General features: G+C 50.7%; 52 protein-coding genes and 1 pseudogene. 38 read left to right on the top strand and 15 right to left on the bottom strand.

Annotated features, from left to right (window positions below):
- Positions 1 to 308 precede the first annotated feature (308 nt).
- The 14 genes and pseudogenes from GOM71_RS20660 to GOM71_RS20595 all read left to right on the top strand — a co-directional run bounded on the left by GOM71_RS20660 (position 309) and on the right by GOM71_RS20595 (position 18,712).
- Positions 309 to 935 (top strand): TetR/AcrR family transcriptional regulator, encoded by a 627-nt coding sequence (locus tag GOM71_RS20660; RefSeq protein ID WP_156284493.1) that lies wholly within the window; start codon positions 309 to 311, stop codon positions 933 to 935.
- A 40-nt stretch (positions 936 to 975) separates the two neighbouring features.
- Positions 976 to 1,878, top strand: coding sequence for an alpha/beta fold hydrolase (locus tag GOM71_RS20655; protein ID WP_156284491.1), 903 nt, complete (start codon positions 976 to 978; stop codon positions 1,876 to 1,878).
- 57 nt (positions 1,879 to 1,935) lie between these two features.
- Positions 1,936 to 3,495 carry a tetratricopeptide repeat protein gene (locus tag GOM71_RS20650; protein ID WP_156284489.1) on the top strand — a complete coding sequence of 520 codons (1,560 nt, stop codon included), beginning with the start codon at positions 1,936 to 1,938 and terminating at the stop codon, positions 3,493 to 3,495.
- Positions 3,496 to 3,837: 342 nt separating this feature from the next.
- Positions 3,838 to 4,128, top strand: a pseudogene (locus tag GOM71_RS20645) (SRPBCC domain-containing protein); the annotation flags it as partial.
- A 210-nt stretch (positions 4,129 to 4,338) separates the two neighbouring features.
- Positions 4,339 to 5,211, top strand: coding sequence for an AraC family transcriptional regulator (locus GOM71_RS20640; RefSeq protein WP_156284485.1), 873 nt, complete (start codon positions 4,339 to 4,341; stop codon positions 5,209 to 5,211).
- Positions 5,212 to 5,564: 353 nt separating this feature from the next.
- On the top strand, positions 5,565 to 7,994 hold the full coding sequence (gene helD / locus GOM71_RS20635; protein ID WP_156284483.1) for an RNA polymerase recycling motor HelD: 2,430 nt from the start codon (positions 5,565 to 5,567) through the stop codon (positions 7,992 to 7,994).
- Positions 7,995 to 8,117: 123 nt separating this feature from the next.
- Positions 8,118 to 10,211, top strand: coding sequence for a sensor histidine kinase (locus tag GOM71_RS20630; RefSeq protein WP_156284481.1), 2,094 nt, complete (start codon positions 8,118 to 8,120; stop codon positions 10,209 to 10,211).
- A gap of 16 nt (positions 10,212 to 10,227) precedes the next feature.
- Entirely contained in the window at positions 10,228 to 10,923 is a 696-nt protein-coding gene (locus GOM71_RS20625) for a response regulator transcription factor (RefSeq protein WP_173275861.1), read from the top strand.
- A gap of 158 nt (positions 10,924 to 11,081) precedes the next feature.
- Complete coding sequence (locus GOM71_RS20620; RefSeq protein WP_156284477.1) at positions 11,082 to 14,594, top strand: S-layer homology domain-containing protein; 3,513 nt, start codon at positions 11,082 to 11,084, stop codon at positions 14,592 to 14,594.
- A gap of 34 nt (positions 14,595 to 14,628) precedes the next feature.
- On the top strand, positions 14,629 to 15,096 hold the full coding sequence (locus tag GOM71_RS20615) for an SRPBCC family protein (protein ID WP_156284475.1): 468 nt from the start codon (positions 14,629 to 14,631) through the stop codon (positions 15,094 to 15,096).
- A 256-nt stretch (positions 15,097 to 15,352) separates the two neighbouring features.
- The gene (locus GOM71_RS20610) at positions 15,353 to 16,075 is read left to right on the top strand and encodes a response regulator transcription factor (protein ID WP_156284473.1); all 723 of its coding nucleotides are present in this window, start codon (positions 15,353 to 15,355) and stop codon (positions 16,073 to 16,075) included.
- A 1-nt stretch (position 16,076) separates the two neighbouring features.
- Entirely contained in the window at positions 16,077 to 17,018 is a 942-nt protein-coding gene (locus GOM71_RS20605) for a sensor histidine kinase (protein ID WP_156284471.1), read from the top strand.
- Between the two features lie 85 nt (positions 17,019 to 17,103).
- On the top strand, positions 17,104 to 18,024 hold the full coding sequence (locus GOM71_RS20600) for an ABC transporter ATP-binding protein (protein WP_367649729.1): 921 nt from the start codon (positions 17,104 to 17,106) through the stop codon (positions 18,022 to 18,024).
- The gene (locus GOM71_RS20595; RefSeq protein ID WP_253944954.1) at positions 18,017 to 18,712 is read left to right on the top strand and encodes an ABC transporter permease; all 696 of its coding nucleotides are present in this window, start codon (positions 18,017 to 18,019) and stop codon (positions 18,710 to 18,712) included. Before GOM71_RS20600 ends, GOM71_RS20595 begins: the two co-directional genes overlap by 8 nt.
- 300 nt (positions 18,713 to 19,012) lie before the next feature.
- On the opposite strand, the gene GOM71_RS20590 is transcribed toward GOM71_RS20595, so the two are convergent.
- The gene (locus tag GOM71_RS20590) at positions 19,013 to 19,864 is read right to left on the bottom strand and encodes a CPBP family intramembrane glutamic endopeptidase (RefSeq protein ID WP_156284469.1); all 852 of its coding nucleotides are present in this window, start codon (positions 19,862 to 19,864) and stop codon (positions 19,013 to 19,015) included.
- Positions 19,865 to 19,866: 2 nt separating this feature from the next.
- Positions 19,867 to 20,508 carry a TetR/AcrR family transcriptional regulator gene (locus GOM71_RS20585; RefSeq protein WP_156284467.1) on the bottom strand — a complete coding sequence of 214 codons (642 nt, stop codon included), beginning with the start codon at positions 20,506 to 20,508 and terminating at the stop codon, positions 19,867 to 19,869.
- Positions 20,509 to 20,635: 127 nt separating this feature from the next.
- On the opposite strand from GOM71_RS20585, the gene GOM71_RS20580 reads away from it, so the two are divergent.
- The 3 genes from GOM71_RS20580 (at position 20,636) to GOM71_RS20570 (ending at position 21,993) form a co-directional block, all read left to right on the top strand.
- Positions 20,636 to 20,830 carry an SDR family oxidoreductase gene (locus GOM71_RS20580; protein ID WP_216651790.1) on the top strand — a complete coding sequence of 65 codons (195 nt, stop codon included), beginning with the start codon at positions 20,636 to 20,638 and terminating at the stop codon, positions 20,828 to 20,830.
- Between the two features lie 93 nt (positions 20,831 to 20,923).
- Positions 20,924 to 21,436, top strand: coding sequence for a VanZ family protein (locus GOM71_RS20575; RefSeq protein ID WP_156284465.1), 513 nt, complete (start codon positions 20,924 to 20,926; stop codon positions 21,434 to 21,436).
- Between the two features lie 32 nt (positions 21,437 to 21,468).
- Positions 21,469 to 21,993 carry a 5' nucleotidase, NT5C type gene (locus tag GOM71_RS20570; RefSeq protein WP_367649728.1) on the top strand — a complete coding sequence of 175 codons (525 nt, stop codon included), beginning with the start codon at positions 21,469 to 21,471 and terminating at the stop codon, positions 21,991 to 21,993.
- Positions 21,994 to 22,131: 138 nt separating this feature from the next.
- On the opposite strand, the gene GOM71_RS20565 is transcribed toward GOM71_RS20570, so the two are convergent.
- Entirely contained in the window at positions 22,132 to 22,545 is a 414-nt protein-coding gene (locus GOM71_RS20565) for a hypothetical protein (protein ID WP_156284463.1), read from the bottom strand.
- A 120-nt stretch (positions 22,546 to 22,665) separates the two neighbouring features.
- Here GOM71_RS20565 and GOM71_RS20560 point away from each other — a divergent pair, with 120 nt between their 5' ends.
- Together GOM71_RS20560 and GOM71_RS20555 are read left to right on the top strand one after the other, a co-directional pair.
- A complete protein-coding gene (locus GOM71_RS20560; protein ID WP_156284461.1) occupies positions 22,666 to 22,995 on the top strand; it encodes a winged helix-turn-helix transcriptional regulator in 330 nt (109 codons plus the stop codon).
- Positions 22,996 to 23,056: 61 nt separating this feature from the next.
- Positions 23,057 to 23,656, top strand: coding sequence for a class I SAM-dependent methyltransferase (locus GOM71_RS20555; protein WP_156284459.1), 600 nt, complete (start codon positions 23,057 to 23,059; stop codon positions 23,654 to 23,656).
- A 64-nt stretch (positions 23,657 to 23,720) separates the two neighbouring features.
- Here the strand turns inward: GOM71_RS20555 and GOM71_RS20550 are convergent, their stop codons facing one another.
- The gene (locus GOM71_RS20550; protein WP_156284457.1) at positions 23,721 to 24,470 is read right to left on the bottom strand and encodes an SDR family NAD(P)-dependent oxidoreductase; all 750 of its coding nucleotides are present in this window, start codon (positions 24,468 to 24,470) and stop codon (positions 23,721 to 23,723) included.
- A 42-nt stretch (positions 24,471 to 24,512) separates the two neighbouring features.
- Positions 24,513 to 25,268: an SDR family NAD(P)-dependent oxidoreductase gene (locus GOM71_RS20545; protein ID WP_156284455.1), complete on the bottom strand. Its 756-nt coding sequence runs from the start codon at positions 25,266 to 25,268 to the stop codon at positions 24,513 to 24,515.
- 155 nt (positions 25,269 to 25,423) lie between these two features.
- On the opposite strand from GOM71_RS20545, the gene GOM71_RS20540 reads away from it, so the two are divergent.
- Complete coding sequence (locus tag GOM71_RS20540) at positions 25,424 to 26,689, top strand: helix-turn-helix domain-containing protein (RefSeq protein WP_156284453.1); 1,266 nt, start codon at positions 25,424 to 25,426, stop codon at positions 26,687 to 26,689.
- A 10-nt stretch (positions 26,690 to 26,699) separates the two neighbouring features.
- On the opposite strand, the gene GOM71_RS20535 is transcribed toward GOM71_RS20540, so the two are convergent.
- Positions 26,700 to 27,041, bottom strand: coding sequence for a DoxX family protein (locus tag GOM71_RS20535; protein WP_156284451.1), 342 nt, complete (start codon positions 27,039 to 27,041; stop codon positions 26,700 to 26,702).
- Between the two features lie 116 nt (positions 27,042 to 27,157).
- On the opposite strand from GOM71_RS20535, the gene GOM71_RS20530 reads away from it, so the two are divergent.
- The 7 genes from GOM71_RS20530 (at position 27,158) to GOM71_RS20500 (ending at position 34,068) form a co-directional block, all read left to right on the top strand.
- Positions 27,158 to 27,847, top strand: a complete 690-nt coding sequence (locus GOM71_RS20530; protein ID WP_367649731.1) for a Crp/Fnr family transcriptional regulator — start codon at positions 27,158 to 27,160, stop codon at positions 27,845 to 27,847.
- Between the two features lie 47 nt (positions 27,848 to 27,894).
- Positions 27,895 to 28,770: an alpha/beta hydrolase gene (locus GOM71_RS20525; protein ID WP_173275858.1), complete on the top strand. Its 876-nt coding sequence runs from the start codon at positions 27,895 to 27,897 to the stop codon at positions 28,768 to 28,770.
- Positions 28,771 to 28,828: 58 nt separating this feature from the next.
- Positions 28,829 to 29,845: a DUF2804 domain-containing protein gene (locus GOM71_RS20520; protein WP_367649727.1), complete on the top strand. Its 1,017-nt coding sequence runs from the start codon at positions 28,829 to 28,831 to the stop codon at positions 29,843 to 29,845.
- 355 nt (positions 29,846 to 30,200) lie between these two features.
- Positions 30,201 to 30,470 (top strand): CD3324 family protein, encoded by a 270-nt coding sequence (locus GOM71_RS20515; RefSeq protein ID WP_156284445.1) that lies wholly within the window; start codon positions 30,201 to 30,203, stop codon positions 30,468 to 30,470.
- A gap of 145 nt (positions 30,471 to 30,615) precedes the next feature.
- Positions 30,616 to 31,164 (top strand): GNAT family N-acetyltransferase, encoded by a 549-nt coding sequence (locus GOM71_RS20510; RefSeq protein ID WP_156284443.1) that lies wholly within the window; start codon positions 30,616 to 30,618, stop codon positions 31,162 to 31,164.
- 366 nt (positions 31,165 to 31,530) lie between these two features.
- Positions 31,531 to 33,315: a diguanylate cyclase domain-containing protein gene (locus GOM71_RS20505; protein WP_156284441.1), complete on the top strand. Its 1,785-nt coding sequence runs from the start codon at positions 31,531 to 31,533 to the stop codon at positions 33,313 to 33,315.
- Positions 33,316 to 33,495: 180 nt separating this feature from the next.
- On the top strand, positions 33,496 to 34,068 hold the full coding sequence (locus GOM71_RS20500; protein ID WP_253944953.1) for a YdeI/OmpD-associated family protein: 573 nt from the start codon (positions 33,496 to 33,498) through the stop codon (positions 34,066 to 34,068).
- On the opposite strand, the gene GOM71_RS20495 is transcribed toward GOM71_RS20500, so the two are convergent.
- Positions 34,048 to 34,887: a helix-turn-helix domain-containing protein gene (locus GOM71_RS20495; RefSeq protein WP_253944952.1), complete on the bottom strand. Its 840-nt coding sequence runs from the start codon at positions 34,885 to 34,887 to the stop codon at positions 34,048 to 34,050. The genes GOM71_RS20500 and GOM71_RS20495 overlap by 21 nt on opposite strands.
- Before the next feature lie 54 nt (positions 34,888 to 34,941).
- On the opposite strand from GOM71_RS20495, the gene GOM71_RS20490 reads away from it, so the two are divergent.
- Together GOM71_RS20490 and mqo are read left to right on the top strand one after the other, a co-directional pair.
- Positions 34,942 to 35,376, top strand: a complete 435-nt coding sequence (locus tag GOM71_RS20490) for a VOC family protein (protein WP_156284435.1) — start codon at positions 34,942 to 34,944, stop codon at positions 35,374 to 35,376.
- 397 nt (positions 35,377 to 35,773) lie between these two features.
- Positions 35,774 to 37,312, top strand: a complete 1,539-nt coding sequence (gene mqo / locus GOM71_RS20485) for a malate dehydrogenase (quinone) (RefSeq protein WP_367649730.1) — start codon at positions 35,774 to 35,776, stop codon at positions 37,310 to 37,312.
- A gap of 45 nt (positions 37,313 to 37,357) precedes the next feature.
- On the opposite strand, the gene GOM71_RS20480 is transcribed toward mqo, so the two are convergent.
- Together GOM71_RS20480 and GOM71_RS20475 are read right to left on the bottom strand one after the other, a co-directional pair.
- Positions 37,358 to 37,930, bottom strand: coding sequence for a TetR/AcrR family transcriptional regulator (locus GOM71_RS20480; protein WP_156284431.1), 573 nt, complete (start codon positions 37,928 to 37,930; stop codon positions 37,358 to 37,360).
- Positions 37,927 to 38,388 (bottom strand): nuclear transport factor 2 family protein, encoded by a 462-nt coding sequence (locus GOM71_RS20475; protein ID WP_156284429.1) that lies wholly within the window; start codon positions 38,386 to 38,388, stop codon positions 37,927 to 37,929. The genes GOM71_RS20480 and GOM71_RS20475 overlap by 4 nt, the downstream gene beginning before the upstream one ends.
- A 175-nt stretch (positions 38,389 to 38,563) precedes the next feature.
- Here GOM71_RS20475 and GOM71_RS20470 point away from each other — a divergent pair, with 175 nt between their 5' ends.
- On the top strand, positions 38,564 to 39,007 hold the full coding sequence (locus GOM71_RS20470) for a DoxX family protein (RefSeq protein WP_156284427.1): 444 nt from the start codon (positions 38,564 to 38,566) through the stop codon (positions 39,005 to 39,007).
- Between the two features lie 178 nt (positions 39,008 to 39,185).
- On the opposite strand, the gene GOM71_RS20465 is transcribed toward GOM71_RS20470, so the two are convergent.
- Together GOM71_RS20465 and GOM71_RS20460 are read right to left on the bottom strand one after the other, a co-directional pair.
- Positions 39,186 to 40,331: a GyrI-like domain-containing protein gene (locus GOM71_RS20465; RefSeq protein WP_156284425.1), complete on the bottom strand. Its 1,146-nt coding sequence runs from the start codon at positions 40,329 to 40,331 to the stop codon at positions 39,186 to 39,188.
- 32 nt (positions 40,332 to 40,363) lie between these two features.
- The gene (locus GOM71_RS20460) at positions 40,364 to 41,314 is read right to left on the bottom strand and encodes an AraC family transcriptional regulator (protein ID WP_156284423.1); all 951 of its coding nucleotides are present in this window, start codon (positions 41,312 to 41,314) and stop codon (positions 40,364 to 40,366) included.
- 484 nt (positions 41,315 to 41,798) lie between these two features.
- On the opposite strand from GOM71_RS20460, the gene GOM71_RS20455 reads away from it, so the two are divergent.
- The 3 genes from GOM71_RS20455 to GOM71_RS20445 all read left to right on the top strand — a co-directional run bounded on the left by GOM71_RS20455 (position 41,799) and on the right by GOM71_RS20445 (position 45,358).
- On the top strand, positions 41,799 to 43,478 hold the full coding sequence (locus GOM71_RS20455; RefSeq protein WP_367649726.1) for a M20/M25/M40 family metallo-hydrolase: 1,680 nt from the start codon (positions 41,799 to 41,801) through the stop codon (positions 43,476 to 43,478).
- On the top strand, positions 43,456 to 44,595 hold the full coding sequence (locus GOM71_RS20450; protein ID WP_367649725.1) for a glycerate kinase: 1,140 nt from the start codon (positions 43,456 to 43,458) through the stop codon (positions 44,593 to 44,595). The genes GOM71_RS20455 and GOM71_RS20450 overlap by 23 nt, the downstream gene beginning before the upstream one ends.
- A 91-nt stretch (positions 44,596 to 44,686) precedes the next feature.
- Positions 44,687 to 45,358, top strand: coding sequence for a YdeI/OmpD-associated family protein (locus tag GOM71_RS20445; protein ID WP_156284419.1), 672 nt, complete (start codon positions 44,687 to 44,689; stop codon positions 45,356 to 45,358).
- A 77-nt stretch (positions 45,359 to 45,435) separates the two neighbouring features.
- Here GOM71_RS20445 and GOM71_RS20440 read toward each other — a convergent pair whose 3' ends face one another.
- From GOM71_RS20440 to GOM71_RS20430, 3 genes are read right to left on the bottom strand one after another with little or no spacing between them, the layout of a single operon-like run.
- Positions 45,436 to 45,750 carry a hypothetical protein gene (locus GOM71_RS20440; protein ID WP_156284417.1) on the bottom strand — a complete coding sequence of 105 codons (315 nt, stop codon included), beginning with the start codon at positions 45,748 to 45,750 and terminating at the stop codon, positions 45,436 to 45,438.
- Positions 45,743 to 47,176, bottom strand: coding sequence for a radical SAM protein (locus GOM71_RS20435; RefSeq protein ID WP_156284415.1), 1,434 nt, complete (start codon positions 47,174 to 47,176; stop codon positions 45,743 to 45,745). Before GOM71_RS20435 ends, GOM71_RS20440 begins: the two co-directional genes overlap by 8 nt.
- The gene (locus tag GOM71_RS20430; protein ID WP_156284413.1) at positions 47,160 to 47,981 is read right to left on the bottom strand and encodes a prolipoprotein diacylglyceryl transferase; all 822 of its coding nucleotides are present in this window, start codon (positions 47,979 to 47,981) and stop codon (positions 47,160 to 47,162) included. The genes GOM71_RS20435 and GOM71_RS20430 overlap by 17 nt, the downstream gene beginning before the upstream one ends.
- Before the next feature lie 265 nt (positions 47,982 to 48,246).
- On the opposite strand from GOM71_RS20430, the gene GOM71_RS20425 reads away from it, so the two are divergent.
- The 5 genes from GOM71_RS20425 (at position 48,247) to GOM71_RS20405 (ending at position 55,569) form a co-directional block, all read left to right on the top strand.
- Positions 48,247 to 49,986: a sensor histidine kinase gene (locus tag GOM71_RS20425; RefSeq protein ID WP_156284411.1), complete on the top strand. Its 1,740-nt coding sequence runs from the start codon at positions 48,247 to 48,249 to the stop codon at positions 49,984 to 49,986.
- Positions 49,987 to 50,031: 45 nt separating this feature from the next.
- Positions 50,032 to 51,606 carry a response regulator gene (locus GOM71_RS20420; RefSeq protein WP_156284409.1) on the top strand — a complete coding sequence of 525 codons (1,575 nt, stop codon included), beginning with the start codon at positions 50,032 to 50,034 and terminating at the stop codon, positions 51,604 to 51,606.
- 402 nt (positions 51,607 to 52,008) lie between these two features.
- Positions 52,009 to 52,929: an ABC transporter permease gene (locus GOM71_RS20415; protein ID WP_156284408.1), complete on the top strand. Its 921-nt coding sequence runs from the start codon at positions 52,009 to 52,011 to the stop codon at positions 52,927 to 52,929.
- Positions 52,930 to 53,007: 78 nt separating this feature from the next.
- A complete protein-coding gene (locus GOM71_RS20410) occupies positions 53,008 to 53,937 on the top strand; it encodes a carbohydrate ABC transporter permease (protein ID WP_156284406.1) in 930 nt (309 codons plus the stop codon).
- Positions 53,938 to 53,991: 54 nt separating this feature from the next.
- Positions 53,992 to 55,569 (top strand): ABC transporter substrate-binding protein, encoded by a 1,578-nt coding sequence (locus GOM71_RS20405; RefSeq protein ID WP_173275852.1) that lies wholly within the window; start codon positions 53,992 to 53,994, stop codon positions 55,567 to 55,569.
- 143 nt (positions 55,570 to 55,712) lie between these two features.
- On the opposite strand, the gene GOM71_RS24165 is transcribed toward GOM71_RS20405, so the two are convergent.
- Positions 55,713 to 55,898, bottom strand: a 186-nt coding sequence (locus GOM71_RS24165; RefSeq protein ID WP_216651789.1) for a hypothetical protein, incomplete at its 5' end; no start/stop codon positions are given.

The following is a 55,898-nucleotide window of genomic DNA, read 5'->3' as shown; positions in this document are numbered from 1 at the left end:
AGGGTAGACGGAGCATTTAAATGATTCTGGAGAAGCGTCAGCGTTCGTTTTTGTGAAGGGATCCCAACCTTACCTCGTTGATTCAAAGGAATCCCTGAGCAATGGCGATCGGAAGAACATTTAAATGAGCAGTTTACTGTTTAACCCAGATAAAAAAAGGGGTATCCCATCGTCATTTTCATGACTTATGGGACAGCCCCTTTTTTCGCTAACATTTTTTAAGTTGTAGATGACATATTAACCTTTTTATGGTATTTTATGAATGAACGTTCATTCATAACACACTTTTATTAGGGGGACTTATTCCTATGAGTATACAAAGCAAGGAGCTGGAGCAACGATTCATCGATGGCTTCGAAAGAATGGCTCCGGATGCGGTAACGCGGAAAATCATCATGCATGCGATCGAGGTGTTTTCCAAAAAAGGCTTCACTGGCGCGAAAATTAAAGATATTGCTGCAAGCGCAGCCTTTAGCCAAGGCTACGTCTATTTACGCTTTAAGTCGAAGGACGAGATTTTTACTAAGATTGCGGATCTTGCGACGGAAGGAGCCGGCCAATCGGTTCAATATGCAGCGAGGCTGGAGGGAACGCCCTTCGAAAGGATCGTCTGGCTGACAGAAGCCTATTTGTCTCCAAATAGTATTGCGATGCAGCATTGGCGGTTTATTTTACTGCAAATCGCGACCAGTGAAGCCATTCCGGAAGAAGCGAAGCGCATTTCGGCAGAGAAGATGAGAAAGCCGATCGAGCATCTCGTTCCAATGATTATCGAAGGCCAGAAGGCTGGAGAAATCGTTGAGGGCGATCCGATTACGCTCGCCGTTACCTACTTTTCCTTTATTCAAGGATTAGCCATTACAAACATTCAAACAGCAGGTCAAGCGCCAATGCCGTCTGTTGAATTGGTATTAACGTTTTTGAAAAAAGGGTAAATTCAGCTTTCTAACGAAGCCCGGCAAAGGAGATTTCCTGATGAAAATATTTAAGAGCGCCAAAGGGAGAGAACAGGTATTGCAGTCCTATAATCGCCTTCTTGAACAGTGGTCCGTCGCCTATCAGGAAGCGGATGTCGAGACCCGGTACGGCGTCACGCATTGTATTATTGCAGGCAATCCTGACCATCCGCCGCTGCTCTTATTCCATGGGGTCGGGGATAACTCGGCGGTCATGTGGATGTTGAATATGAAGGCTTTGTCGAAGCATTACTATTGCATTGCCGTCGATACGATTGGCGGCCCGGGCAAAAGCGTGCCTAACGAGAATTACAACAAGAAGCGGTTCGAACAGGTGGATTGGATCAATCAAGTGGCCGATCAGCTCCGTCTGGAGCGGTTCCATATCGCAGGGGTATCCAACGGCGCATATATGGCGTTTAATTATGTGGTCCATGAGCCGGAGAGAGTTAAGAAAGTGGTTTGCATGGAAGGAGGGATGGTCACGAGCCCGATCAAAAGCATGGTGCAAACGCTGCTTATGATGTTTCCTGAGATGCTCGTCCCGACCCGCAGCAACTTGAATAAAATATTGAGAAAGCTGAGCTCGCCGAACTCCCGTGTATTCGATCGGCATCCCGAGCTGGCGGATCATCTTGTCCTGTTGATGAAGCAGCATAACCAGCAAGCGATGTTCGTTCATAAGCTTCAGTTATATGATAAGCATAAGGCGGCGGGGCTGAAGGAGAAGCTTTATTTTCTGATGGGAGACTATAAGCTCAATCATAAAGAGGAGTTTCTTAGCGTCCTGAAGGATGGAGGCTTCCCATACAAGATCATATCCGATGCCGGGCATGGCGTTAATCATGAGCAGCCCGAGGCCGTTCAGAATGAAATGATTCGTTTTTTGTCCGAGGCAGACGATGTTAAGATTGGCATTTGACGCAGAAAAGGGTACGATAAGGGGTATTATTAAAGTCTAATAGGCAAGGATAGGATTATGACTACTCAAAACAAACAAAGTTATCGCTTTAGCGAAGCGCCAATATGGGATCTTCAACGGGAGTATTATGAGCAAAAAGGAATGAAGGCGTGGAATAATGACCAAGTTCCTCAATACATAACGAGTAATCCGATGATTGCTGCTGCATATGCGGAAATGATATTCGGGTTCCTTCAAGACCGTGCGAATAAGGGGCATCTTGCAGAGCCTGTTGTCATCGTGGAGCTTGGAGCAGGGGCGGGACGTTTCGCTTATCATTTGCTGCATGAGCTGCGCCAGTTGCTAGACTATGCGGGGATTCCGCTGCCTCCTTTCCGTTATGTGATGACGGATCTGGTGATGGACAATGTTTTAGGATGGAAAAAGCATCCTGCGCTGCAATCGTTCATCGCGGAGGGACTGCTCGATTTTGCGCAATTTGATGCCGTTCAGGCTACCGATTTGTTGCTCGTTGTTTCCGGCACAACGATTAGCCAAGGTGATTTGCAGCAGCCAATCATCGTTATTGCCAACTACTTCTTTGACGTCATTCCGCAGGAATTGATTTATGTGGGCGACGGGCATATTCATGAAGCCGATGTTTATGTCGAATATCCAGAAGACAACGATTCGCTTAGCCCGGCAGAGATGCTGAGTCAGCTCAAGCTGCGCTACGAGTATCGTCAAGCGCCTGAATACGAACAGGAAAACTATCCTTATCGGGATATCATTTCTGTTTATCAGGAACAATTGGAAGATTCCCATATTTTATTTCCGGTTGCAGGATTAACTTGTATGGAACGATTGAATGCCTTGTCTCGGGAAGGGTTCCTGCTCATTACGGCAGATAAAGGCGATCATCTGCTGGATCACTGGAAGTTTGCCGAGCCGCCGCAACTGGTGCTGCACGGATGTTTCTCATTGACCGCCAACTATCATGCGCTGCAGTATGTGTTTGAGCAGCAGGGCGCCTTGACGTTATTTCCTGAGCAAAATTACAACAACATAAATGTAGGCTGTATAGTGCATACCGATCAGCCGATGAGCTATACCAATACCCGATTGGCCTATCGCAGAAATATAGAACAGTTTGGTCCGGATGAATTTTTTAGCGTGAAGGAATGGATCGAGCACCAAATCGGCAGCATGGGTCTGCCGCAAATATTAAGCTTCTGGCGTCTTGGCGGATACGATGCGGAATTTTTCATTCAGAGCACGACGCGCATATCAAGCTTGCTTGCCGAGGCTAACGATGATGAGCTGCAGGATTTGGTTAGAGGCATCGAACTGATGTGGTCGTCGTTCTATGTCATGGAGCAGCGGTATGATCTGGCGCTCGATAGCGGGCTGCTGTTATTTGAGATGAGCGAGTACGAGCAATCGAAGCGCTTCTTGGAAATATCGGTCGGACAAGATCCGGATGAAGTAGTATCGACCGTATTTTACTGCCTGGCGATTTGTTGTTTTGAGCTGGAGCTGGAGGAAGAGGCATTGGGCTTCCTGCGGAAGCTGGTAGAGCTTGAGCCTGATCATGAAGAGGCATTAGCGCTGCTGAGCCAGTACGAGGAACAGCGCTAGCATCGTTTGAGCTGCTTCTTGTCGAAAACTGCGGTACCCTATATACTAGTCATAATTTATTAACGAGGTGGAGCGGATGTTGATCGATATCGTTCGAGGTATTTAGTTTTCGGGAAAGGGGTTCTATGCCCTTTTGGACCAAACGAAACTAAAACTTGGAACGGTGTCGGCTGATTCCGCTTAAGGTAAAGCCAAAGGACACCATGAATGGAATGAACGAACGGACGGATGATAACCATCGGTCTGTTATTCAGCGATTCTGAGTTCCTTTGGCTTTTTTTTATTGATAATGGGATACTTGCGACAAAATAGAGCGGAAACGATAACAAGGAGTGATGGATCATGGAGTTCAAACAAATACCCGTTGTGAAAGCAGAGATGCTCATTCGAAAGCCGGCTGAATTGTTTGAGGCTCTTGCCGACCCCGCTGTTACAACAAAGTTCTGGTTCACGAAAAGCAGCGGAAGGCTGGAAGCGGGAAGCCGCGTTCGTTGGGAATGGGAGATGTACGGCGTTTCGGATGAGATTGATGTGAAAGAAATCGAGAAGAACAAGCGGATTCGAATTCAGTGGTCAGACCATACGGAGACCGAGTGGGTGCTTACTCCACGGGCAGAAGATGAAACGTTTGTGAAGGGATACCTGGCTCTGGCAAATCAACATTGTCCAGCTATATCCACGAGATTTTATCGAATCATCAAATAGAGTCGAAACTGTTTCAAGAGGGCAACCTGAAAGCGAACGCTATAATGAGTCACTTATAGACCCTGCAAAATGGTGCATCAGATGTCGGATGTAGTCCGTTTAACCCTGCTATTCTATACCTGAAGGGAGGTCAAGCGGATGAATTGGTTTGCGAGTCTGAACGAGGCGTTGAATTACATTGAAGAGAATTTAACGGAAGACATCGATATGAAAGAAGCGGCGCGGCTGGCGTGCTGCTCCGAGTATCATTTCTCGAGAATGTTCTCCTTTCTTGCGGGCATTACTCTGTCTGAATATATCCGCCGGAGGCGTCTTACACTGGCAGCGTTCGAGCTTCAGGCCGGCGATGTTCGAATTATGGACGCGGCTGTGAAGTACGGTTACAGCTCGGCCGATGCCTTTTCCCGCGCGTTTCAAGGCTTGCATGGCATATCGCCCTCCTTGGTCAAGACGCACGGCTCCACGTTAAAAGCTTATCCGAGGATGACCTTTCAATTGACCATTCAGGGAGGAAACGCAATGAACTATCAGATTGTCGAGAAAGAGCCTTTCCGTATCGTCGGAATCAGCAAGCGGGTGCCGATCCAGTTTAACGGCGTCAATTCGGAAATTGCCGCGATGTGGCAAAGCTTAACGCTGGAGGATATTGCCGAGTTAAAGGCGTTGTCTAACATTGAACCAGCCGGGCTGGTCCAAGCGTCCGTTAACTTTTCCGAGGGCAGGATGGAGGAGCAAGGGGAGCTTGATCATTATATAGGCGCGGCAACTACCGAAGAGTGCCCTGCGAATTGGACACAGCTAGAGGTCGGCGCGTCAACTTGGGCTGTGTTTGAAGCCGTCGGACCGTTTCCCGAGACGCTGCAAAATGTATGGGGACGCATTTATTCAGAATGGTTTCCATCCGCTAATTATGAGCTGGCAGCCGGTCCCGAAATGCTTTGGAACGAGAGCAAGGACCTGTCCTCGCCACATTTTAGAAGCCAGATCTGGATACCGGTGAAGCAAAAATAAGATAAGTGCCCAATGCGATGCCATGCGTCCGAACCATGGAAAACAATGGTCAGCGTCGAAATTGAAAAGCAGTAGAGTGAGTTCGTACAGAGTGTCGATTCCGGTTAGGGCTCAACTTAAGCGGAAGAAAGTCCCCGATCAAACAAAAAAAGAAACCGGATGGTAGCCCGGTTTCTTTTCTATATAAACGATTTACATGCAATGTCGGTTTGTGGTATGCTTAGAAAATCTCTATGCGACATTTCGCAATAGGACGTAGTTAATGCATTTTATCTACACTTTAATATTACCATGTCATTTCCTTGTTTGTCAAATGTATTTTTTAATCCCCCAAAAGGAGTGTGCTCAAAACGATGATCAGCGCGAACGATTGGAAGCAGGAGCAAGAGTGGCTGGATAAGGTGACCGAACAACTGCAGCTTAGAATTGCCAAGCTGGAGCCGGAGGTTTCCGGGCTGCGCAATCAAGTGACGGACATCCGCAAACGGTTTTGGGAGGAGGTTACAGTCAACACAAACACGGATGAGGATTTCGAGGAAACCTTCCACAGCATCAGACAACAAGAAGCGTTGCTGAATGAGCGTGAGCGGAGCCACCGTTTGCGCGTACAGCAATTTCGGAATATGAAACGGCTGCTGCCGACGCCGTTTTTCGGACGTATCGATTTTGAAGAGGAAGGCATGGGCGTTAGAGAGCGTATTTACATCGGCGTGTCGTCCTTTGCGGATGAAGAGGGCATGGATTTTCTGGTGTACGACTGGAGAACGCCTATCGCAAGCATGTACTACGATTATTCCCCCGGGCCGGTCTCTTATCAGACACATGTTGGACCGGTGAATGGGGAGATGCTGTTAAAACGGCAATATCAAATTCGTGACGGCCAGCTGCGCAACGTATTCGACACCAGCGTGACGATCGGCGACGAGCTGCTTCAAGAGGTGCTCGGCAAAGGCTCGGATTCGCAAATGAAAAGTATTGTGGCGACGATTCAGAAGGAGCAGAACACGATTATACGCGACACGAAAAGCCAGATGCTTATCGTGCAGGGAGCGGCGGGCAGCGGCAAAACGTCAGCTGCACTGCAGCGGGCTGCCTTCTTGCTTTATAAATACAGGGATCGGCTTACGGCCGACCAGATCGTATTATTTTCGCCGAATCCGATGTTTAACAGTTATGTTTCTACCGTTCTTCCCGAGCTTGGCGAAGAGAATATGCAGCAGACGACCTTTCAGGAGTATTTGGCGTTATGGCTCGGTTCCACGATGCAGCTGGAGGACCCGTTCGATCAACTCGAATATGTGCTGACCGCCGAACCGTCGGAACAATATGAAGCGCGGCTGCAAGGGATTCGATATAAAGCGTCTGAGGATTTTCTTCAAGCGCTGCAGGGCTACGCCTTATGGCTATGCGGGGAAGGCATGAAGTTTAATGCGATTTGCTTTATGGATCGTGAACTCATTTCGCCTGCGCAAATGGAAAAGCAATTTTACAGCTACGACAGCTCGATTCGGCTGGAGAATCGCGTTTCGTTGCTTCGGGAGTGGCTGCTGCGGCAATTGAGCGCTCTGGAGCGCAAGGAGCGGGATGCGGATTGGGCGCAAGATGAGATCGAGTATCTGGATGATGAGCAATATGATGAGGCGTATCGAACGCTGCTGAACAAGTATCAGCGGGAAGATGCGGTTTTCGACGATGTTACCCAGCTGTATGTCAAAGTTCACAAGTCTCTTCCGACGCAAAATACAGGAGAGGAGAATGTCTTCGATTTTGCGGGTCAGGAAGAGGAGCTTCTTCGCCGGATGATTGTGAAGGAGCGGTTCGAGCCGCTGCGGAAAGCCGTTAAACGGTTCAAATTCATTGATGTGATCGGGCTGTATCGCCAATTGTTCGGGGACGTGGCTGAGTATCGGCGGATGACTGGCGGGGCGGAAGCGCCCGGACGCTGGGCGGAAATTTGCAGGCAGACGAAAGCGAAGCTGGAGCAGCAGGAGTTGTTTAATGAGGATGCGACACCGTTCCTATATGTAAAAGAGCTTGTGGAGGGTGCTCGTAAAAATACCGATGTGCGGCATGTATTTGTCGATGAAGGGCAGGATTATTCGCCTTTCCAATATGCCTTTCTGAAACGGTTGTTTCCGCGCGCCCGGATGACGGTGCTTGGCGATTTCGGCCAGGCGATCTTTACGCAAGCGACGAATTTGCATGGGGCAGATTCCTCGCTCATCCGGCTTTATGGCGAAGAGGAGACGAATCTGATACGCCTCGTTCGCAGCTACCGCTCCACGCAGGAGATTGTGCGTTTTACGAGACTGATGCTGCCTGGAGGAGAGGAAATCGTACCGTTCGAAAGAAGCGGAGGGAAGCCGCGTTTAATTCAGCTGCAGAGCGGGGAGGAACGTGCGTCGCGTATCGCGCAGGATGTTGCGATGCTGCGGGCGGAAGGCTTTGACTCGATTGCCGTTATTACGAAAACGTCGACTGAAAGCCGTGAAGCGTACGAAGCGTTGACGGCTGAAGGATGCGAGGGGCTGCGGCTCATTACGAAGGAAACGATCACCTTCGAGAAAGGGGTCGCGGTTATTCCTTCTTATCTGGCTAAAGGCGTCGAGTTCGACGCGGTGCTCGTGTATGACACTTCATCCCGAACGTACAGTCGGGAGAGCGAGCGCAAGCTGTTCTATACCGTGTGTACCCGGGCGATGCACCGGCTTAAACTTTACGCAATAGGAGAAATGTCACCGTTCGTGCGTGATCTTGATGAAGATCTGTATGGTGTCGAGTAATCGCAGCGTTCGAACGGATTATGGTTGAAGGAATACCTGGCTCCGGAAATCGACTTAGTGGAGGACTCTCCCCCGATGTGTCGAATTAGGGGAAATAAAGTTATTTAATCGGAGAGAAGCCTAATGTTGAAACGGCGTTTAGTATTCATATGCTTCGCCATCCTCTGGGCGGCGCTTTCGCTGGTCTTCCCGGCACAGGTCAAGGCTAAGTCAAGCGGTTCGGAATCGAAGGCTGCTTTTGCGAGTGCCGAAGCCGGAACAATCGATGTTTCAGAGTGGCGGTTTGATCGGAATGGTCCTGTAACTTTGGACGGAGAGTGGGCGTTTTATTGGCGGCAGTTACTCGAGCCAAGCTCGATTGGGACGGGAACCGCTTCTCCGGCAGTCTACGTGCATGTCCCGGATATCTGGAGTTCCTATAGTCTGAACGGAAAGCCATTGTCTAACCAAGGTTACGCCACCTATAAGCTAACCATCCGCTTTGACGAATCGGATAGGGGCAGGAGCTTTTCCTTGTGGATCCCTAATGCAGCTACCGCTTACCGGCTGTGGATTGACGGCAGAGAGGTTGACGGCAACGGAATCGTCGGCCCAAACAGGGTGGATATGGTTCCGAAAAATAACAGCAAGGCCTATCTGTTCGTCCCCCTATCCACGGAAACAGAAATCGTCATTCAGGTGTCCAATTTCGTTCAGCGCAAAGGCGGTTTATGGGATGAAGTAAGCTTGGGCTATGCAGATCAAATCAATCGATTGCAGGTGCATGGCGCTATTCTGCAATCCGGCATGGCAGGCATATTGCTCATCATGGGCTTGTATCATCTGGCGTTGTTTTTCATGCAGCGGGAGTATAAGGAAGCGCTCTTCTTCGGCGGGTTGTGCCTGATCATCGGCCTTCGCACACTAGTTGTAGGGCAAACGTTGCTTGTACGGCTGTTTCCCCATCTTCCTTGGGAAATCGGCGTGAAGATCGAGTATTGGGGCTTCGTGCTGGGATTGGCATTTTTTCTGTACTACGTGAAAACATTGTTTCCACGGGATACCAGCCTCTGGTATGTACGGCTTGTGGCGTTAATCGCGAGCGTTTTCAGCTTGCTGGTTCTGCTGCTTCCCGCATCCGTGTATACAAGGTGGATGCTGCCGTACCAAATCGTCATTGTCATCAGCTTCTTCTATATTGGATTTATATTTGGTCTAGCCGCTTGGCGCAAGCGGAACGACGCATGGATGAATTTCGCCTCATGGATATGCCTTCTTGGAGCGGTGATTAACGACGTCTTGTTTTACAACCTCATTGTCGTTACGGGCGATCTGTTCCCGTTTGGCCTTCTTTCGGCAATCATTATCCAAATGGTTATGTTGACGAGACGGTATTCGCGGACATTCCATGATGTGAAGCGGCTATCGGGGGAGCTGGCTGTGCTGAACGATTCCTTAGAGTTGAAAATACGGGAGCGCACGGCGGAGCTGGAGGAAGCCGGCCGACAACTTGCCCTGACGGCGCAAGCCCGCCGCAGACTGATGTCGAACATTTCACATGAGCTTGGCACCCCGCTCTCACTCGTTCAAGGGTACGTGAAGGGTATGATCGACGGCGTGATTCCGCCGGACAATCTGAACTATTTGCGGCTCATCTATGACAAAACCATTTCGCTTGACCGGTTGATTGGCGATCTCGGTGAGCTCTCCAAGCTGGAAGCAAAGCAGGTCTCATTCGACTCGCGTCCGGTTCGCGTTTGGCAGCTAGTGGCAAAAGCGGCGGATGGACAGCAATGGGAGTTTGAACAGTCCGGATTATCGTTCAAAGCAGAGTCGATCGGCAGTATGGATTCGGCCAAAGATCCCGTTGTTCTGGCAGATGCGTTTCGGCTGGAGCAGGTACTAGTCAATTTCTTGTCCAATGCGAAGAAGCATACCCCGCCTGGCGGGCATGTTCAAATCAATGTGAGCGTGACCGATCGGGAAGGGAAACGACAGGTTTGCGTGTCGGTAACGGACGGCGGAGAGGGCATTGATGAGAAGGCGCTTCCTTTCGTGTTCGAACGATACTATCAGGCGCAGAGGAAGGACGGCAAAAAGCCCGGCATGGGACTGGGACTTGCAATCTGCAAGGAAATTATTGAATTGCATGGCGGTGAGATCGGCGTTTGGAGCAAGCCGGGTGAGGGGAGCACGTTTTATTTCACGCTGCCGCTGGTGGAGAACGATGGTGAATGAGGAGGGGCTAAAGGCAATGATGTCCGGTAAAATATTGGTCGTCGAGGATGAGGCCGACTTACGGGTACTCATTTGTATGTATCTAGACAAGCACGGATTTGAGGTGTGTACCGCGGGGACGGGTGAGGAAGCCTTGGCGCTGTTTTCTTCAGCAAAACCGGACGTTGTCATTCTGGATATTGAACTCCCGGATATGGAAGGTACGGATATATGTCGGAAAATTCGCGAGATATCAGACGTCCCCCTTATTTTTGTTACGTGCAGGCGTGATAGGGATGATATCTATAATGGTCTTGCCATCGGTGCCGACGACTATGTGACCAAGCCGTTTGATCCCGCCGAATTGGTAGCGCGCGTTCAAGGGCATTTGCGGAAGAGGAACCTGTTTCAGTCAATTGGGCAAAATCAAAAGCGTTGGTGGCGTAACGGACGGCTGGAAGTCGATTTGATTGAAATGACAGTGAAAGTAGATGGTCAGCCGATGCCATTTTTCCCTAAAGAGCTGCAATTGCTGCAATTTTTTATCCATAATCCAAATCGGGTGTTTGCCGCAGAGGAAATATTCGAACGGGTGTGGGGGGAAGAGAGCGACAGCGACACAAGGACGGTAAATGCCCATATTTTCAATTTGCGCCAAAAAATCGAGAAAAATCCGGAAAAGCCGTTATTGATCCAAACGGTGCGCGGGTTCGGTTATAAATTTTCGATTTGAAATGGAATAACGACATGGAATGCCGCGGCTGACGCGGCATTTTTTTATTGTTTGGCGTCGATTTTGAACGGATTTTTAACTTGGGTTGCTATAATCGGGAATATTGATGCCATTTATTGTTGAAGTTGGCGAGATCAAGCCGATTGGGAGGAAGAGGAATGCAAGACAGAGGTGTTCGCACGCTAGCTTTGATGCTGGCCATGCTATTGGCGATAGGAGGGTTTCCCGGGCTTTTGGCGTCTAGTGACGTTAAGCTGTATGCGGCAGAGACCGTACAGGTGTGGCAGGAAGTGGGAGACGCCGGATTCTCGGGGGGCTACATCAGTACTATAACGATGTCCGTATATGAAGGTACGCCGTATGTTGCTTTGCGGGATCAAAACGATAAAGCCACAGTGATGCGTTATGATGGCAGCAGCTGGACAACCGTAGGCAGCGCCGGATTTTCGGTGAGTTATGCTAGCGATCTATCCATGTCCATCTATGATGGCGTCCCTTATGTGGCTTATTCCGATGGAGGGAATGATTATAAAACCACAGTCATGAAATATACCGGGGCGGGTGCAACGGGCTGGGAAGCGGTGGGCAGTGCCGGGTTGTCGGAAGGGTTGGCGCAATACCAGTCGCTATATGTCTACGAAGGTACTCCCTATGTGGCCTATAAGGATTGGCAGCGAGATGGCAGAGCCACAGTTATGAAATATACCGGAGCGGGCACAACGGGCTGGGAAGCCGTAGGCAGCACCGGATTTTCGACAGGCAGAGCAGATGAACCTTCCTTATACATGGATGAGGGAACTCCCTACGTGGCCTACACGGATCTTGATAATGACGATAAAGCTACGGTTATGAAATATGACGAGGACAACGGTGAATGGATAACGGTAGGCAGCGCCGGATTTTCGGCAGGGACGACACTTGATCCATCGATACATGTCTACGAAGGTACTCCCTATGTGGCCTATAAGGATGGTCAGCAGGAAGACAGAGCCACAGTCATGAAGTATACCGGAGAAGGTGCGACAGGCTGGGAAGCTGTGGGCAATGAAGGATTTTCATTGGGAATCATATCCAATCTGTCTTTGTTTGTGTATGAGGACACCCCCTATACAGCTTTTAAGGATTGGCAGAATGGCGGTAAAGCTACGGTTATGAAATATACCGGAGCGGGTGCAACGGGTTGGGAAGTGGTGGGCAACGCTGGATTTTCGGCTGGAGAGATCTATTTCACTTCTATATACGTCTATGACGGCACGCCTTATGTGGCTTACAAGGATGTGGAAAATAGCTTTAGCGCGACAGTGATGCGTTTAGATATACAGAATGCACCGCCGAGTTTGACTGCGAGCCGGAATGCGGATGGCAAAATGGAGATTGCGTTCGAAGAGGATGAAGCGTGGCGCGGCGCAATTGCAGCGGTGAAGGATGGAACGGAATTGCTCTCGGCGGGAACCGATTATAACATCGACGCCGGTAAGATTACGATTTTGAAGGAGCTTTCTGAAGGCATGCATTTCATTGGAATAGAAGCGGACGGTTATGTCAATGCGACAGTCGTGTTTGCTTTATCGAATGACTTCGACAGCGGAATGGGCACTGCAAGCGATCCTTTCCAGGTCGCAAGCGCTGAGCAGTTTGATGCGATCCGGAAGTATTTGGAGCCAAACCTCTATTTCGAGCTGACTTCGGATATTGATTTGAGCGGTTATCAGGATGGCGACGGCTGGGAGCCGATAATGTCTGTAGAGGGCGGACTGACGCCATTTCAAGGGCATTTGGATGGCAACGGCCATATCATCACTGGGTTGACGATCAACAGACCTGGCGCAAACGCTGTTGGATTGTTTGGCGCAGTCGACAAAGGCAGCATCACGAATATGAGGCTGGAAAACGTCAATATTGTAGGCGCTGCTTATGTAGGCGGCTTGGTTGGCGGCATATTCGGCGGAACCATCAGCGGTATCTATGTCACGGGCAGCGTGAGCGGGTCCTTTTCTAATGTGGGCGGTATGATTGGCAGCGTATTGGGCGGTACGATCAGCAACAGCTATGCTGAGGTGAATGCGAGCGGAATAGGCAATGAAGTAGGCGGGCTGGCTGGCACCAGTAGGGGGGTAATTAGCAATAGCTACGCCTCCGGAAGTGCGACAGGAGCATACTTTGTAGGGGGTCTGGCTGGTACTAATTTGGGGAAGATCGAAAACAGCTACTCCATTGGCGCTGTTACAGGTTCTGGGAACTCAGGCGGTCTGGTCGGGGTCAATGAAGGCTCAATCGAGACCAGTTATTACGATCAAGAAACTTCGGGCCAGTCGGATACAGGCAAAGGCGAGGGAAAGACAACGAGTGAGATGAAGACGCTCGGCACATACGACGGGTGGGATTATGAAGAGGTGTGGGGACTGAATGAGTTGATCCATACCGGTTACCCGTATTTGCAGTGGACGATGCAAACGGTACATTATGACAGCAATGGCGGATCAGTTATAGGCGACCAAGTGGTTGCCTATAGGGGCAACGCAACAAAGCCGGCCGATCCGACGCGGACAGGTTACTCTTTCGGCGGGTGGTACACGGACAGCGGCTTCAAGCTGCCGTTCGATTTCTCGACCTCGATCACGTCGGACCTAACGCTATACGCGAAATGGAAGGTTATATCCAGCGGCGGAGGTGAGCCAACAATCGGTCCGGTTACATCCGATAACGGCAAGCTGCAGCTTCTCGCCGGTCAAGCGGGCGAGGTCAGCTTGGACGGTTCGATCACGATCGCAGTTCCGGCAGACGCTGCTCCGCAAGAGTTGAAAATCACTATTGAAAGACTAACGGACACACAGCATCTTTTTGCAAAGAAAGAGATTCTCGTCAGCTCGGTCTTCGAGGTTCTGAAAAACTTCCCCGAGAAATTCGGCAAAGCCGTCACGTTGACGATTGTGTTCGATTCGTCGAGACTGAATAGCCATCAAACGGCTGCTATCTTCTACTATGACGAGACTGCCAAAGCATGGGTCAAAGTTAGCGGCGGCAAAATAAGCGGCAATCGAATTAGCGTGCCGGTGGATCACTTTACAAAGTTTGCGGTGCTTGCCGTAGACAGTGTCACTGGAGAGCTGGTAACGGAAACGGCATCGGAAGAAAAGGATCTGATTGATATTTCCGGCCACTGGGCGGAAGCAGCGATTAAGGCTGCCGTACAGGAAGGCATCATTAAGGGCTATGAGGATGGCACATTCAAGCCGAATGCCGCCGTTACTCGTGCGGAATTTGCCGTGATGCTAATGAATGCGCTGAAGCCTGCCGACGGCGGAGATGAGCTGCGTTTCACAGATTCCCTCCCCTCGTGGGCGCGCCCATCCATCGCGCAAGCTGTGAAAGCAGGAATTGTAAATGGATATGAAGACGGCAGCTTCCGTCCTGGAGCAAGCATCATACGCACGGAGCTTGCTGTCATGATTGCGAGAGCCGCAGGCGCAGATACGAAGGAGGCCGCATCAACCGGTTTCGCGGATGACAGCTTGATTCCGGTATGGGCAAAAGGCTCGATAGCTGCGGTTAAGCAACTAGGACTTGTGAACGGACGCAGCGGCAATCGATTTGCACCAGACGATACGGCAACGAGAGCCGAAGCTGTAATGATTATTATGAATCTGCTTCATGTTCAAGAGCGGAAATAAAACACGCTTAGCGGATCGAAGGGGGAATATGAAAATGGACTACAAGTACAATTTCGAGACGAATTGGAAGTTCGAAGCGGATATCGAGCAAGTGTGGGGCTTGATTGCGGGCTTCAAATATGACGAGTGGTGGTCTGGCGTTAAAGCCGAGCCGCTTCAGTCTGGATTGCCGAACGGAATTGGCGAAAAGTATCGATACGAGTTCCGTACGAAGATGCCCTATCGGCTTTCGTTCGAAGCCGAAGTGATTGTGAAGGAAGCCCCTCGCAAGATGGAGATCCGGTCCACAGGCGAACTGGAGGGCAGGGGGGAATGGACATTGACACAATCGGGTTCTGTGACGCATGTTCGGTACATTTGGCAAGTGAACACGAATAAAGCCTGGATGGACGTTCTCGCGCCGCTGTTGAAACCGGTGTTCGTCTGGAATCACGACCTGGTCATGAAGGAAGGCGAGAGGGGCATGTCTAAAGCGCTGCAAGCTCCAGTGATTGCAAAGTAGAATTGTTACTGTGACGAGAAGGAGAAACAGATCAGCAACGCCATGCGAATACGGAGTCGATTTGCGAAGTGTGGATTCCGGTTCGGAAAAAAGCATGCCTTAATAGGCCGCCGTTTTAGCGTTGGCGGTCTTTCAGCTAAGGGGACTTTTGCTCTGGGAGAGCAAAGTCTCCTTCTTTGTTTTGGCTTGTTTTGGAAATAAATCGCGAATATGATAGATATACCAAAACTGAAACGCAAGGGTGGATAAGAGAATAATGTCCCATAACATATTGTTGATCGAAGATGACAGCCAAATTGTCGAGATGCTGCAAAACTATTTGCTCAAAGAGGGCTACGACGTCTCGGTCGCTGCGAATGGCCTGGACGGCGTTGAGCTATTCCGGCAAGGTGCCTTTGATATTGCTGTAGTTGATATTATGATGCCGAAGCTGGACGGCATTGAAGTGATCAAACGCATTCGGGAAAGCAGCTCGATGCCGATTCTGATTATGTCGGCGAAGGACAGCGATGTCGATAAGGCGATCGGGCTCGGCTTCGGAGCAGACGACTACATCGCGAAGCCGTTCTCGCTTATTGAAGTATCGGCCCGCATTAAGGCGGCGATTCGCCGCGCAACGACTTATTCGGCTGCCGCCTCGGCGGATGCCGGGCTGCAGCCTTCCCCGGCTAGCTCCCGCGTGCTGACGGTCGACGGGCTGCGCATTGACTTGGATAACTTTTCCGCATTCAGGAACGGCGTTGATCTCAAGCTGACCGCTAAAGAGTTTGAGATATTGAAGCTGCTTGCCACGAACCCGAATCGCGTGTTCACGAAGGCGCAGCTGTACGGTTTCATCTGGAACGACGAATATTATGGAGACGAGAACGTGATTAACGTCCACATTCACCGTTTGCGCGACAAAATCGAAGCGCAGCCTTCCGCTCCCCGCTATATCAAGACGCTATGGGGCATCGGGTACAAATGGGAAGGCCAATAGGATGGTCCTCGCATTAGCTGTCCTCGTCGTTGTTTTGATTCTAATTATTTCTGTTCAATATTATGTTTATCGCGTAAGAAGCGCTAGTTTGAAGCAGATCCGCGGTGATTTGAACTGCATTATCGAGGGAGGCACCAGCGAGAAGCTGCTGTTATTTACGGATGACCGCGCATTAATCCCCCTTCTAATCGAAATCAATCACTTGCTTGATTATCACCAGCTGACGGCAGCGAATTTCAATAAGGTTGAGCAGTCTATGCGAAAGATGGTCTCGAATATATCGCATGACCTAAAGACGCCGCTTACGGTTGTTCTGGGCTATTTGGAGACGATTAATCTGGACCCGGAAATGGATGCGGAAGAAAGAAAAAGATTGCTGGCCAAGGTACAGGACAAAACGCAAGAGGTGCTCGCGCTCATTCGCCAGTTTTTCGATTTAGCGAGACTGGAGTCAGGAGACAAGCCGATTCCGCTATCCCGCATCCATATGAACGATATTTGCAGCAAAAACATGCTCGATTTCTACGACACGCTAACGGCTAAAGGCTTTCACGTGTCCATTGATATTCCGGATAAGCCTATTTTGGCATGGGGGAATGAAGAAGCGCTTGACCGCATTCTTGGCAACCTGATCGCTAACGCGATTCAGCATGGCGGGGATGGCAAGACGATTGGGCTTGTTTTGCAGGAAGACGATGAGTATGTGTACGCGAAAGTGTGGGACCGCGGAAAAGGCATCGGTGAATTGGAGCAGGACCGCGTATTCGAACGCATGTATACGCTGGAGGACTCGCGCAATAAATCGTATCAAGGCAGCGGGCTGGGGCTTACGATTACGAAAAGGCTGGTTGAAGCGCAGGAGGGAACGATCCATATTCAAAGCAGGCCTTACGCGGAAACGGTGTTCACGGTCAGGCTGAAGCGTATCTCCATCCCAGCTTAAGAAGTTTGTAAGAATCGAGTAAGAAAAAAGCTAAAGTCGATGCTTACAATAAACTCAACAGCACATAAGGAGGTAGTTGACGACAGTGAATATCGTTAGAACGAAGCAGTTGACTCGGGTTTACAGAGGCAAGGAAGTGGTCTCGAACGTCAATATGAGCATCAAGCAGGGAGAAATATACGGTATGCTGGGTCCGAACGGAGCAGGCAAAACAACGGTTATGAAAATGTTGACGAACCTGGTAAAGCCGACGGCGGGTGAAATCGAAATGTTCGGCGAGCGGCTGACGGATACGTCGTATCGGCTGCTGGGGCGGATGGGGACGATTATCGAAACCCCGATTTTTTATGAGAAGCTGACGGCCCGAGAAAATTTGGAGCTGCATTGCGCGTATATGGGCTATCACAACATGAAGGCCATCGACGAGGCGCTTGAGCTTGTCAATCTTCGGCAGATCGACGGCAAGCGGGTGTCGGAATTTTCCCTCGGCATGAAGCAGCGGCTGGGCATCGCACGGGCGATTACGACGAAACCGGAGCTGCTTATCCTGGATGAGCCGATTAACGGCCTAGATCCGCTTGGCATTAAGGAGCTTCGCGATTTGTTCAAAATGCTGTGCAAGCAGTATGGCACGACGATACTGATTTCCAGCCATATTCTCGGGGAAATCGAGCTGATCGCAGATACAATTGCCGTGATGAATGACGGCAAGCTGCTGCAAGAGGTTTCGATGGAGCATATCGCCAAGCAAACCTCGGAGTATATTGAAATTACGAGTCTCGATTCCAGTAAAACAGCTTTCGTGCTTGAAAATCATCTGAACATTTCCAACGTTCGCGTCACCGACGAGGGACAGATCCGCATTTACGATTGCCCTATTCCGCAAAGCGAGTTAATGAGGGCGCTTGTGCTGCACGATGTCGCGATCGAAGCGGTGCATAAGAAAAAAGGATCGCTCGAGGATTATTTCCTGTCTATCCTGAACGGGGGTGGCATCGTTGCTTAAGCTTATGAAGCTCGAAATGCGCAAGTTTCGCATCGGATCTTACGTGTGGGGTGCGATGATCGCCAATGTCATTATTTTAGCTTTAGTATGCGCAATCGGCCTGATTGAGGACGTATCCTCAGACATGCCTTTTACGGACTACGCCATGGCGTTCTCTGTGATCGATACGCTTGTTCGGGGAACGTACATTGTCTTTGGTGCAGTGCTTATATCACGAATGGTCATTGACGAGTTTCGCAATAAATCGATTACGCTGCTGTTCATGTATCCGATTAACCGTAAAAAGTTGATCGCAGCCAAACTGCTCGTTGTCGCGCTTTTCGTCCTTGCTGCTGATATTACGGCCAATTTGATTGTCGGCATCGCTTTCGGAGTGCTCAATCATTTCGTGGTCATTGTGAACGAGCCAATGACGTGGTCGATCGCGGCTAGATCGTTGTTAACCGTAGGGATGAGCGCGCTTGCGACCAGCCTGCTCAGCTTGATCCCGCTGTACTTCGGCATGCGCAACTATTCCGGAGCAGCAACGATCGTATCCTCGCTGCTCGTTGTGCTCGTCGTCTGCCAAAATATCGATAATTTCTCGTTGTATTCGATCATCGCGGTGCCAATTGGACTGGCGCTCATCGGCGCGGTAATCGCATATTTGTCGATCCGCAACATTGAACATGTCGATGTATTGAAATAGGGGGGAGAGAGCGCAATGAGACAAGTCTTGAAATGGGTTATTTTACTGTGCGTCGTTTCATTTGCAGTCAACGGTCTGATGTACTGGAGGACTGGCAACTCGGATTTACTTATTAACTTATACAGCTCAGCTGTGTTGGGCGTCCTATCCGCCGTCTGGTTGATTGCTAGGAAGAAGTAAACCTGTCTCCATGGTCGCTGCGATTACAGTGAAACGGGGCGAAAGATGCAGAAATGCATGCTTTCGCCCCGTTTTGGCTGCCCGTTTGTTGAAACCTGCAATCGTGCAGGCTTTAGCAACTTACCCATGAATTTGTTGAGCGCTGCTCCCAAGCTGAGGCGTATCGTTTTGCGCTTTGCGGAATAAGTCGCTTTTCATGATTAGCACGACAGCGATAATGGAAAGCACAACAGTCTCGACGCATTTGGTGAAGTCGGTGATCAGGAACGCCTCCGAGCAAACGACGACGATCGCATGAAATAGAATTGCGGCGATCATGCTGCGGTTCGTTCTGTAGTACAGCCAGTTCGTGATGACGGTCAGAGGAATGACGCTGACGAAGAAGTTGACGGCGTAGACGATATTGTCTTGCAGCAGGTTGTAGTGGTAGTAGTCTTTCACGAAAAACAGCGGCAAGTGCCATACGGCCCACAGCGCGCCGAAGAAGAGAGTAGCGGGGAGCAGCTTGAATCGTCTGCGCAAGCTGTCGATACCGTAGCCGCTCCACCCGAGCTCTTCCAGCGCAGGAGCAAGAAAAGGGATAACCCAGTTCATGATGGAGCCGCTGTCTGTAATGCTGAATTCGGCGGTCAAGCCGAGCTGTTCGATCGATTGGCCCAGCGGCAGCGATAGCAAGATGGAAATGACGATGACGACGGGCATAAAGAACAAGATGAACGGCACATAGGCAAGCTTGATGAGCTTCGGATTGATCAGCTTGTTGGCGAAGTCGCGCCGCAGCGGGCTGTTGCCGAAGGCATAAATCATCATCAAAGCAGCGATCAGCGGCCCAAGCAATCCGAGTCCCAACCAAGAGCCGACGACAACCTCGGAGGATCCTTTCTCACTCTCCCATGCGGCCAAAAACCAGGTGATCCATGTAATGAGAAAAGCAATCGAAAAAAAGCGAAGCGGTTTGTACGTTAAAGACATCGTTATTCTCCTCCTGTAGGGCCGCTTAGCAGCCGTTCAATAAAATCAAATGTGCCTGGCTTGGCGTTCAGAGCCGATTCCATGATGTGGACGAAAGCAGCCGCTTTCCGCGCGAGCTCTTCCGGCTGCCATTGAAACAAACCTTCATCGAATAAAAACTGTGAAGATACAAGTAAGAACTCGACGGTCTCTCTCGGGTAGGGCGTCGAAAAGAAACCTTCTTCGATCCCGTCCTCAATAACTTTTGTTATGACAGGCGTCAGCTTCAGAATCGTTTCGACAAGGCTCTTCTGATGCATTTCCGCGTTGCGGATCTGATGCAGCTGCTCGATCATTTGTTCTTTTCCAGGGGAATCCGCATTCTGGGACATAATGATGTGAAGCAGCTTCTCGGGCGCCTTCAGATCCGTCCTGTTCGCGACAGCTGCCGCCGCCTCTACGCCGCTAGCGATGAAACGGTCGATAATGGCGTCCATCACTTCTTCTTTCGACTTGAAATAGTAGTAGAACGTCCCTTTGGCAATGCCGATCTCTGTGAGAATATCGTTGATCGTGGTTTGGTTGAAACCCTTCGAGGCGAATAGCATCTCAGCAGCATCCAAAATTTCATTTCTGCGTTCTTCGGGCTTTTTAATAATGCGCATATGTCGTCACTCCTTATAGACTGACCGTCGGTCTATAACAAATTATAGCAGTTTTTATAAATTTGGCAACCTGTATTTTCCATCTCGCCCCATTTTTTATGGAAGACTTTACAATAAATCGTCTTTCTTGACCGACGACATCGCGGCTTTCGCCAAAATTGCGCTTGAGAAGGGCGTCAGCCGAATCGTCTTGCTGTCCGGCCGCGGAGAAGAAGGCGCATTGCTTGCAGAGCAAGCGTTACGGGAATCCGGCGCGCAGTGGACGATTGTCCGGGCGAGCTGGTTCAACCAAAACTTTAACGAGAGCTTTCTCGTCGATTAAGAAATTCTTTAGGTTTAACCCTCCTTCTTCTTAAACAGTTTTCTATATGCTGAGGACAGCTCGACGAAAAAACCCGAAAAAGGAGAATCAGCTATGCAATTACCGTGGAAGCGGCTGTTCGCTGCAATCGCTTTTGTCTTCTATTTAGCGGTACTGTTTAAAATCATTTTATTCAAATTCGGCAGTCCCAATATTCCTTTTCTGTGGACAATGCTGCAGCAGTTTATGGAGGAGCCGTTCCGTACGGACCATTGGCGACTGTACAATTTCGTTCCGTTCCAACAAATTGCTCCCATTGTCCGCGATCCTTCGCTGTACGGCTTTATTCAGGTCTTCGGCAATATCGGACTGTTCGTCCCATTCGGTATCTTCATCGGTTGCATGATCCGAGGAATCTCGATCACGGCGGCCGTGCTGCTCGCTTTCGGGCTTAGCTTGCTGTTGGAATGCTCGCAGCTTGTTTTCTACATCGGCGCTTTTGATGTTGACGATCTGATTTTGAACACGCTCGGCGGAGCGATCGGCATTGTGATTTATAAACGGATTTTGCAGCAGCCCGACACGGCGGCGAACCGAACCGTACAGAAGCAAATAAAAGGTGTATAATCGAGAAAAAGGCTTAAAGGTGGAGAGCGTTAGTGAAACGAATTGCGATTGATATGGATGAAGTGATTGCCGATTTCAACACGAAACATCTGCAAGTGTTTAACCGCGATTATAACGAAAGCCTGACGTTGAATGATTTGACAGGAACGCGCCTTAGGGAGCTGCGTCCGCATTTGCAGCACGAAATTATAGACTATTTAAAGGATCCCGCCTTTTTCCGGGATTTAGCGGTTATGCCGGACAGCCAGCAAGTCATTGAAGAGTTAAGCGAGCAGCATGAAATTTTTATTACGACAGCGGCGATGGAGTTCCCGACTTCTTTTACTGCAAAGTACGAGTGGCTGAAGGAGCATTTCCCTTTTCTCGACGATATGAACTTTGTTTTTTGCGGCGATAAAAGCATCATCAATGCGGATTACCTCATTGACGATAACGCGAGGCATTTCCAGCGGTTCAAAGGCAAAGGCCTGCTGTTCACAGCGCCGCACAATCGGAATGAAACAGGCTATACGAGAGTAGACAACTGGCTTGAAGTGCGGAATTATTTTTTGAGCTAAAAAGGAAGCGACGGCTGCTTTGAAGAGCGGCCGTCGCTTCCTTTTTTTGTATTTAAGGCTATCTAGAGCGGTCGAACAGTCCGATGCGGTCGCTGAAGGCGAATGTTCGCAAAGTATGAAACGCGTCCAGCAAGGTAATCATTTCGATAAAGCCTGCGATTGAGTCTGCTCCTTAGGATATGCGGCGAGCAGCATGACGATAAACAGGATGGGCAGATAGGCTGCGGTTGTGACTTGGGAGAGCGTCACCGCGCCGCTTGCCACATAGTAAATCGTTCCGATCCAATCGATCAGCTGAACGCCGATCATCGCCTGAATCCAGCTGCGGTTGCCAAGCGGATTGCGGAATACTTGTATCATGCCGAATCCGAAGAGCAGGAATCTTGCGCCGCTCATCGCCAATGGCCATCCGGCCCAATCCGGCAAGTTTTCCAAGCCGACCGAAGCATGGAAGGCATGAGGGGCGAATAAATACCCGAGTCCTAATCCGATCTGTACGATCGCGATGAAAAGCGCCGTTCCTTTTAATACGTTTACTCTCGTTTTGCTCATGTTTGTTCTCTCCTTGCTATTGGATTTATTTGCTTGACATCATCTTACTTCGGATAGTATCTTTTGTGTAGTAATTACCTTTTAGTAACTATTCGATTTTGAAGTTTACGGGGTGAGAACATGGCGAAAATAAAGGAAAACCCTTGCACGGATGAGTGTCCGGTCAAGAGAGCGATGGATATATTGGACGGGAAGTGGACGATTCTCATCATCCGCGATCTGCTGTCGGGAAAGAAAAGGTTTGGCGAATTGCGCTATTCGCTTGGGGAGATCAGTCCGAAAGTGCTTACCCAAAGGCTGAAGGAGCTGGAGGAGAAGGGATTGATTCTGAAGACGATCTATCCGGTATTGCCGCCGAAGGTCGAGTACGAGCTGACGGAGGAAGGGCAGCAGCTTCGTGCCGTAATTGAGTCGCTCGCGGCATGGGGCAGTCACCTTTCGGCACGATAAAAAACAGCGTCCGTCTAAGTGACCATCCAATAACAAAATTCTGGAGAGGAATAGAACCCAAATGAATCAGTGGAATGAAAGATTCGGAATGAACGAGTATATATACGGCGAGGAGCCTAATGCGTTTATCGTCGAGCAAGCGGATCGTTTCAAAGGGAAGCGGATCGTCGCTTTTGCAGAGGGTGAAGGCCGGAATGCCGTGCATTTGGCCCGCCAAGGGTATCAGGTTACGGCATGGGATTACGCGGAGAACGGCTTGAAGAAGACTGAGCAGCTTGCGGAACGGTTCCATGTGAAGGTGGAAACAGAGCTGAAGGACTTGCTGCACGATGCGGTGCCTTCAGAGGCGTATGACGGAGCTTTTATGATCTTTGGCCATTTTCCGAAAGCAGAGCAAAAAAACGTCTTCGATAAGCTGCTTGCTGTCGTTAAGCCGGGCGGTGTTATCGTTATGGAGGTTTATTCGGAGGATCAGCTTCGTTACCAAACCGGCGGTCCCAGAACGGCCGACATGCTCTATCATCCAGCTGATGTGCTGGCATGGACGAGCGGCTGCGAGGTGCTGCATTTCTTTTACGGCGAACAGAAGAGAGAAGAAGGCCGGCTTCATACTGGAGTCGGGCATGTCATCCAAACGGTGCTAATTAAAAATCCGCGATAGAAAAAAAACCCCTCGGCCGCCATTTGGCGGCAGAAGGGCTTGCTCCTTACGGATCCGGTTTCGGTTAGCGCAGCATAACGGAGCCGCCGTCAGCCATCAGCGTCTGGCCCGTCATATAGCTGGAGTCATCGCTGGCCAGGAATACGGCAATGCGGCCGATATCATTCTCGCAGTCGCCGACTCGTTTCAGCGGAATATTGTTTACCATTGCTTCGTATTCTGCAGGGAAGTACTGGCTCCACTTCTGCACGCCCGGCGAATTGGCGATCGGGCTAATGCAATTGACGTTGATGCCGTCGACGCCCCATTCGTTAGCGACTACGCGCGACAAGCCGCGGATAGCTTCCTTCGCCGAACCGTAAGCCGCCTGCGTCGGCATGCCGCTTAGTCCTGCGCCGGAGGCGAAGTTGATGACCGCGCCCTTCGTTTCTTTCAAGTACGGATAGCAAAGCTGCATCAAGGTAAAGGTCGGATAGAAGCTGGTATTAAACGATAGCGCCAAATCTTCCGGCGTCGTGTCCACAAACATCACTTGTTTGGAGACATGCGCGTTGTTGACAAGAACGTTGATCTTTCCGTAGGCTTGTACCGTTTCCTCTACGATGCGTTTCAGCTCGGAAGAATCGGAAATATTCGCTTTAATGAATTTCCCTTGGCCGATGGCGTTCAATTCTTGCTCGGTAGCCAGACCCTGTTCTTCGTTAACGTCTACGATGACGACTTTCGCGCCTTCCTTAGCCATTGCATGCGCAACGCCGCGGCCGATGCCGGAGGCACCTCCGGTTACAATCGCTACTCTGTCTTGAAGTTTCATGCATATGCCCCTTTCCATGTTGGTTATCCTGTTGTATATAAGTTAGAGCGTAAGACCGCCGTCGACCAGCACGATAGAGCCCGTCATGTAGCTGGCGCGATCGGAAGCGAGGAACGAGACGACTTCCGCCAATTCATCCGGCTGCGCATAGCGGCCCATGCGCATATTGCCGACTTCCTCAGGTACATAGCCGCCGGACATAAACGCCTGCTCTACGCTTTTCGTCAATGCGGTCTCGACGCCGCCCGGGCAAATGCCGTTGACGCGAATGCCTTTTTTCACATATTCCATCGCCGCGCCCTTCGTCAGGCCGACTACCGCATGCTTGCTTGCGGAATAGGCGGATGCGCTGTGCTCGCTTTTTACTCCTGCCGTAGAAGCGGTGTTGATAATCGTGCCGCTTTCCTGCTTCTCCATTACTTGAAGAACGTATTTCATGCCCAGGAAGACACCCCGCACATTGACGCTCATAATTCGATCGAACTCGTTCTCGTCAATGTCCGCAAGTTTCGAGAATTTCTGTACAACCCCTGCATTATTGAAAAATATATCGATACGGCCGTAAGCATCAACTGCGGCCTTTACATAACGTTGAACATCCTCCGTCTTCGATACGTCGGCTTGGACGAAAACCGCTTCGCCGTTCTGTTCTTGAATCAGTCGAACGGTTTCCTCTCCGGCTGCTGCGTTGAAATCGACGGCGACAATTTTTGCTCCATATCCTGCCATCTTTAAGCTGGTTGCGCGGCCAATGCCGCTTCCGGCGCCAGTAACGACTGCAATTTTATTATCTAGCATGCTGCGTCATTCCTTTCCAGAGTGGTTACAGATGTGTTGTTCATCTGCAACATCAGTGTAATACGCTTTCACAGCTGATAATTGTGTTTATTCACGAATTGTAGTACTTTTTTAACATCCTATTGAGTCACAATTGCATCCTTCCGGAGGTACTTATGAATACGCTGTCAGAGCTGGCTGTTTTTGGCCGAATGCTCTATGCCGTTCTTCAATTGCCGGTCTTTGTTGTACATCCTGAGCGGAAGATAGAATCGGAATACGCCGCGCATTCGCTGCGCTCCAACCCGTACTTCGCGGCGATTCGGGAACAGCTTGCCGGTTACGCTTATTCGATGTACGCACCGGATAAGCCGGGCCATTTTTCCCGCACGGGCCTCCAGTATGGCTTCGTCAACGCATGGGAGGAAGGCCGGTTTGTCGGCACGATTGTCGTTGGACCGTATTTGCATGAAGCGCTGCGTGACGGCCAATGGTCCGAGACGATGGAGACGATACATGCGGGCAACCGAGGCCGGCTGCTTGAATTGTACGAAGCCGTTCCGCTGCTCGATCCAGAGCGGGCCAGAGCGGTGAGCTTAATGATTCATTATGCGATACGCCGCCAGCTCGTCGATCCGTCGGCGAATTTGCAGATTGAGGGCTTGCCCTTGCCGCAGCCGGATACGGACCAGCCGGAGCCTGACGCCGAGCTGTCCCGAAGCCGCCGAAGCGGGATGCTGCATACGAACCTGTCGCATGAGCGGGTTCTGCTTCACTACATACGCTCGGGGAAGAAGGAGCAGCTCCGGACATTCGTTATGGAATCGATCATCGGCGAGGACGAGTTTGGCGTGCTGGCCAAAGGGAGCCGGCTGCGCAGCGAGAAGAACTTAATGATTACGGGAATTGCCCTCATTTGCCGGGCGGCGATAGAAGGCGGCATGCATGAGGAAGATGCGTTTGTGTTGAGCGATTTCTATATCCAGCAGCTGGAGGAAAAGGGCGATCTGCATGCGGTTGTTGCCGTTATGATGGAGGCGATGTTCGACTTTGTGGACAGGGTGGCGGAAGTTCGCCGCGGCCATTATTCGCCTGCCGTACAAGACTGTTTGCGCGAGATCGCCAATCGTTTGTACAGCGACGTTACGCTCGACGGGCTGGCTGAACGCATCAATTTAAGCCCTAGCTATTTGTCGAGCCTGTTCAAGAAGGAGGTTGGATTGACCTTCTCCGATTACGTCCAGCGCGAGCGGGTCGAGGAAGCGAAAAATTTGCTCGCGCTGACCGACGATTCGATTACCGATATTGCGGCATGGCTGAACTTTAATGACCAGAGCTATTTCAACAAGGTGTTCAAAAAATGGCAAGGCATTACGCCGAAAGCCTATCGGCATGCCGAACGGCGTCCTGCGCAAAAGAAAATTGAGCCTGACAGGGAGTAGCGGCGTTGAGTTACATTATGATCATAAAGATAGAAAGAACTAGCATGAGCAGTGCATTAATTGCCATCAAAGGGTTATGCCTGGCTCTGAACAAATGGGCATGAATGGCGCCTAGCATAAGCAACGCAAGCAGAGCGGAAGCATATTTTAGAAGGTCTGCGTTCCAGAATCCCGCCACTATTCCTAGCATGCCAAGCGTCTCAAGCGCAGCGGTCGCATACATAAACCAGAAGGGGTAATGATATTCCTTCCAGTGCTGAATCATTGTTTTTGTCCGTAAAAACTTAATGCTTGCAGAGAAGGCAAACATCAAGATTAAGAGGCTTTGCGCGACTATTGCAATCGTGCTCATTAGGGCACTCTCCTTCATAATTATGTTTGTTAGTAATAGAGTATAGCCTGAGATTTCCATCGCGAATGTAGGCCAGACTACAAAATCGGTGCCGGGAGAGAGTTTGCTTGGATAAAATGAAATATTTATCGCGGATTCAACTGTTCAACGGCTTGGAATTGGAACAATTGCATCATCTGGAGCCCCATACTCCGATGAATACGGTAAAAAGAAAAACGATTATCGCCTCGCCTTACATGCCTCAAAAGCGTTTGTTTCTAGTCAAGTCGGGAAAGGTCCGGCTGTATAAGCTTTCGAAGTCGGGAAAAGAGCTGACGGTCGACTTATTGGGCGAGGGCAATATTTTCGGCCAAGTAGGGTCGTTTACAGCCGGTTCGCAAGATTTGTATGCAGAAACGATAGAGGATTCCGTTATTTGCACCTTAGAGACAGCCCAATTTGAAGCGATTATAAAGGAGTACCCGGAGCTTGGGTTGAAATTTATCGAGATGACAGCTTCACGCTTGAAGGAGGTTGAGGAAATGCTCGAGCTGATGGCTTACGGAAGCATTCGAAAAAGACTGCTGTATCTTCTCTATCAATTATCGCAAAAATTTGGGAGAAGGACCGATCCGGATCAGGGCTGGATTCAGCTGGAGGTTAAGATTACGCATCAAGAATTGGCTAGTATGGCGGGGTGCATTCGTGAAACCGTATCGGAACAATTAAGCGGATTTATGTCCGAAGGCCTGATCAGCAGAAAAGGAGTGCGAAGTCCGATGTCCGTCCAGCCGGAATTGTTATTCATGGCGATGGAAAGAGCGTAAAGAAATTTTTCGTCTTGCTCACATGTTACAGATTGGAGGAGAATCGCTTGGCTTATATCAATCCATCCCAATATCCAGTGCCTGAGCTGCAGCCCTATGCGACCCGCAACGGGAGCGAGCTTTATTACAGGTGTTACCCTGGCGCCGATCAAACAGCGACGGCTATCATCCTTCTTCATGGCATATCGGAGGACAGCAAGTACTTATACCCTTATGCTCAAAAGATTTCGTCGGCAGGTCTTGCTCACGTTTTCACGCCTGACCTTCGAGGTTATGGCCCTCAATCCGAAAGACTCGGCGATATCGACTATATGGGTCAAGTGGAGGATGATCTTGCGGATTTCATCCAGTATATAAAAGGCAAGTTCCCTGCTATCAGACGAATTGTGATGGCCGGGCATTCAGCGGGCGGCGGAACAGCGATACGCTTCGCCGGAAGCAGATATGCCGATTACGCAGACTCCTATTTGCTGCTGGCGCCGTTCCTGGGTCCGGGAAATCCGACTGAACGTCCAGCCGAAGGGCATCGCAAGCTGCATATAGGAAAAGTGATTCTTCTCAGCATGCTGAATTCGATCGGAATCAAAGGCTGGCACGGGCTTCCCGTCATGGAATTTTACAAGCGGCCGGAGGAGCTGCATGACGGAATGGCTGATAAGCTCAGTTTTCGGCTTTTGCTGTCTCGCTCGCCAATGAAGTACAAAAGTGATTTGGCGAAGCTGACGAAGCCGACTCTTGTTATTGTCGGAGCGGAAGACGAGGCCTTCTATGCGGATCGTTATGGGGAAGTACTGGGCGCATATACTCAAGCACAGTTTCACATCGTCTCTGGAGCTGATCATGACGGGCTGTTGGCAAACGAGCATGCCTATGAGCATTCCGTAAAGTGGTTAATAGAAAGATCTATGACGGATGGTTTATAATAGTACATTGGTTGTTTTCACGGAGTAACCGCCGCGTGATGAAAGGGGTTTCAATACAGTGGCAAAAGAGATCGTAATGCCCGTCTCCCTATGCAATGAGAGGGGAGAGCTCGCGAACGACAGTGTCGGTTGGTCGAGGCATCCGCTGGTTCGCTGCAACGTGAAGGGGAACCTGCTTCGCAAGAAAAAATGGAACTATTGGTGCGTTACGGGCCCGGAGTTGTTGTTTTCTGCGACGATATCGCACTTGGATTACGCGGCGGTCATGTTTGTCTACGTTCTCGATCTGAAGACGAAGCAGTTCGCTGAGGAAACATGGCTTATCCCGCTGGGCGTTGGCTGCCATATGCCTGAGGACGTTGCGTCGACGGTCAGTGTTTCGGGGAAAAAGGCGAGCTTAAAGTTCGAGGAAACGGGTGACGGTACGCGCATAACCGTCTCTTGGAAGGATTTCGGCCGGGCGGGCGATCGGTTCGAAGCAGATGTAAGGGTCATGCGCCCGGAGGGGTATGAGTCGTTGAACGTCGTTGTACCGTGGAGCCGCGACCGATTCCAATTTACGTCAAAGCAGCCTGCATTGCCTGCGTCAGGGAACGTTGCATGGGGGAATCGCGCTTACACATTCAGCGTCAGCGACTCGTATGGCTGCTTGGATTTCGGAAGGGGGATTTGGCCGTATCAGTCCACTTGGAATTGGGCTGCCGCTTCGGGCAGCTCGGAGGGCCGGCTTATCGGCTTGAATTTCGGCGGTCAATGGACCGATGGCACCGGCCAGAACGAGAATGGCGTTCTCGTAAACGGACGGCTGCATAAGCAGCACGAGAACATCATTTGGACATACGATCAAGCAGACTATATGCGGCCGTGGACTTTGCGGACGGAGCAGTCCGACCGTGTAGCGCTGACGTTCACGCCGCTTTTCGAACGTGTTGCTGCGACTAGAGCGATAATTATCCAGTCGGAGGTGCACCAGATGATCGGCCATTTCGATGGACATGTTGAGCTCGATGACGGCGAGAGAGCGGCGATTAACGGGCTGCTCGGGTGGGCCGAGGATCATTCGGCGAGGTGGTAGATTCGTTCCTGCTGCAACATCCTATATATTCATCTCGTCATGGGGAAATCTGTATTATATTGAAACCTCGGTTGCCCTTTGTGTAAGCTTAGACAGAGGAATTTAATTTCCTCCTATCGAATGCAGCAGAAAGCGTTGTTTTTAGAGAGGAGTAATCACAATGGCGGAAGCTCGTCCGAAGCATTTGGCGATGCACAGTTTCCATCTTCGCTCCATGCAAAGTCTGTGTGGCAAACACAAGCGGTTATTTGCATGGAGCCTTACAATTTGACCGCGTAAGTAGACCGGAAGCACGTTTGCTATACAGGCTTTGCAACCTTGCCATCTCCAATAGATGATGAAGGGGCGAAGCCGAATGAAATATGTATCCGCAAGCGACATTTTACCTGAACCGTTACTGCAAGAAGTGCAAAAATATATACAGGGCAGCGTGCTCTACATTCCCTCTCCAGAAGGCGGCAGAAGGAAGTGGGGACAAGCATCCGGGTATCGGGACTATCTGCTGCAGCGAAACGCCGAGATGAAAGCAAGGTTCCACAAGGGCGTCAGCCTGGAGCAGCTCTCGGACTTCTATTGTTTGTCTGAGGAAAGCGTTAAGAAGATCGTCTACAAAAAGAAAAAGTAACGAAGAGCTCGCGTTTGGCCGACAGGCAGCGCGAGTTTTTTTATAAGCATTGTTTGCCTATTTTTTACTCGTGCTCACCGCTATACTTTCATTACATACACGGGGATTGCGTCGCGGTCCTCTAATCGAAAGGCGGCGATCCTTTATGAGAGTAGAAGTTCAGCTGTGCAGCCAGGAAGATAAATATATCATCAACAATATCTATCCGCTTTATTTGCACGATTTGTCGGAGGTATGGGAGCGCAGAACGAATCGGTACGGCGTATTTGAGGAAAATGAAACGCGCACGTTAAGCGAGCAGAATCTTATTTTCGATGTGTGGTGGGAGCATCCGGGCGTTCTTTTCCCCTATCTCATTAAGGTAGATGGGCTTCCGGCAGGTCTTGCTTTTGTAGCTACTGCGCCGTACATGCCCTGCCCCGACTTTATCGACTATTATATGAATGAGTTCTTTCTATTGCGTTATTATCGCGGCAAGGGGATCGGGAAGCAGGTTGTGCAGCAGTTGATCGGCGACATGCCGGGACATTGGGAAGTGCATACGAATCCGACGGAACGGAACGGGCGCGCCATTCAATTTTGGCGAAGGACGCTGAAGGCGTGTGCGACGGATGAAGTGACGGAAGAAGTGAGGAGCAGAGACGAAACGGGACATGAGGAAATGCTCGTTTTTCAGTTTGCTCACCGCAAATGAATGGCATGGCTGATTCAATTCATTCATTCATTCGTGAGCGGGCGGTCGGGGGAGCTGCAGATTGGATTTTAGGCCGGAAATAGCCTTAAAATCTTCTTCGAAGGGCGCTGGCTGGGGGATAAGGCCGAAAATGGTCTTAAATAAGCGGGAAGCAGCTGCAGATGGGATGAAAGTAGAGCTTTAAGGACGAAAACGGCCTTAAAGCTCTTTTTTGCGAGCGCAGGCGGGGAGATACGGCCAAAAACGGCCTAAAAAGAGTGGAGGACAGCCTCGGCCAGGTCCAAGAGCTCATAAAAAAATGAACAAAACGATCCAATAATATATCATAATAGTATAGAAGCAACCTATCGCAACCGGGGGTTTAAAATGAAATCAATTTATACGAACGGGACTCCGGCGTACACGCTATTCAACGTGCCGTCCAATCCTTCGCATCGCCGATTAGCATTCGTGATTGGAGCTGTTCTTGCAGTCATTACGCTGATGTCGATACCGTATGCGCAGGTCGAATTGCCCAAAAGCAATACCTACTTGCCAACCTTGCTGGGGGCGGTTGTCTGCTTCGAGCTTATTACGGTGTTTGTGCTATACAGCCAATTTCGGGTGAACCGCTTGCCGCTTACGCTCATTTTATGCGGGGCATATCTGTATTCCGCGCTCATGACACTTGCGTATTTGCTGACGTTTCCGGGCTTTTTTCCGCCTGGCGGCATTCGCATGGGGAACCAGACCGCAGAGCTGCTGTATGCGCTGTGGCATATCGGATTTCCGCTGGCTGTTTTGTTGTACACGATGATGCCGCATCGGCTGGAGCGGGTCAGCTTAACGAAGAGACAAGCTATGTGGTGTACGGGACTTGTCGGACTAGGCGTGACGGGGATTGTGGCGTTGATTGTATATGCGTCAATTGTGCATGAGCGGCGAATTCCAATCCTCATGGATCATGGCAAAGTGACAGATGCGTTTACTTACGGTTTAGCACTGCCGATTTTGGTGCTCAGCGCCGCCGCTTTGGTCAGCTACTACTGGCGGACGCGCGGGAGCACTGTCACTTCTTCCTGGCTATGCGTTGCGCTGCTCGCGACGATGCTGGATGTGGGCATTGTGCTCTTTGGAGGCAGCCGGTTCAGTCTGGGCTGGTATATATCGAAGTTCGATACGTTTATTTTCTCCAATGTGGTGCTCGGCGGGATGATTTATGAATTTACCCGCATGTATGTGAAGATGACGGATCTCTATGAAGAGGGCCGCGAAGCGCAGCGGACGATCTCGGAGCAGAAAAGCATTATTGAGCGCATGCTGGCCTCAAGCCATGAAGGCATCGCGATGTGCGACGGCCAAGGGAACATTTTGTTCGCCAACGGAAGGTTCGAAGAGCTGTTCGGCAAACCGCTCGCCATAGGGGAATCGCTGGAATGCTATTGCGAAGGGATGAAATTGTTAGGCGGCGGGTCGCTTAGCGAATCGATTCGATCGTACTTAGGCGGGGGACAGGCTGTGGTTCGGGATTGGGTAATCGTGCAAAATGAAGCCAGCGGCGAGACCTTCTACTATGAGTATTATGGGAACCCGATTGCGGGAGAAGATGGCGACTCTTTCCATGGACATTTATTTGTCTTCGGCAACCAGACGGAAACGGTTCGCAAAGTCCATTACGATGAGTTGACCGGATTGGCCAACCGCCGCTATATCCGCGAGTGGCTGGAGCGGCGGACCTCACAGCTTGAGGTCGGGACATCGGAGCCCTATGCCGTTTTGTTCCTCGATCTGGACGGATTCAAGGGCGTTAATGATACGCTCGGCCATGAAATGGGAGACCGGCTTCTGCAGGAAGTGGCCCGGGTGCTCCGCCGCGCTGTCGGCGATCAAGGCATGGCGGGCCGCTGGGCGGGCGATGAATTTGTTATTGTGGTGGAACGGTTCGGCCAACCGCGGGATTTGGAGCGGCTTGCGGAGAACATTATTGCATCTGTGCGGGGCATCCGGGCGATTGACGGATCGCCGATTCGGATCTCGGGGAGCATCGGCATTACCGCCGTCCCATCGTCCGGCGTAGAGGCCGCGACGCTTCTCCAGCAGGCGGATCAGGCCATGTACGAGGCCAAAGCAAACGGCAAAAATCGTTATTGCTTCTATGAGCGGAGCGCTTAGAAGAAGGAGGGGCTTTTTAACAGCCTCTCCTTCTTTTTTTTCGACTCAGCGACTCTAGGATAACCTCCCGGCAGCTTAGAAAAGATAGTTTTAAACACCGCTGCGGTTATTTGTAATACGGCGCGGATTGGAATCGGTATAGTGAAGTCATGAACGATCTTGATGGAAGGAGGCGTACTGATGGCAGCGCAAGAAAATTTGGCATTTATCGATTTCGCCGGTCCGGCGGAATGGGAATTATGGCTTGCCAATCATCACGAACAGGAAGGGGAGGCGTGGCTTCGGATCGCCAAGAAGGACGCGGGAGTCACGTCCGTCACCATAACCGAAGCGCTTGACGTTGCGCTCTGTTACGGCTGGATCGACAGCCATCGCAAAGGCTTCGACGGGTCTTGTTATTTGCAGCGGTATTCGCCGAGACGAGCGAAGAGCCCTTGGTCACTGGTGAACGTGCGAAAAGCAGAGAAGCTCATGGAGAAGGGTCTCATGCAGCCTGCAGGCTATAAGGAAATTGAGCTCGCCAAGGCGGATGGCAGATGGGACGCAGCCTACGAATCGCAAAAGAGCGCAGTTGTTCCTCCTGATCTGGAAGCAGCGCTCGAGAGGCATGAACAGGCGAAGCGAGCGTTCATCGAGCTGGACAGAACAGCGCAATACAACATGTTCTTGCCGCTTCTAAAGGCAACGACGGAAAAGAGCCGAGCGGCCCAATTGCAAAAGGCGATTGCAAAATTAGAGGCCGTTCGCTCCTAGAGAGAGCATTTCTTTCTTGTATTGCAACGGTGTTTTGCCAAGCACCCGTTTAAAGTCGGTAATGAAATGCTGCTGGCTGCTGTAGCCGAGCGCATAGGCCATATCCGCCCAATCAGGCTCGTTGCATTCGCGAATCGCTTTTGCGGCTTCTAACAGCTTAATCCGCTGAAGCTGCCACTTGAGACCGATCCCAATATAGTCCTGAAACAGCTGCTGAAGCCATCGCTCGCTTTTGCCCATCCATTCCGCAACTTCCGTGACCGTAAGCAAGCCTTCACTCTCTGTGGCACGAATGATCGTCTCTATTACTTCGATGTTAGGGTCATGGATTGGTTTTTGAGCTTGCAGGAGCTCGGCAAGAGCGCCGACGGCTGCGTCATCCGGCAAGGACAGCGTATGCACTATCCAAGCTTGATCCGCTTCAACAAACGCGTGCTGCAATGCGATCGTCTCATTGTGCAGGCCAGCGAGCGGCTTCTGCCAGAAAGCGCGGAACGCGCCTGGTTTGAAGCGGGCGCCGATAATTCTGCCGCTGCCATTCGCCTCGTAATCCCGTCTGTCTCGGAAGGTGCACTGGATACCCGATTCCTGCGCAGACAGATAGACGTCGACATAAGGACGGTGCATCACCTGCTCTGAAACGTAGGGCTGACCTGAGGTATTGTTCCACCGGATGGTCCAAAAATGGTTTACGAATGCAGCCAAATCGCCAGGCGGCACATAGGTTTGAAAGTCAATATGGCGCTCGAAGCCGGCAGGGTCCAATTTTCCATCGGTCTGATATATGGCTGCGGATTTCTGTAATACAGGAATGGCCATCAACCCCTACAATGAAATGAATAAACCAAATAACCAATAAGGAGACTGATTACAATGACAAATACACCTAAATTACGCGGTATGGCAAATGTGAGCTTCTGGGCGGAGGACATGAAGGCAGCAAAAGAATGGTATACGAAGCTTCTTGGTGTCGAGCCTTATTTCCAAAGCCCTGATCCTGACAATCCAGCTTATCTCGAATTCCGGATCGGCGACTTCCAAGACGAACTTGGCATCATTGATAAGAAATATGCCCCTCAAGCAGCGAGCTTGACAGGGACGGGGGGAGCAACGCTTTACTGGCATGTTGACGACGTTGCCGCCATGCTTGAAGTATTGAAAGGGCTGGGCGCTGCAGAATACGAACCGTTTACGGAGCGCGGCGTAAACTGGTTTACTGCCTCCGTCGTCGATCCGTTCGGAAACATTATCGGGCTGATCCACAGCCCGCATTATAAGGAGATTTGGAATTCCATTCATAGCGCGTAGCTTGAAGGAAAAGGGAAGCTGGCATCGTGACATCAACGATTCCAGCTTTCTTTGCCTCTGATTGTATCGTATTGCGCGTTTCTTCCACAAGATACGCTCTCTGGTGCTCTTTTTATTTTTCCAATTTTGGCTATGGTGTATTCGTCGATTAACCGGAAATTGAATCATGCGGCAGATGAAAGGGAAAATTATCCCGACTTAGCTTTTATAGTCTGGCTTCACTTAAATTTACCGACTTTTAAAACACATATAACTGTCATATAATATAAGTTAGTTTAACGAGAACAATGCTATAATCATATAGACTGTTTCACCTTGATTACTCTAGACAGAGAAGATGTGACGCGAGGTAGCACCCTGGCTTGCTGTGTTTTTAAGCCTAAGCAGGAGCGCCTACATCTTTTCTTCAAAATATAAGCGTGTAAGGACGGTAAAAATGAGTAACAGACAAAACACATCAGACGTTATCTTAATTGGTGCCGGTATTATGAGCGCGACTTTGGGAGCGCTGCTGAAAGAATTAGTGCCGGACTGGAAAATCACGGTGTTTGAGAAGCTCGCGAAAGCGGGCGAGGAAAGCTCGAACGAATTGAACAATGCGGGAACTGGGCATTCTTCGCTGTGCGAGCTGAACTACACGGTGGAGAAACCGGACGGATCGATTGACATCAGCAAAGCTATTAAAGTCAATGAAGAGTATCAGCTTTCCAAGCAGTTTTGGTCTTATCTCGTAGAAAGCAAGTTGATTGAAAATCCGAAGGACTTCGTCGTTCCCATCCCGCACATGAGCTTCGTGCAAGGGGAGAAGGACGTAAACTTCCTTAGAAAACGTTTCGAAGCGTTGTCTGCGAATCCGTTGTTCCAAGGGATGGAATATTCCGAGGATCCAGCGAAGCTTGCGGAATGGATTCCGCTCATGATGAAAGATCGTAAAGTGGACAAACCGATCGCAGCAACTCGCATTGCATCCGGTACGGACGTTAACTTCGGCTCGTTGACGCGCATTTTGTTCGACCACTTGAAGAAGAAAAATGTCGGCATCAACTTCAATCACTCCGTTGATGATATTAACCGTACGAGCGACGGCCAGTGGGAAGTGAAAGTACGCAACAGCAGCGGAGCTGTTGAGCGTCACACGGCGAAGTTCGTCTTTATTGGCGGCGGCGGCGGAAGCCTGCATTTGCTGCAGAAATCCGGCATTCCGGAAGGCAAAGGCATCGGCGGCTTCCCGGTCAGCGGACTTTTCATGGTCACTCGGAACCCGGAAATCGTATCGAAGCATCAAGCGAAAGTTTACGGACAGGCTCCGGTCGGCGCGCCTCCGATGTCGGTTCCGCATTTGGATACCCGATTTATCGACGGCAAAGAATCGTTGTTCTTCGGGCCGTTCGCAGGCTTCTCGCCGAAGTTCTTGAAATCCGGTTCGATGCTCGATTTGATCACATCGGTCAAACCGCATAATCTGGTGACGATGCTGGCGGCGGGCGTGAAGAGCGCGGCATTGACGACTTACCTGATTAAGCAGCTGATGCTTTCCAAAGAGCAGCGTATGGAAGAGCTTCGCCAGTTTATCCCGAATGCGAAAAGCGAGGATTGGGAGCTTCTCGTAGCAGGCCAGCGTGTACAGATTATTAAAGATACAGCTGCCGGCGGCAAAGGGACACTTCAATTCGGCACGGAAGTTATTAGCGCCGCTGACGGCTCGATCGCAGCGCTCTTGGGCGCATCGCCTGGTGCTTCAACTGCCGTTTCCGTTATGCTTGAAGTGATCCATAAGTGCTTCCCGCAGCATGCTAAAGCGTGGGAGCCTAAAATAAAAGAAATGATTCCGTCTTACGGTATTTCGCTTCTGAAAAACCCGGAGCTGATCGGAGAAATCCATGAGACGACAGCAAGCGCGCTTGGTCTGAGCGGCGAGCTGCAACTAGCGAAGTAATTAGAACGACCTCCATCCTGAATGTGCAGGGTGGAGGCCGTTTTATTAAGAAGGTTCGCCGATGAACACGGCAACTCGCTCAGCGAGGCCTGCTATTGTTCGCTCAAAGACGGAAGGATCATTTAGCGCTCTGGCAAGAATCAAACCGCCTTGAATGCCGCCCACCGCTTCTTCCGATAGAAGCAGGGCGGCTTCTTTTGTTGCCCCGGTTCGAACTAGCGCAGCAGCTAAGGCGTCAATCCATCTTTGGAAATAGCGTCCGATCATGAGAGCGAATCGGTCTCTCGTTTCGTCAAGCGCAAAAGCGCCTACAAGACAAATCCGTTGGCCCGAGCGGAAATAAGCATTCACTTCCCGCCACATCCGGGGGATCGCGGTTTGAGGGTCTTCTTGCTCCAGAGGCTCGAATACGTGAGCGATAAACCAAGCGTCTACATGCGCCATAATTTCGCTGGCCATCTCTTCCTTGCCGCCGGGGAAGAAGTGATACAGGCTTCCTTTGGAAAGCCCCGTCCGCCCGGTGATCTTGCTCATCGTGGCGCCTTCATAACCGAGTTCCCTGAAGACCTCGGCAATCATCGGTACGACATCGGTTTTTTCGTGGATGATGCGCGTCATAAGCCTAATTCCGTGAGGCCGGGATGATCGTCAGGGCGTCTGCCGAGCGGCCAGTGGAATTTGCGATCCGATTCGCAGATCGGCACATCGTTGATCGAGGCAAAACGGCGCTGCATGAGACCGTCTGGGTTGAACTCCCAGTTCTCATTGGCATACGATCGAAACCAATTCCCGCTATCGTCTCGCCACTCGTAAGCAAAGCGAACCGCAATCCGGTTATCCGTAAACGACCATAGCTCCTTGATCAGCCGATATTCCAGCTCCCTAGACCACTTCCGCGCAAGAAAGTCTACGATCTCCGCCCGGCCGGCAATGAATTCGGAACGGTTTCGCCAGAGGCTGTCTTCCGTGTAAACAAGCGATACGCGCTGCGGGTCGCGGCTGTTCCATCCATCTTCAGCCATGCGGATTTTGGCAGCTGCCGATTCCTGCGTAAACGGAGGCACAAGCAATTTCATGGAATCCCCTCATTTCTAAACTGTTTGTTTTATTGTATACCGATCGGTCTATACTGGCAAGGAGAAATTTCCAATATTCGTAAACGAATAAAGATATAACAAAAGTAAAACTAGAATTTTGTTCCAGTGTTGGATACTATGAAGGCGAATTTATTATATGGGGGAGGGCTGCTCAATGATTCCCTTTTATGCTCTAATCGGATCGTTTATCCTCTTTCAATCATTGGGATTACTCGGGATACCGATCTGGAATGACTGGCAGGAAGCGCTGCGGTATGCGGTTGGCGTCATGTTCCTGCTCGCGGCATCGGCGCATAGGGGCAAAAGGCGGCCGGATCTCGTCGCGATGGTTCCGCCTGCGTTTCCAAACCCGGGCTTCATCGTGACTGCTACAGGGGTATTGGAAATGATCGGAGCTATCGGTCTGGTTATTCCTAAGCTATCTGCAATTGCGGCGATAGGCTTAACCTGTATGCTCGTTGCTATGTTCCCGGCTAATGTGCATGCGGCCAGCAGAAAGCTGACTATCGGTGGCCGCCCGGTTCCTCCGCTCTTGCAGCGCACCTTGCTGCAGGCGGTTTTTATCGCGGCAGCAGTATTAACGATCGACGTGTTCTAGTCTGAAACGAAGCAGGCTGCCGGATAGGGGTAACGGGTTCCGTTTTGAGGTGCAAGAGGTTTAAATGACAATGGGTTTGACGTGCCAATTGGCACGTCTTTTTCTATTCAAAAATACCGATTAGTTCTAATTTTTTCTTCCTTTTTCACTATGCTCTGTTTTAACGCTCATTGTTGATTTAAGCAAACTGGCAGGGTTCCAGCCACCACAGCGAGCGGCCATGATGATGCTCAAGGCCAAGCCTCATTAATGACCATGGCTTGTCCGCATCCGCTTCGACGATGTCCATGCCGACAAACTTCCGGTACCATTCGCGGGCGTTCTCCAGATTGGAAACGCCGATTCGCACCCAGCCCGGAGTAAGCAGCGCTCCGTCTGCCTCCTCCAATTCCGGCCAGCCGCATACGGTAAGGCGAGTGCCTTCCCAAGCCCATAGATCGAGATAATGACGGTCTCCGGGACCGGGATAGATTTCCGATATGCGAACGCCGCTGTCGGCAAAATGCCGATGGGCCTCCGCAATATCCTTCGTGTTCCAGCACCATCGAACAGACGGGTCTGGGCCTCCGCGATCGGCAAAGAGGTGGCGAAGCTTATTGCTGGTGCGAACCGATTTCAGCCAGGTGCCGAAGGAGAGCTGCGTTATTTTTTCCTCGTCGGCTTCTTCATCCTGTCTCCAATCGTAAGTAGGCTGCGCTTGCCAATTGAAATGGCGTGTGTACCATTCAATGGCGTTCTCATGATGATCCCACAGCACATCGATCTGGCCGCCGTCGAATTGCAGCGAAGGCACGGATGCAGGGAGCATGACTTGCTGTTCCTTGCGGAGGACAACCGGAAAATAAAGCTCAAGCTCCGAATCCGGTTCGTTCACGCCTTTAAACTTATCGGTATACAGCTGATAGTTGAACGGATGGGACAGGTTGTAATCGGACTGGGGCTGCCACCGTTTCAGAAAATAATCATACGTTTGCTTGATGCGGGAGATTGGGCCCTTATGGGTGACGACGGCAAGCTGAAGCTCAGGCAAATCTCGTACCGCCATCGCTTCCGGCGCGGCTTCGCCTTCTTGCAGCTCCACTCCGCCAAAAACGGTAAACCGCATCGAAGGCTCGAAGTCTTCGGGAAAGAACGAAATTAAATATATCGGCCGATTGTCGTTGAAGTGATTGTGTCTCCACTCATATACTTGTCCGGCCAGCCGGCCTGCTGTTTGTTGTTTATGGTCCTCTTCGAAGGTCGTATGGATCTGCATGCCATAAAGCTTGCGGGCTGGCGATGAGGTAAGCACGATGGCCGGGGCGTTGTTTTTCGCAGCACTCATCTATTGCTGGCTCCTTTCTTTTGAACGGCAAATTAATCAAGCAGCGGAATGCAATAATCGACATAGGCAGGAATCCCGTTTTGAAAAGCGGCACAGGAACCGAACACCTCCAGGCAAGGCAAGTCGCTCAGCTGATGCCCGCTGTCAGGCAGCCATTCTTGATAAAAGGCGTCAAGAACGCTTTTCTTATGGATAGGATCGTTATCGATACGAAGCACCGCATAGCTGCCGCCGGGTATTTCCGTCATTGGCAGATCGTCTGCGGGCCAGTCCTGCGGAAGGGTTACGCAGGCATCGTACCGCCAATTCAAGACACTCTCGCTCATGTCGGTTTCATAATGGACTTTTCCGATTAGCAGACGTTGAAAGGGAAACGTGTTTCGGCGGCTCGCCGCAGCGGCAAGCCGTTGAAAGGCGTGCCTGAGCTGGTTCTGAAAGCTGGATTGCGCATGGCTGCCGAGCAGAGGAATGTAGGCTGAACGGTATTGAGGCAGCATTTTTACAGTCACTTTCAAGCTGCGATTCTCTTTCAACAGGGAGCGGCCGTCCCCCTGAATTTCATTGTAATAATTTACGTTGAAATATCTCTCGGAAATATTGCGGTCCATTATACAAATCTTGCGGTTTTGCGAATAGAATTCACGTACTTGTGTGGCCGTTTGGCCGCAGAAAGCTTTATATTTTCGCGATAGGTCGTTTAGGGAGGAGAAGCCGCACTGTTCGGCAATTGCCGTTAGCGAAAGATGGGGATGCCATTGCAAGTAACGGGTAACCTTCTGCAGGCGATAGTTGGCGATATATGCGTTGAGGTTGACGCCGGTTACAGACTTAAACAGACGATGAAGATGATAAGGGGAGTAAGAGACGATGGAGGCAAGCTCGTTCAAGCTCAGTTTGTTATGAATATTGCCGTCAATATAGTGCATGACATGAAAGATGGCCGTTTGCTGATTCAACGATTGATCCCCATCATTACCGATCATAGAAGCCTCCGACTGTTTATTTGTCGATACTATTCGACAAACAGCGGAGGCTTCCCTTCCTTTATTTTCAAAAAATCAGCTATTGCCGCGGTTGGGGGTGAAGCGCGTGAGCGCGTTTAGCGTGCAGCGAAGCAGGTTGGCAAATTAGCGAATACAAGTGCGCTATCGCGGCGGTTTTGGCCACAGTTCGGGTCAGTAGCGAAGCGGGATACGCTATTAGCGAACTTCGGTTCACGAGTTGCGAAAATCGGTTCGCTGTCGTCAGCAGCCGGCGCGAAACAGACTTCAATAGCGAAATTGACTTCGCAATATAGCGCAGCGGGTTCGCTATATGTACAGTGACGCAGCTCGCAACGTGTGAAGCTTGAGCGAAAGGGATGTCCCGAACGAGGGGAAAGCGCCATTTTACAAATATATACATACGAGGCAATTGCGATATAATGGTGGAGATTGACATTTTGGTTCGGAAAATGGAGTGATCATAGTGAGCAAACCGGCTTCAACGTTCAATGTACCGCAATCCGGCACAACGGTTGTTTATTCGAAATGGTTGCAAGCCATCGGCATACCCCTCGTTATCGTTGGAGCAATTCTGCTCGGGCTGCTGCAAATTCGGACGCCGCAGGTCGCGGATGCAGACGCGGCCCCGGATCGCTTCTCGGCTGAACGCGCGATGGAGAAGCTGGAGGCTATCGCCAAGGAGCCGCATCCCGTCGGCTCGCTTGCGCATGATGCCGTGCGCGATTACCTCCTTTCGGAATTGACGGCTCTGGGGCTCGAGCCAACGATTCAAGCCTCGGGTAAACTCGAGAATATTGTGGCTCGCATGCCGGGCACTAGCAACAGCCAAGCGCTGATGATCGCAGCGCATTATGATTCTGTTGCGGGAGGCCCTGGAGCGGCGGATGACGGAGCGGCAATTGCCGCAATGCTGGAAACGGTTCGTGCCATTCAAGCGTCAGGGCCGCTGAAGAATGATCTCATTTTGCTCATGACAGACGGCGAGGAGATGGGGCTGTACGGGGCAAAAGCGTTTATTTCCAATCATCCCTGGGCGAAAGAGCCTGCCATTGTTTTGAATTTCGAAGCGAGAGGAAATAAGGGGCCATCTTTAATGTTCGAGACGAGCGAGCAGAACGGCTGGCTCGTACAGCAATTGATGAAGGCGGCGCCGCAACCGATCGCATACTCGCTTATTTATAATGTATATAAGATCATGCCCAATGACACCGATTTGACGGTATTTAAAGAGGGGGGCTTGCATGGGATGAATTTTGCCTTCGGAATGGGAGTCAACGCCTATCACAAAATGATCGATACGCCGGAAAATCTTGACCGCGGCAGTCTCCAGCATCATGGAGAGTATATGCTTAATTTGACCCGGCATTTCGGCAATATGGATTTGAAGGGGCAGCACTTGAAGCAAGAGGATCGCGTCTATTTCAATGTGTTTGGCTGGAAAATGGCAAGCTATCCGGTTTCATGGGCGAAATGGTTTGCGATCCTGGCAGCGCTGCTGTTTATCGCAACCTTGGTTCATGGCTTGCGCCAGCGCAAATTGACCCTTAAGGGAACGGCGGGAGGCTTTGCATTGACGCTTCTTAGCTTGGGTCTCGTGTTCGGCGCAGTAATGCTCATATGGGGCGTTGCGCGTTCCAATGTGCCTATTCAACAATACAGACGGATGATACTGGATCCGCAGATCAGCCTATACGCACTGTTCGGTTTTCTGCTGCTGGCCGCCCTTATCGTTTTTCTGCTCATTCGCTGGCTGTCGCGGTATGCGCGCGCGGAGAATATTTGGATGGGAGCGTTGCTGCTCTGGCTGGTCCTTTGCGCAGGGACGACCTTCTATTTGCCGGGTGGCAGCTACTTGTTTACATGGCCGTTATTATTTAGTCTTGCAGGCTTGAATATTTCGTTGCGAACGAATGCGAAGAAGGCGGCGTCAACCTGGTTATCGGCGCTGTTTGCCGCACCGGGGCTTATGATGCTCACTCCAATTTGTTATCTGATTTACATGATGATGACGATGCAAATGGCCGCAGCGATCGTTACGATTGCCGCGTTCGCATTCACTTTAATTTTCCCGATTGGGTGCGCCGCCGCGTTTAAGGAGCGAAAGGAAGGATTGGCATATCGTGAACATAGTCATCGCGCCTGATAAATTCAAGGGCAGCCTTTCAGCGCAGCAAGTCGGGCAAGCGCTGGCCAGAGGCGTCCGCAAAGCCTGTCCCGACAGCGGCGTTACAGTCATTCCGATGGCGGACGGCGGCGAAGGGACGATGGAATGCTTGGTCGACGCGGCGCAGGGACGCGTGATGCGCGTCCCTGTTCAAGATCCGTTGGGCCGCGCGATCGAAGCGGGCTTCGGCCTGCTGGATAATGGCGCAGGTATCACCTGTGTCATTGAAATGGCCAAGGCATCCGGACTTTATTTATTAAAGCGGCATGAACGCAATCCGCTCCTGACGACGACATACGGCGTCGGTCAGTTAATGAAGGCTGCGCTCGATACGGGCTGCCGCCGCTTTATTATGGCGCTTGGCGGCAGCGCTACGAATGACGGAGGAGCGGGGATGCTGCAGGCGCTCGGCGCGCAGCTGCTTGATGCCGATGGACAACAGATCGGCTATGGCGGCGGCAGCTTGAGCGATCTTGCGAGCATTGGCTTGGAGAGTATGGATCCTCGCCTTGCGGAATGTCAATTTACTGTCGCCTGCGATGTGGACAATCCCTTTGTCGGTTCTAACGGCGCATCAGCTGTGTTTGGACCGCAGAAAGGAGCGACGCCGGAAATGGCCCGGCAGCTCGACTGCAACCTCCGGCATTTTGCCGATCTTATTCACGAAGCGACGGGCATCGCCATTCACGATGTGCCGGGGGCCGGCGCGGCTGGAGGATTGTCCGGCGGTATTATGGCCTTTTTGCGCGGAGAGTTGGCATCGGGGGTGTCGATTGTTGCCGGTGTGACGAAGCTGGAGGAAGCGATTCAAGGAGCTGACCTCGTCATCACCGGCGAAGGGCAGGTTGACCGTCAGACGGCCCAGGGCAAGGCGCCTTGCGGAGTAGCCCGCATAGCCAAGGCGTATGGCATACCTGTCATCGTCGTTGCCGGTTCGATCGGCGAAGGGATCGATGCTTTATATGAACAAGGCGTATCGGCGGTTGTCAGCATCGTCAATCGTCCGATGTCGTTGGAAGAAGCGGTGGAGCAGTCGGAGCCGCTGCTGGAGCAGGCAGGTGAACAGGTAATGCGGATTTTTAGCTGCTGCAGATGACCGTTTATGCTTGTCCCTTCAATCGGCTATAATGGATACTAGCAAAGTAACGTGAGAAGACGCGGTCTCGCAAAGATGAGGAGTGTGGCGAATGTCGAAATCGGTTGTGGAAAAGCTCGGCTTGCAGAAGTTCAGCCGGAAGGCAGTGCTCGATTTGCCTGCCGGAAACGACAGCTTGTCGGGGCTGGAGGGGTTCGACACAGCGCTCAAGGACGGGGGATACGATCTGATTTTCACTTTCGTCCTGGATATGGAGTCGCTTAAGGGACTCGTCAATCGGGTCATATCCGAAGAGCGCTTGAACAAAGGCGGATACTTGTTTGCCGCGTATCCGAAAAAAGGCAACAAAGTGTACGATACCTTTATCCACCGCGACGAGCTGATGGAAGGCCTCGGCAGCGATGAGGAAGGCTATGTTGGGGCAAGCTCGATTAAGTTTGCGCGGATGGTCGGGCTCGATGATGTTTTTACCGTTGTCGGCTTCAAAGAGGATGCGGCGGGTAAACATAAAACGTCCTCAAAAGCGAGCCAGCGTGTGGACGACTATGTCGCCTTGATTCCGAACATCGAAGCGGATTTGGCGGACGAGCCAGCGTTGCTTGCCATCTACCAAGCGCTGACGCCGGGTTATCGCAAGGATTGGGCACGGTATGTGTACAGCGCCAAGCAGGAGGAAACGCAGGACAAAAGGCGCGAAGAGATGAAGCAGATTCTTCAAGCGGGCTATAAGAGCCGTGAGCTGTATCGCCAGAATCAAGCCTAGAAACTAAGGGGTGCTCGATTAAGCCGTCGCATGGCTTAATCGAGCACCCCTTAGTTCATGTTGCAGCAGATGTTGAATTAGAAAAACGAGAAGTTCCCGGTTATAACAAGCCCGAAGCAGGCGGCGTTCAGCAGGAAGGTAATGCCTGCGCCGATGAGTAAGCCTTGCACGATACCGGTTTTCTTGCGCAATAAGACAATAGCGGGAAGCAGATAGACAATCTGAATGACGCCGATAAAAAAGAAAAGCACCGGCAAAAAGAACAAGAGCAAATGCATCAGCGTAAGCAGCCCCATGCCTATCAGCACTTGTCCAATATGCTTGGCAGGCTTCTTTGGCGGAGCCTGCTCTTGCTCTCCATCCGGTCGATGAAACTCATCATTCTCACTCATGAACGGCACCTCCCGGTCTCATGTCATATTCCAGCTGCAGCTCGGCAAGCCTCTTCTCCTGCTCGGCAGTACGGTAGAACATATTGTAAGTGTCGAACGGTATGATTCGCCCGTCGGGATGCGCGATATGGACGCATGATTTTTTGACGGAGCGCACATCGAAATTGTACGGGTCCAGAAACTGCATGATAATTACGCGGAAGACGTTGTCGTAGCTGATATGGTCCGGCACGGAAACCATCGGCAGGCAGCACAGCAAGTTTTTCAACGAAAGCGCTGAGGATGCCGGGGAATGCGCGGTCGAGAACAGCTCGAATATTTTCGATTTCAGCGTTTGATCCTGCTCGAATACGATCGTGTTGCGGCCGCCCTCGAGAAGGATTTGCGGGTCCATGAGCCCCGTGAGCGGAATCGCTTCGCCTCCGAGCTTGAGGGCGTAGCCCATCGCCAAGCAATCAGGGTGGCAGGGCACCGGGATAATGTCCTCGGGGCGGAACACCCCGGATTGATCGATAATGCTTTGCCGCACTTCGCTCAACGTAAGGCGGTCTTTGGCCGGATCGAAATCTTCAAGACGCCCCGCCGCCTGGATCGGCTGGAAGGTGACGCCGCGAACGGCAGGCTGCTTAAGGCCGAATTGAATAATATCGCCGATTTCGTGATCGTTCAGCCCTTTTTTGAGCGTGACGACGAGGGTGGTGGAAATGTTGAACTCGTTTAAATGCTCCAAAGCTTTGCGGCGGACATCGCGCAGGTCGACGCCGCGCAGTTCGCGAAGCGTTTCTTCTTGAAAGCTGTCGAACTGCAAGTAAATTTCAAAGCCAGGCATATATTCCGCGAGCCGTTTGACGAAATTGCGGTCCTGCGCAATCCGAAGGCCATTCGTATTGACCATAATATGCTTAATCGGCCGGGACTTGGCGAGATCAAGTATATCGAAGAACTGCGGGTGAATCGTCGGCTCGCCGCCGCTGATCTGCACAATATCCGGCTCTTCTTCGTTGCGGACAATGGCATCGAGCATAAACTCGATTTGCTCCAGCGACCGCCAAGTACCGCTATGCGGAGATGATTCCGCGTAGCAGATCGGGCATTGCAGATTGCAGCGGTCGGTAACCTCCAGCAGCGTGAGGCAGCTGTGCTGCTCGTGGTCGGGACATAGGCCGCAGTCGTACGGACAGCCATAGCGGATCGGCGTATTCCAATGCTGCGGCATTTCCGCCGGCTTTAGAAATTCCCGGCACTTTTTATAATAGGCGGCGTCGCTGGCGATAAGCACCTTCTCGCGTCCGTGCTGCCCGCAATATTTGAGCAGAAAAACGTGATCGTCCTCAATAATAACTTTCGCTTCCACTTTGCGCAGACACTTCGAGCATATGCTGTTTGTCAGCTCGTAGAAGATATAAGGTCTATTTTTCGTCGGCATAGCGGGTCAGTTCCTCCTTTTGGATGCGTTGCGATTGTCCGAGCCATCTGCTGATCAGAACGAAATAATAGATCAGTCCTGCCAAACAAGCCAGCTGAATATTGTTCAGTCCCAGATAGGGATGCGGCGTTGGTTTAATGAAGTCAATAAGCAGCCGAAAAGCGAGGTATCCGGTCATAAAAAGCTGAAAAACCGCTCCGTCGGGCAATGCAGGCCTACTATTTCGATTGCGTGAAATCGCTTGTTTTCTTGTTCGCAGCTTCCAGCTCAAAAGCAAGCCTCCGAGCGCAAGCAAATAGACGATTTCGTACAGCTGTGCGGGATGGCGCGGGATGCCGTCACCGAAGTCGACACCGGTGATCCAATCGGTTGACGTTCCGTAGGTGTGGTCGTCCAGGCCGGTTAAGAAGCAGCCGATGCGCCCGATCACCATGCCGACGATGATCGGCAGCGCCATATCGTCGCCGGTAGAACGGGTAATGCCGATGCGTTTCTTCGTCAGCTCAACGCCGATCAGCCCGCCGAGCAGACCGCCGACAATCGTTTTGCCCTCCATCATGTAGGCGTAGCTGTTCCAGTTCTCGATGGTTTTCAGCGGATCTTCAAACCAGTACAGCATTTTAGATCCGATAGCGGCGCCTAATATGGCTCCGACGATCACCCACATTCCTTTATCAATGGGGAGTTTTTCTTTGCTGCGCGTGTAAAGGTAGACACGAAAGCCGATAAAATAGGCCAGCGCTTCGAATACGGCATGAGGGTGCAGCGTTGCGAAGCCGAGATTAATCCAAACGGGGAAGGTCATGGCAATCTCCAGTCATGTATGGATTTTTATTTAAATAAAGGAAGGCGAAGCCGGTTCTGCTTGCCTTCGCTATATTCGCTCTGGAAAGGCCATTATCCTCTCAAAAGTATATGCTTTCATCCATTTTCTGCTGATTATGTGTGAATTCACCTTGTATGGCCGTTTAACAAGATAATGACAAAAGGCGCAATAGTTCTTACTATAAGAGGATAGAAATAATATTCGACAATCGTTGCAACGGATCGTCCATAAGGGGAGCAAGCGAATGAGAAAACGACTTCCGAACAAAATGTATATACCGTTCACGTACAAAATGATGATTCCGTATCTCGTGCTTGTCCTATTGACCGATATGCTCATCGGATACATTTCTTATACGATGCTCATTCAGTCGCGAACCGAGCTGGCGGAGACGAACATTCGGACGGCGATGAAGCAGACCCGCAGCAACATCGAATATCAGATGGAAGAGATTAAACGAATTGCGAACACGCTGTTCAACAGCGGCACGTTTCAGAGCGCGCTGCAGTTTAAGGGAGAGCCGCTGGAGAACATGCTAAAGATGCGGGACGATATGATTCCTCAGATGAAAGCGCCTCTTCAGCTGTACGGGAACAAGCTTCGCTTAACGCTCTACATGGTAAACGACAGCATGTACGAAGTGACCGGCGACGATATGTCCATGCCGATTGAAAGAAGCGATTATTATTTGCTGTCTCAGCATAGCATCGAGAACAGTGAATGGTTCCATGACATCGTCAGCTTGAACAAAGACAGCTTGTGGATGCAGATCGATACCGATGACAAGCTCGATAACATTTCCTATTTCCGCAAGCTCGTTTCTTCGAACGGCGTTTCGTCGGTGATCGGCTATGTTCGGGTGACGGCGCGTTTCGATGAGCTGCTCGGCAATTTCGACGCGTTTCCGATCGAGCAGGGGATCAGCCTGAGATTGATGGATATGGCTTCCGGCATAACCTTGTACGAGCGGGGAGCCGTCGATCAAAGCGCGGAGGAAGACTCTTATCTCGTTCTCAGCGAGAGCATCCCCGGCACCAATCACGTGATCGAGACGTGGGTGCCGCACGCTTATTTGAATAAGGATGCCAGCAAGATGCAGCAAGCCATCTTTACGGTTTGCTTGATCAGCTTCCTTGTTATGGCTTTAATAGGCTATATGATAGCCAGCTTGTCGGGGAAAAAGATTAAACGAATCGTGACCTTGGTTCGCTCCTTCCAAGAGGGCAATTTTCATAAAAGGATCGGCTTCTCCGGCAACGACGAATTCGTCCATATCGCTAACGCCTTTAACCGGATGGCAACCAGCATTCAGGAGCTGATCCGGGACGTCTACGAGCAGGGGATTCAGAAGAAACAAGCGGAGCTTGATGTGCTGCAAGCGCAGATTAGCCCGCATTTCCTCTACAACACGCTGTCGACGATCGGCAGTTTGGCTAACCTTGGGGAAGTTCAGAAGGTTACGACGATGGTGCAAGGACTGTCCAAGTTCTACCGGCTCACGCTGAATGAAGGGCAAGTTTATATTTCGCTGGAAAAAGAACTCGAGCAGGTCGAGTCGTATTTGGATATTCAACGGGTAAAATACGCCGACGCGTTTCAGGTTTATTTTGATATCGATCCTGATATATTGCAAATTCCGGTTATTAAGCTTATTTTACAGCCGTTTGTTGAAAATATTTTTAAACACGCTTGGTTCGGCGACACGATCGCCATTCGCATTACGGGTAAACGGCTGGGCGACCGGATTGAATTAAAGGTCATCGACACCGGCATCGGCATGCGCCCGGAAACGCTGCGGAGAATGCGGCTCAGCTCGAACGTCAGCCAATCGTCGGACGGCTACGGCCTGCGAAACGTGGAAGAGCGAATCAAGCTGAGATACGGCAAAGATTTCGGCATCCAGATCGGCAGCCACTACGGGGCGGGAACGACCGTTCAGCTTGTGCTTCCGGTCGATAACGCAGAGCTGCGGGAAGACGGATAGGGTTAAGAGGTGTGACTTTGAGCTTGATGCAAGGAGGCAGCAGGGATGGACATAAGTATTCTGTTGGTAGACGATGAAGCGATAGATTTGGAGTGGCTGCGGCGACGGGTGGCGGGCAATGATCAGCTGCCTCCGAACAGCGTAGTAACGGCGACAAGCGGGTTTGCCGCGTTGAAAATGATGGAGCAGCAGCGGATCGATCTCATTCTGTCGGATATCCGGATGCCGATTATGACCGGCATGGAGTTTGCGCGCAAGGCGAAGGAGATTAATCCTGGCGTGCATATTATTTTTATTAGCGGGCATCAGGATTTCAGCTACGCCAAGGAAGCGATTCAGCTGAACGCGTCGGGCTATTTGCTCAAGCCGGTCGACGATAACGAGCTGAACGAGCTTCTGATCGGGCACTGCACGAAGATCGAGAAGGAGCGCAAGCAGCATGTCTCGCTGACGGAGACGCTGTCGCTTGTGAATCAGGAGCTGTTGCTCCGTTGGTTCAATGAGCCGGCGCCGGGAGAAGTCGAATTGCATATCCATCACTTTCTGGAGCCGCTCTTGAAGGGAGGGTCGGCGGTTGCGATAATCGAGCTCGACGACATGGCATGGAAGCTGAAAGACCGGGATGAAGAGGAGCGCAGAGCGCTGACGGCCAGCATTAATCAATACATCCGCCAGTTCGCGCAGGACCGCAAGCTGGGCACGGTGATGACCAGCTATGACTTCCATTTTGTCGTGCTGGCGACGGTGCAGGAGGAGTATTTCAAAGCGCTGCTCGAGGAACTGATCAAGGCGTTCTATGAGACGTTCTCCTTCACCATTACGATCGGAACCGGCATGTACACGAGCGAGATGGACAAGCTGCATGATTCCTACCGGCAGGCGCAAGCGGCGCTGAGCATCAAATGGATTTTGGGCAAAAACAGGCTGATCGAGGATACGTCCGAATGGACGCCGAAGGAGCGAATCGCCGCTAACGTCGAGCAGACCGTCGACCGGATGCTGCAGGCGATGCTCGAATATGACTTGACGACAATAGACGACTGTCTGCTGCAGCTCTTTAACGGCGACAGCCCGCTGACGCAGAAAAACGATATTTATGATCTGATCATTCGGATCACATCCAAGCTGCATGCCGACCTGCAGCAGATGAACGAGCATTTGTATGAGATATTGAAATGGGAATCGCATCAACCGTTCATTTTGTTCCAGTTCGAGACGGTCCATGACATTCTTTCGTGGCTGAGACGGCGGTTTTTCGAGCTGTCGGAGCTGCTCTATTTGAAACGGCAGCGGCAGAAGCGGAAGCTGATTGACGAAATTACGGGCTACGTCAAAGAGCGGCTGGATCAGAAAATAACGCTGAACGAAGTGGCGGCGCATTTCGATTTCACGCCGAATTATCTCGGCCAGCTGTTCAAGGCGGAGACAAATACGCTGTTCAGCGATTTTCTGAATGACCTGCGCATGGAGCGGGTGTGCGAGCTGCTTGCCGATCCGACCAAGAAAATTTACGAGATTGCCGAGCAGGTCGGGTACAAAAATATCATTTATTTTAACCGCCAGTTTAAACTTCATATGGGCATGTCACCAGGCGAGTATCGGAAGAAAAATAAAATTTAGCGTTAAACGATAAGAATGCACGGGTAGTTCGCAGTTGCGAGTAGGTTGGATTCCGGCTGCTGTTGTTTTCGAATTTCTTGAATTTGAACAATCAAGGTTGAAATTCGAAAACAAAGGCAGACGCTGCGCTCCTCCATCTCAACCTTCTCTACACTGCGAACTATGGTTGCATTTATTCGTTTAACGGCGGGAGCCCGGGTGATGAACCCGGGCTTTTTTGTTGTTTAAGCCGGTCGTAAGGCCCTCGGAGGCTTTTAGGTCAACTATGTATTCACAAAAGATAAACCTAATCGTTGAATTAGTATTACTTTTAGTTGTTCCCCTTAATTATGCCGATGCTCTCCGCTTTTTATAATGAGAGTACAACAGACGACGAGAGATACAAGAGAGAGGGGAGCATCAATGATACTTCGCGGATTTTGGAATGATATCAAGAAGTACAAAGTCATTTTGCTGATGCTGGCGCCGGCAGTACTGTTTTTCCTGCTATTTGCGTACGTGCCGATGGCTGGCATTGTCATTGCATTCAAACACTACAATAACGTTGGCGGTATTTTCGGCAGCCCGTGGAACGGGCTGGATAACTTCCGCTTCTTCTTCGAATCGGGAGATGCGTGGAAAGTTACAAGGAATACGGCGCTGTACAATATCGCGTTTATCATCGTAAACAATGTACTGCAAATTTTAGCCGCGATTCTGCTGTTCGAGATCGGGGGCAAATGGTTTAAAAAGATTACGCAGTCGATCATGTTTCTGCCCTACTTTATTTCCTGGGTAGTCGTTGGCGCGATTGCCTACAACTTGCTCAACTACGACATCGGTACCGTAAACGTCCTGCTCAGGGCGGTTGGAGCAGAGCCGATCGACATATACAACACGCCTTCCTACTGGCCGTACATTCTCGTTCTTGTATCGGCATGGAAGAGCCTTGGTTACGGAACGGTGATGTACCTCGCCGCTATTACGAGCATTGATACGGAAATGTACGAGGCGGCGGAAATCGACGGCGCGAACATTTTCCAACGGATTTGGAAAGTAACGATTCCGAACCTGATGCCAACGGTTATTATTCTGGTGCTGCTCGCGGTCGGCAACATTTTCCGCGGAGACTTCGGCATGTTCTACAATTTGATCGGCAGCAACGGTCTTCTGTTCTCGACGACAGATGTCATCGACACCTTCGTATTCCGGTTGCTTATTACAGCTAACGATGTCGGCATGTCGGCTGCGGCAGGCGTATTCCAATCGGTTCTCGGCTTTGCGACGATCATGCTCGTCAACTATGCGGTTCGCCGTTACGACAAAGACCGTGCGTTATTCTAAACGCATTAGGCCGCATAGAGGCGGTCCATCATCTTGGATGAACAACGATAGAAGTTTTTCTCACTGGAGGTTACGGCTATGAGTGCTACCGAAATCAGCTTAAACAAACAAAAGGTCAAATCGGTCGGCAAGCAAGGAGACCGGAGGCTGTTCTCAGCCATCGGTTACGTGGTACTGACGCTTTTTACCGTACTTTGCTTGCTGCCGTTTATTCTGGTCCTATCGTCTTCGTTAACAAACGAAGAGACCATCGTCGTGAAAGGGTATCAGTTTTTTCCCGCAGATTTCTCGGTCGAAGCTTTCAAAATTTTGTTCAAATATCCTCAGGAAATGATCAACGCTTATGTTGTCACGATTGGCGTTACGGTCGCCGGCACAGCGCTTGGACTGTTCCTCACTTCGATGACAGCTTATGCGCTTTCCCGGAAAGACTTTAAATGGCGCAACCATTTCTCGTTCTTCTTCTTCTTTACAACGCTGTTCAACGGCGGCTTGGTTCCTTGGTACATGCTTATCACCAAAACCTTGCATATGACGAACACACCGTTGTCCCTCATCATTCCGATGGTGCTCAACGTGTTCTACATCATCGTTATGAAGTCGTTTATGAGCAGCATTCCCGAAGCGATCGTTGAATCGGCTAAGATCGACGGCGCGGGCGATTTTCGGATTTACGCGCAATTGATTCTTCCGCTCGCCAAGCCTGCGCTTGCAACTATCGGGTTGTTCCTCGCGCTTGCTTACTGGAATGATTGGTACAACGCAATGCTCTTCGTCAACGACGAGAAGCTGATGCCGCTCCAATATTATTTGTACAAAATGCTGGGCAATATGGACGGCATGCGCAAGGCGATGATGGGCGCGGGAGCCGTCGTAACGACGAGCATTCCGACGGAAAGCTTGAAAATGGCGATGACGGTCGTTGCGACCGGACCGATTCTGCTTGCTTACCCGTTCGTACAACGCTATTTTGTCCAAGGCTTGACGATTGGCGCAGTAAAAGGCTAAGGGTGAACCCAGTTTAACTGGTTTATCAATATATCATAGGGGGAAGTTCCGGATATGAAAAAGAAAAGCAGATTGCTGATGATGACGCTTGTTTTAACTTTTGTCATGATTCTCAGCGCATGTGGAAGCGGCAATAACAAGACAACAGAGCCTGAAAACAAAGGCAATGCCGAAGCGACGACATCTCCTGCAGCTACTGAAGGCGCGGCGGATGGAGCTATCGATACTTCCAAAGAAGTGAAGCTGAAAATGATCTTCGTTGGACCAAAACCGGTTGATTATGATGCTGTATTTACAGAGCTCAACAAGAAGCTGAAAGAAAAAATTAATGCGACCGTAGAAGGCGAGTTCCTTGACTGGTCCGACTGGGCGCAAAAATATCCGCTGAAGCTGGCGGCTGACGAAGATTTCGACCTGATCTACTCCGCAAACTGGGCGGGCTACAACGACCAAGCGCTTAAAGGCGGCTTCCTGGAACTGACGGAAGATATGATCAAGAAATACATGCCAAAAACGTTCGAAGCTATGCCGCAAGTAAGCTGGGATCAAACGAAAGTAAACGGCAAAATCTACATGGTTCCGCAAAACCGCGGCGAATCGGTTGAAAAACTGATCATGTACCGTGAAGACTTGCGCAAAAAGTACAATCTGCCGGCAATCGACAGCCCTGAGGCTTATGCAACGTACTTGAAAACAATCGCAGCAAACGAAAAAGGCATCGCGCCTTTCACGCCGGAAACAGGCGACTGGAAATACCACAACCTGGATCGCGTATTGCTGAAGCAGCAAAACGAATGGAATATGTTCGACCTGGATATGCCTTTCGCTTACAAGCTTGACGATGCAAGCGGTAAAGTATTCAACGTCTATGAAACCGAAGAATTCAAAAACTTGCTCGTCTACTACAAAGACCTGGCTGACAACAACGCATGGTCGAAAAACGTTCTGAACAGCAAAAACGACCACCAAGCGGACTTCAAAGCGGGCAAAACAGCTTCGATCACGCACAACAACGGTACTTTGGGCGCTTTGATGGCTCTGATGCGCCAAGAAAACTCGCCATATGAAGTGGCGCTGGCTGACATTAACGTTGGCAAGAAAAAATCGGTTGCAATCTCGACGCAGAACGGTACATCCGTTCATGCTTCGTCGAAAAACCCAGAACGCGCTCTGATGTTCATCGACCTGATGCAAAACGACAAAGAGCTGCATGACCTGATGATGTACGGCGTTAGCGGCATGCATTACGAGCCGGTTGGCGACGACAAATACAAAGCTTTGGAGAAAAACCCGAACTACACCGGCTTCTCGAACTGGAACTTCAACTCGCCGCTTAACCGCGACAACGAGGCGTTCCCGCAAGAGGCTTCCGATCTGGTGAAAGGCTGGGAAGCTGGCGTTTACCACTACCAGCTGGAAACTTTCGTATTCGACAACAGCAAAGTGAAAACGGAAATTGCCAACGTGGGCAACGTTATGCTTCGCTACGCGATTCCGCTCGAGTACGGCGTAATCAAAGACATCGACAAAGGCTTGGCTGAGCTGAACAAACAGCTTGACGCAGCCGGCATCGACAAGATCCAAACCGAACTGCAAACGCAAATCGACGCGTTCCTTGCAGCACAAAAATAATAATAAAAACAGCGGAGCAGGAATCCAATCCTGCTCCGCTGTTTTTTTGCTTCCGGGTTATGATTACTCGCTTTTTGGCATATAGCGCCGCAGAAGCTTTTTTCGTTTCGGTCGAAATAACGCTGCGTGACAGTGTTATTTCGTCAAAGTTGCGCCTGCGTGATCGAATAACGCTGTGCGGCAGCGTTATTATTCGTAAATCGGGTGACGTCAAGTAGTTTGTGTAGTAAGATTATCCATCGGGACGATGGATAAAGAATATGATGTTTGTTCGGTTGGAGGGCGTAGCCCAAGCGCAGGCGCGGGAGATTAAAGATCTTAGTCTGCCC

Source organism: Paenibacillus sp. NEAU-GSW1 (genome assembly GCF_009737085.1).
In the GTDB taxonomy this organism is placed as follows: domain Bacteria; phylum Bacillota; class Bacilli; order Paenibacillales; family Paenibacillaceae; genus Pristimantibacillus.
The sequence above is the reverse complement of the archived record's forward strand: the minus strand, read 5'-3'. Positions and strand labels throughout refer to the sequence as shown.

Coding starts and splice junctions, on each gene's coding strand:
- GOM71_RS20660 (WP_156284493.1), top strand. CDS start 309: ATGAGTATACAAAGCAAGGAGCTGGAGCAACGATTCATCGATGGCTTC.
- GOM71_RS20655 (WP_156284491.1), top strand. CDS start 976: ATGAAAATATTTAAGAGCGCCAAAGGGAGAGAACAGGTATTGCAGTCC.
- GOM71_RS20650 (WP_156284489.1), top strand. CDS start 1,936: ATGACTACTCAAAACAAACAAAGTTATCGCTTTAGCGAAGCGCCAATA.
- GOM71_RS20640 (WP_156284485.1), top strand. CDS start 4,339: ATGAATTGGTTTGCGAGTCTGAACGAGGCGTTGAATTACATTGAAGAG.
- helD (WP_156284483.1), top strand. CDS start 5,565: ATGATCAGCGCGAACGATTGGAAGCAGGAGCAAGAGTGGCTGGATAAG.
- GOM71_RS20630 (WP_156284481.1), top strand. CDS start 8,118: ATGTTGAAACGGCGTTTAGTATTCATATGCTTCGCCATCCTCTGGGCG.
- GOM71_RS20625 (WP_173275861.1), top strand. CDS start 10,228: ATGATGTCCGGTAAAATATTGGTCGTCGAGGATGAGGCCGACTTACGG.
- GOM71_RS20620 (WP_156284477.1), top strand. CDS start 11,082: ATGCAAGACAGAGGTGTTCGCACGCTAGCTTTGATGCTGGCCATGCTA.
- GOM71_RS20615 (WP_156284475.1), top strand. CDS start 14,629: ATGGACTACAAGTACAATTTCGAGACGAATTGGAAGTTCGAAGCGGAT.
- GOM71_RS20610 (WP_156284473.1), top strand. CDS start 15,353: ATGTCCCATAACATATTGTTGATCGAAGATGACAGCCAAATTGTCGAG.
- GOM71_RS20605 (WP_156284471.1), top strand. CDS start 16,077: ATGGTCCTCGCATTAGCTGTCCTCGTCGTTGTTTTGATTCTAATTATT.
- GOM71_RS20590 (WP_156284469.1), bottom strand. CDS start 19,864: ATGTCTTTAACGTACAAACCGCTTCGCTTTTTTTCGATTGCTTTTCTC.
- GOM71_RS20585 (WP_156284467.1), bottom strand. CDS start 20,508: ATGCGCATTATTAAAAAGCCCGAAGAACGCAGAAATGAAATTTTGGAT.
- GOM71_RS20575 (WP_156284465.1), top strand. CDS start 20,924: ATGCAATTACCGTGGAAGCGGCTGTTCGCTGCAATCGCTTTTGTCTTC.
- GOM71_RS20565 (WP_156284463.1), bottom strand. CDS start 22,545: ATGAGCAAAACGAGAGTAAACGTATTAAAAGGAACGGCGCTTTTCATC.
- GOM71_RS20560 (WP_156284461.1), top strand. CDS start 22,666: ATGGCGAAAATAAAGGAAAACCCTTGCACGGATGAGTGTCCGGTCAAG.
- GOM71_RS20555 (WP_156284459.1), top strand. CDS start 23,057: ATGAATCAGTGGAATGAAAGATTCGGAATGAACGAGTATATATACGGC.
- GOM71_RS20550 (WP_156284457.1), bottom strand. CDS start 24,470: ATGAAACTTCAAGACAGAGTAGCGATTGTAACCGGAGGTGCCTCCGGC.
- GOM71_RS20545 (WP_156284455.1), bottom strand. CDS start 25,268: ATGCTAGATAATAAAATTGCAGTCGTTACTGGCGCCGGAAGCGGCATT.
- GOM71_RS20540 (WP_156284453.1), top strand. CDS start 25,424: ATGAATACGCTGTCAGAGCTGGCTGTTTTTGGCCGAATGCTCTATGCC.
- GOM71_RS20535 (WP_156284451.1), bottom strand. CDS start 27,041: ATGAGCACGATTGCAATAGTCGCGCAAAGCCTCTTAATCTTGATGTTT.
- GOM71_RS20530 (WP_367649731.1), top strand. CDS start 27,158: ATGAAATATTTATCGCGGATTCAACTGTTCAACGGCTTGGAATTGGAA.
- GOM71_RS20515 (WP_156284445.1), top strand. CDS start 30,201: ATGAAATATGTATCCGCAAGCGACATTTTACCTGAACCGTTACTGCAA.
- GOM71_RS20510 (WP_156284443.1), top strand. CDS start 30,616: ATGAGAGTAGAAGTTCAGCTGTGCAGCCAGGAAGATAAATATATCATC.
- GOM71_RS20505 (WP_156284441.1), top strand. CDS start 31,531: ATGAAATCAATTTATACGAACGGGACTCCGGCGTACACGCTATTCAAC.
- GOM71_RS20500 (WP_253944953.1), top strand. CDS start 33,496: ATGGCAGCGCAAGAAAATTTGGCATTTATCGATTTCGCCGGTCCGGCG.
- GOM71_RS20495 (WP_253944952.1), bottom strand. CDS start 34,887: ATGGCCATTCCTGTATTACAGAAATCCGCAGCCATATATCAGACCGAT.
- GOM71_RS20490 (WP_156284435.1), top strand. CDS start 34,942: ATGACAAATACACCTAAATTACGCGGTATGGCAAATGTGAGCTTCTGG.
- GOM71_RS20480 (WP_156284431.1), bottom strand. CDS start 37,930: ATGACGCGCATCATCCACGAAAAAACCGATGTCGTACCGATGATTGCC.
- GOM71_RS20475 (WP_156284429.1), bottom strand. CDS start 38,388: ATGAAATTGCTTGTGCCTCCGTTTACGCAGGAATCGGCAGCTGCCAAA.
- GOM71_RS20470 (WP_156284427.1), top strand. CDS start 38,564: ATGATTCCCTTTTATGCTCTAATCGGATCGTTTATCCTCTTTCAATCA.
- GOM71_RS20465 (WP_156284425.1), bottom strand. CDS start 40,331: ATGAGTGCTGCGAAAAACAACGCCCCGGCCATCGTGCTTACCTCATCG.
- GOM71_RS20460 (WP_156284423.1), bottom strand. CDS start 41,314: ATGATCGGTAATGATGGGGATCAATCGTTGAATCAGCAAACGGCCATC.
- GOM71_RS20445 (WP_156284419.1), top strand. CDS start 44,687: ATGTCGAAATCGGTTGTGGAAAAGCTCGGCTTGCAGAAGTTCAGCCGG.
- GOM71_RS20440 (WP_156284417.1), bottom strand. CDS start 45,750: ATGAGTGAGAATGATGAGTTTCATCGACCGGATGGAGAGCAAGAGCAG.
- GOM71_RS20435 (WP_156284415.1), bottom strand. CDS start 47,176: ATGCCGACGAAAAATAGACCTTATATCTTCTACGAGCTGACAAACAGC.
- GOM71_RS20430 (WP_156284413.1), bottom strand. CDS start 47,981: ATGACCTTCCCCGTTTGGATTAATCTCGGCTTCGCAACGCTGCACCCT.
- GOM71_RS20425 (WP_156284411.1), top strand. CDS start 48,247: ATGAGAAAACGACTTCCGAACAAAATGTATATACCGTTCACGTACAAA.
- GOM71_RS20420 (WP_156284409.1), top strand. CDS start 50,032: ATGGACATAAGTATTCTGTTGGTAGACGATGAAGCGATAGATTTGGAG.
- GOM71_RS20415 (WP_156284408.1), top strand. CDS start 52,009: ATGATACTTCGCGGATTTTGGAATGATATCAAGAAGTACAAAGTCATT.
- GOM71_RS20410 (WP_156284406.1), top strand. CDS start 53,008: ATGAGTGCTACCGAAATCAGCTTAAACAAACAAAAGGTCAAATCGGTC.
- GOM71_RS20405 (WP_173275852.1), top strand. CDS start 53,992: ATGAAAAAGAAAAGCAGATTGCTGATGATGACGCTTGTTTTAACTTTT.